Raw genomic sequence first — 57671 nt, 5'->3', positions numbered from 1 at the left:
TCTGCCCGGCTTCGCCGTCCCCGGCACCATGCCGCGCCCCGGCTACGACCCGTCGCGTACGGCGCTGCGTGAGCGCTACGCGCTCAAGGCGGCCGAGCTGCAGGCCGCTCATCACCAGGTGTCGGCGGCGACGGTGGAGCGCAAGCGGCTGGCCTGGCTGGCCGAGGGGGTGTGGGGGCTGGTCGACAAACGACGGCTGCGCAGACCCAGCAGCCATGGCCGTGTCGATGAGCGGGTCGTGCGGCTGCTGCGTCAGGTCCACGGCCGGTTGAAGAACAAGTCCTCCGGGACCAGGTCCCGGCTGTTCGAGCTGCTCAGGAGAGTCTGCGTGAAGAAGTTCAAGAAAAAGGAGGCCGGGCGGCTGCTGCCGTCACGGGCGACGTTCTACCGGCTGCTGGAACGCCTCGGCATCGAGTGCGGCACCGGCAAGGACACCACGCGGTGCCGCGGGGACGACAGCAACCGTCCCGAGCCGCCGTTCACGCCCGCCCTGGCGACCGCACCGGGTGAGCAGGTGCAGATCGACACCACCCAGCTCGACGTGCTGGCCATCGACGAGACCGGCAAGGTCGTCTCCGTCGAGCTGACCGCGGCCATCGATGTGGCCACCCGGTCGATCCTGGCCGCGGTCATCCGCCCGAAGTCCAGCGGCACCAAGACGGGCCCCAACAGCCGCCGCCACGGCGGCCGGGCCACCAAGGCCGTTGACGCGCTGCTGCTGCTGGCGGAGATGTGCACGCCGCAGCCGATGCGGCCGGGCTGGTCTAAGCGGGCGGGTGCCAAGGGCTCGGGGCTGCCGTATGCGCAGCTGGTCCAGGCCGACGAGCGGATGCAGGACGCGGCCGCCCGGCCGGTGATCGTGCCGGACATGATCGTCATGGACAACGGAAAGGCGTTCGCCGGGCGGGCCTTCATGGACGCGTGCGCCTACCTCGGCATCTCGGTGCGCCCGGCCTGCTACCACTCCCCCACCCACAAGGCGATCATCGAGCGGACCTTCGGGGCGGTGAAAAGCCTCTTCAGCCAGTTCCTCACCGGCTACACCGGCCGGGACTTCACCCACCGCGGCAAGAAGGCCGCATCCGAACGGCTGTGGCGCCTGGACCAGCTCAACGACCTGCTGCAGGAATGGATCGCCACGGGCTGGCAGCAGCGCCCGCACGAGGAACTGCGCAACCCGTTCCTGCCGTCGATGCCGCCGCGTACCCCCAACCAGATGTTCGCCGCGTACGTGGCCAGCAGCGGCTATGCGCCGGTGCGGCTGAGCGCCGAGGACCGGCTGCGCATGCTGCCCACCGCGTGGGTGCAGGTCACTGAGAAGGGGATCCGGCTGCGCAACCGTACCTATGACAGCCGGGCACTGAACGGCTATCGGGGTGCCGCGTCCGGCTGGCCGGGCAAGGGACAGCGCTGGCCGGTGCGCTACCACCCGCATCAGCCCGAGAAGGTGTGGCTGCAGGACCACCGCACCGGCACCTGGGCGGAGGCCGACTTCGTCTACCAGCGGCTGATCGGCGACGCGTGGAGCGAGCATGTCTGGGACCAGGCCACCGCCGTCCACCTCGAAGAGGGCGGCAGCACCAAGAACGAACTGGCCATCGCCCGCGTCGTGCGCTCGCTGCTGGAACGCGCGGGCCGCGGCCCCGCCCGCACCACCGGGCCCCGGCCAGCGCCCCTGGAGCGCGGACCGCAGGTGGGCCCCGCGCCTCTGGAGAATCCCTACGCGGGCATCCCCGCCCCCGTCTTCGGCAGCATCCCGGCCCTGCCCGCCATGGACATCGATCCGCGGCACCTGTGCCTGCCGCCCGACGCCCACGGCCCGGCTGGCCAGGGCGGCGGACCGTACGGCAAGACCACGTAGCCCGCTTCCCCTTTCCCGCCGGGCGGGCAGAGCCCGCCCGGCGGCTCCTGAGACCAGAGAAGGTGCCGAGGTGACCGTGTCTCCCCCCAGTGCCGGTGATGGCGACCGGCCTCCCAGGCCCACCGTCCGTCCCGGCTGGCAGGCCTACGTCAACCGTGTCATCGTCCCGCCCGACCTGGCGGGCTGCCCGCCCGCCGGTACGCCCGTCGGCCCGGGTGACGGGCGGCTGCGCTACCACGCCACGATGCGGACCGTGCAGACTCCCGCCCTGAAGAAGGCGATTGTCCTCGCCAGGCGGCTGTGGCTGGCCAGCAGTCCCCGCAGCGAAGGCCCCCTGCACCTGGCCATCGACGGCCCCGGCGAGACTGGCATGACGACCGTGCTGCGGCAGATCGGCCGCGCCTTCGAGGGCATCGTCGGCGACCAGCTGCCCGCCGACCGCACCCGGATCCCGGTCATCCACATCAACGTGCCGCTGTCCCCCACCAGCAAGCTGGACTGGTCCATCCCCTTCGCCGACTTCGTCGGCCACCAGCACACCAAGGATCCCGAAAGCGGCCAGCGCAGCACCGACATGACCGGCCCCGTCTGCCACGTCATGAAGACCCGCGGCACCCGTCTGGTCCTCGTCGACGGCATCGACCGGCTGGAGAACTCCGAACTGAAGACGGCCTTCGACTACTTCGGCTACCTCGCCAGCGAGTTCAGCATCTCCTTCGTCTACTGCGGTCCCGGCGCCCGCGACATCGTCAACGCCGCCCGCCGCGGCAAACGGGCCGAGGCACCTGCAGGCGGCGCAGGCGGAATCCCTGCCCTCGCGGTCAACCCCATCCCCTACAGCCCCGACACCTACGACATCTGGCACGAGGTCATCAAGTTCTTCGACCAGGACCTGCGCCTGCACGGGCACAGCCCCGGCGACCTACTCAAACTCGCCGCGCATCTGCACGAACGCACCGGCGGCTACATGAAGCCGCTGTCCTACCTGATCTGCCAGGCAGCCCAGGAAGCCATCGAGACCGGCACCGAAGCCATCACCAAGGAACTCCTCGACAACCAGCTGGTGGGACGCTTCGATGACGATCCGATTCTGCAGATCTGACACGCATCTCCTCAGATCATCCGCTCGTTGCACTCCATGTCACCGACGAGCCGCTGCCAGCAGCGAACAGGCGCCGACAGGCGCCTGCTGCAAGGTGCCCTCTTCGCCGACGGCGGTCCTGCCGCCCCATCCTTGAAAGAGCTTCCTCCCCGTGGCCAAACGCAAAGCCAATGCTGCCCATCCCCGCCTGGTACCCGCCATCGCGGTGGCGAACGTAACCGAGATCGGAACCTCACCCGGCGTCCTCGTTATCAGGACCGGTCCCTTCACGAAATCTCCCAAGATCCTCACCGTGCCCGGCGAGATGGCCGATTCGTTCGTGTCGAAATTGCAGGAGGCTGCCCGCGCGGCGGAAGAGGAATACTGGGATCTTCTGCCCGCCTTCCGTGCCGGGGCCGCCAGTGACGACACCACCGAACTGACGAGAGCCAAGGAGAAGTGGCTTCTTTCCCAGCCATGGCAGCAGAAACTGCAGCAGGTGCTGGGCAACAGGCACAATCGCCTGTTCTTCATGGACTACGCGGGACACGTCGGGATCGTCGCGGCTACGCCCTACGCAGCCGCTCCTCATCTGCTGATCTTCGATCCATTGCAACTTCACCGGCTGGCTCCTGCGTTCCAGCTCGCCGCCGTCCAGGTAAGGCGCAACCTGCCGACTACCATGACCGTTCCGGCCGGGCGGCTTGCAGCTGCACAACGCGAGTGGTCTTCGGTTCCCTGGCCGCGCACCCCGGTCACCCCGCCCACCCCGCAGCAGGCGGACAGGGTCATCGCCGGACTGCGCACCGACTTCCTGCGCCGGGCCCCACTCCTCAAGGAGCACTGAGCACTCCGGGCCAGTCACCGGCTATCTGCTCACGGACCGCAGTACCGCACAGGCAATTGGCGTAGACACCCATCGGCACGGATCCGTAGAGAGGGCTGCGGCCCGGTAGGTCCTAGTCCGGACGGCGCCGCGTCCCGCTTGTGTTTCCCGGAGTAGTACGGGGAGTCCGCAGCGATCTCCCCCAGCCTTCGGCCGGGAGGTGCCCCCAGTCGATCGGCAGCAGAGTGCCGTCCCGGATCACGAACGCCTTCTCGCGTATCGTCCGCATCGCCTCGGCGAGTGAAGGCGCGAGGGCGGCCAGGGCCTCGACAGCTTCGCGTATATAGCGGCAGACCGTGGCGATCCCGATGTCGAATCCGGCAGCGAGCTGGGCGTAGGTATCACCGCACCGCAGGTGCGCGAGGGCGAGCAGAGCCTGGCGGCCGACGGCCAGACGTCGCCACCGTGTACCGATCTTCGCCCGCCGCGCGGCCAGTTGACCGGTAAGGAACCGCAGGGTTCGGCTGGACAGATCGATCGAGGATGAGTAGACAAGCATGCGAAGCTCCTGGCAGGCACGGGTGATCTTGGTCGAGAACCCGTCTACCAGGAGCTTTGTCGTTGCGCAGGGCGTCCAACTTGCGGTCAGCATCGGGATGCTGGAAATCGCTCACTGTTCAGTCACGGCGGTGAGCTCGGCGATGAATCCCGTTCGTGACCTCGACGCGGTCGCTCCCGGAGCCGATGTTCAGCACATCGACCGGTTGCCTATGGATGAGTACTCATGCAAGAGTAGTCGCATGTCATCGATCAGGTTGTTCATCCTCGACACGTTCGCGAGGAACGGCGAGATGCACGGGCACAGGGTGCGCCTCCAGGCCGAGCGGGAACATCTGCACCTGTGGACGGACGTGTCCGTGGGCAGCCTGTACCAGGCGATCAAGCGCCTGCTGGCTGAGGGCTTGCTCGAAGAGCTCAGGACCGAGAAGGAGGGCAATCTGCCCGAGCGTCAGGTGTACGGCATCACCGGTGAAGGGCGGCTGCGTCTCAAGGAACTCCAGTCCGAGAGTCTGCGCCACATCTGGATGAAGCCGGACCCGTTCGACCTGGCCCTCACCCGCCTGGACCCGGAGAAGCTGGACGAGCTCCACCCGGTGATCGCATCCCGGCTGGATGAACTCGCCTCCATGCTCTCGGACACCGAGACGCTGAACGCCAACGCCATCGACGGCGGCTACCTGACGGTGAGCGAGGCACTAGCGGTCAGTCACAGTGCGCACAGGCTGCGCGCCGAGATCGCCTGGCTCCAGGAGGTCCTGGACGCGGTGCCCGAGATTGTCACCGATGAACGGACCCGTCAGCCCGACACCCTCTGAATCACCGGATTCCGCCTCCCTTGAATCCACCCGCGTCGCAGTCGGCGCGGTATCGCCCGGTAAGGATCACGCCCCATGTCCGAACTCATCGAACCCTTCACCCTGTCCGTACCGGAGGAACAGCTGACCGACCTGCGTGAGCGGCTCTCCCGCACCCGGTGGCCCGATCCAGAGACCGTTCCGGACACCAGCCAGGGACCCCAGCTGGCGAAGCTCCGCGCGCTGCACGACTACTGGCTCAACACCTACGACTGGCGGCGGTGCGAGAAGACCCTCAACTGCTTCGGCCAGTCACGCACCATCATCGATGATCTGGGCATTCACTTCCTCCATGTGCGCTCGCCTGAGCCGGACGCCCTCCCGCTGGTCATGACCCACGGATGGCCCAGCTCCGTCCTCGATTTCCACAAGGTCATCGGCCCACTGACCGATCCCGTGGCCCACGGCGGTGACCCGCGGGACGCCTTCCATCTCGTGGTGCCGTCGCTGCCGGGATTCGGGTTCTCCGACCGGCCTACGGAACCCGGCTGGGGATTCCCCCGGGTCGCCGATGCCTGGATCACGCTGATGGACCGGCTCGGCTACCGGCGATGGGGCGCCCAGGGCGGCGACCTCGGATGCGCGGTCACCGACGAGATCGGCCGCAAGGCCCCCGACGGATGCGTCGGGCTGCACCTCAACTTCGCCATGTTCCCGCCAACGCCCGACGAGATCCGGGACGCCACCGAGCATGAGCAGGCAATGCTCGACAGCGCCGCCTACTTCTGGGAGAACCTCTCGGGCTACGCCAAGGAGCAGGCAACCCGCCCTCAGACCATTGGCTACTCCCTCGCGGAGTCCCCCATCGGCCTGGCTGCCTGGATCTACGCGATGTTCCAGGACACCTGCGGCACGCCGGGGGACGCGGAAGCATCTTTCACCCTGGACGAGCTGCTCGACGACATCATGCTCTATTGGCTTCCCAACACCGGGACGTCCTCTGCGCGGACCTACTGGGAAATGGCACGGTCGGCACGGCCCTCCGCGCCCAACGCCGCCGCACCGATCACACTGCCTACCGGATTCAGCATGTTCCCGCAGGAGCACGTCCGGAAGTCCCAGCGCTGGGTGGAACGCCGCTACAGCAACGTCGTCCACTTCAACGAGCTTGAGGTGGGCGGGCACTTCGCGGCCCTGGAACAACCGGCACTCTTCGTTGACGAAGTCCGGACCACCTTCCGTTCCTTGCGCTGAGCGCACCGCCGGCATCGGCACCTCCTACCGACAGCTTCCCCCCAGGAAGGGCGATACCTCATGACACCCCTGCCCGGCGAACTCCTCAAACTGCTGAACCGGCCCAGCCCCTGCTTCATCGCCACCACCATGCCGGATGGCTCGCCCCAGCTCACCCAGACCTGGGTCGACACCGATGGTGAACACATCCTCATCAACACCGTCGAGGGCTACCGCAAAACCAAAAACGTTCAACGCGACCCCCGTGTGGCCGTCAGCATCGCCGACCCGGATGACACCTCCCGCTACTTCTCCGTACGGGGACGCGTCACCAGCACCACGACCGACGGCGCCGCCGAGAGCATCGAACAACTCGCCCAGAAGTACACAGGCCACCCCTACGCCTCGTACGGCGGCCCGGGCCAGACCCGGCTCCTGCTGACCATCACCGTCGACTCCGTCATCCATTCCCCCATGCACTAAAGACCAAAGGGACCGTCATGACCAGCTTCCCCCACAGCGCCGGCACCGCCCGCCCCTATGTCTGGGCGCCGGACCAGTCCCCGGCCTACTGGAACGTCGGCACGTACTGGAGAGTGCTCGCCGACGGCAGCCAGACCGACGGCCGGTCCTGCACGTTCGAGGAACTGTGTCCCCAAGGACTCGTCGCCCCACCGCACGTCCACGACAAGGAGGAAGAGGCGTTCTTCATCCTCGAAGGTGATTTCGTGTTCACCATCGGAGACGAGGAGATCCCGGCCGGACCCGGCAGCTACATCTACCTGCCGCCCAAGGTCCGCCACGGCTTCCGCGTCGAATCCGAAGTCGGCCGTGTCTACAACATGCTCACCCCGGCCGGATTCGAGCAGAACATCATCACCAACGGCCAGCCCGCCCCCCAGGTCTCGATGCCCCACCGGGAACGAGCGCCGTACCGCTATGGAGGCAATTGCGTACCTCCAGGCCCCCAGCCCCCTGGGACGACCCTGCCCGGGCGCCTGACTCGTCCATTTAGGGGTGCTTTCAGAAAGCCGGGTTCTTGCGGGCGAGGGTCATGCAGTGGGCGAGCTGGAGGAAGGCGTCGTGCATGTCGTCTCGGGTTTCCCAGCGGGTCCGTAGGCGGCGGGGTCCGTGGAGCCAGGCGATAGCGGACTCGGCGACCCGCCGGACGCGGCCCAGGCCCGAACCGTGCGGCTCACCGCGCCTGGCGATCTTCGGCGTGATGCCGCGCTCACGCAGACGGCGACGGTAGCTGTCGTGGTCGTAGCCGCGGTCGGCGTATAACGTGCGGGGCTTGCGCCGGGGCCGGCCCCGCTTGCCCCTCACTGGCCCAAGGCTGTCGACCAGGGGCAGGAGCTGGGTGACGTCGTTGCGATGACCGCCGGTCAGCGACACCCGCAGCGGGATGCCGTGCGCCTCGGTCAGCACGTGGTGCTTCGAGCCCGGCCGTGCACGGTCAACCGGACTCGGGCCGACTTTTGGGCTGCTTCGCCCCCGCTTGGCCTGCACATGCGAGGCATCGACGGTGACACGGTCGAAGTCCAGGCGGTCCGCCGCCCGAAGCCGGTCCAGCAGCACCCGCTGAAGTTCCTCCCACACCCCCGCCTCCTGCCACTCGGCCAGCCGCCGCCAACAGGTAGGACCGGAACCGAACCCCAACTCCTGCGGCAGGTACTCCCACTGGATACCGGTGTAGAGAACGAACAGCACACCCTGCAGCGTCTTGCGGTCATCGATCCGCTTGCGCCCCGGATGCCGGAACCGCCGCTCATGCTTCGGCAACAGCGGCTCGATCACCGCCCACAACTCGTCACTGACCTCCCACGGCTTCCGCCGCGCCATGGTCGCACCCCACAAAACACGGAATCACATGCACCTCCACCGTGCCACAAGAGGATCATTCTGCAAGGACCCCTTAGAGCGCCGGCCTAGGCCCGGGACGTGTGGTTTACGGTGCAGGACGACGAGTCGGTGTTGATGTACCCGCCGAGCGCTGTCGCCCCCACTCACGGTACGCACGCGGACATGCCATGCCTTCGCCGGCCACGGAACGCTCAGCCCGGTAAGCGACTGTGGCGATCTGAGCGAACGACCGGACCAGCGGATTCGGGTCACCCTCATTCCACGCCGCTACCACACGGCTCGGCGCAATGTCGATCAGCGGCACCACAGCCAGCTCCCTGGGCAGGTCGTGCCCGAACGGGGCAATGCCGACTGTTCCGTTCCAGAGCGCGGCCTGCAGGCACTCCTGGACAGCGCGTACCACCGGACCCTCGCGCGGCTCCCCGCCGTTCCAGTACGAATGCCAGATCGGATCCGTGCCGTCCGGGAACTGGAACCAGCCCCTGTCTGCCAGGTCGGCCACCTTCAGGCGGTCGCGGCGGGCCAGTGGATCATCGTCGCGCAGCATCGCGCCGACTGGGTCGACGCGCAGCTCGTGCACTGTCGGACCTGTCTCGTCGAACGGCCCACGGGTCAGAGCGACGTCGACCAGTCCGGCGCGCAGTCCGCAGGTCGGATCGGCCAGGTCGGTCTCGCGGATGCGAACCTCTACATCTGTCCGGATCACCGACATGGTGAAGGCCGTCCTCGTCCTTCACCACGCGTCAACCTGAGGTTGGAAAACGCTCAAGGACGGCGTCCGCGACGCCGAAACACTGCTGCAGGTCCTCACCGAGCACTACACGGTCACCTGCGGCAATGGCCCGGCGACACCGTCCGACCTGGCCCCGCTGGATCCTGATCGGTGCGGCTGCGTACGGATCACCCCCAAACCAGGGGCGACGCATGCGTCGCCCCTGCAGTCACCCTGACAGACAGCAGTCACGACGGGGTGTCTTGGTGGTTGGGGCAGGATGCGCGCGCATCCTGCCCCAACCACCAAGGCCCACGCACCAGCAAGACCGCCAGCGTGGAGAATTCCCCTGTTCAGAAAGGGGGTTCGGCGTGGACGCCGCGCTCCGGCTCCGCGAACCGGGCCACCTGGTCGTGTTGCAGAGCCAGTTGACGCCGATGCCCGTCGTTGCGCGAGCCCACGCAGTTGCGGATAGCCAGGCCGCCGTCGAGCAGATGGAATCCCGCCGCCCGCACCAGGCGGCCCTGGGGTGAGTCCTCATCATCGATGTCCGCAGCGGCCAGACGGCAGCCCGCACCAAGGAAGTCCAGGGCCTCTACGGCCAGGAAGGCGCCGAGGCCGAATCCCTTCCAAGCCTGGTCCAGTTGGACATCGAGGAGGACCAGCAGGTCGCCGTGGGCTTCCAGGCCGAGTTGATGGATCTTGTTGTCCGGGTCCTGCCAGGCATCGAAGACGGTCGATGCCAGGCGGCCGAAGCTGTACTGCTCGCCGCGCACGCTACCCAATGTGTATTCCTCTTGCCCCCAGCTCAGCCGCGCCAGTGCCAGCCGGCCGATGTGGCCCAGAGGAGGCTCAGGGTCGGAATCCGATGGCCGGTGGTTCACGCTCACGCTCCACCACTGGACGGTGTCCTGGCTGCAGGGCGCCAAGCGTTCCGGCTTATAGGAGAACTCCAGCCTCAAATCCCGTGGGGAGCCGGGCAGTTGCAGTGGGTCGAGAGGGCCGATCTGCCGGGGAACGCCCCGCTGCTCACTGATCGGCACGGTGTTCTGCCGGGGGATCACGGAGTGCAGGAGACGTTCCTGGTCTTCGTTGATCGCCGGCTCGCGCTCTTCATAGTCCCAGTCATCGGTTTGGTCGGCGTCGGCGAGGTGGAGTCGCTCAGCGAAGTACTGGGCGTGCTCGGCGGCGGGCAGACCCACCGCGACCGCGACCTCCATGAGCTCCCTCATGAGGTCGTGTTGGACGTGGATCATCCAGTCCCGCTCTTGGCGGTAACGCTCGGCGAACAGACTGGTCTGCTCGCGGACGGTCTCGCTACCACCCTCCGTCGTGTGCGCCTCGCACAGCGTCCGGTAGCAGGCGGGCTTCTCGGGACACCAGGGCTGGTCGCAGAGCCGGTGTGCGCCTGCCCAGAATTTCGGCAGGAGCTGGAAGCGCCGCCTGCCGTCGCTGATCACGACGCCGTCCAAGCTGGCGGCCTCGACCGCAAGGTTGCGCCGCTCAAGCTGCACATAAGGGGCTACCACCAGGTTAGCGAAGGCCAGGACGCCGGTGCGGGCGACCGAGGTTCCCAGGATGACGGAGTGATAGGCCACAGAATCGCAGCATCGGTGAGCCGGGGTACGAGAGCATTCCTCGACGAGATCCCAGACGGAGAAGTGGGTGGAGGTACTGGGCGGTGCCGGGAGCGGGCAGAGTTCTGCAGCGCTGTTCACGGTAGGCGTTCCTTACTCGGGAGCGGGAGGGTTCAGACGTGCTGCATGGACGGGCAGGCGCAGTGCGAGCACCGCTCGCCGTCCGCGACTTTTCCGGGATGGCACGACCAGTCATGTCCGCACACAGCAACCCGCCCGCGGGCAGCGGAAAAGAAGCACACGTTGCAGCGCGCTCTCCGGCTGAGGGCCGGCCAGCGGGGCAAGCAGCCGTTCAGGGAAGTGTTCAAGCAGATCCCGCGGCAGGGCGGAGCAGCCCTGGTTGAGAACAATGTCCGGTCAGCTCGTGCTCGAGCCAGGCCTGGGCCGGGTCGGGTGTCTCAGCGATCAGCCAGCTGCGGAATCCCGCCGGGTCGTCGTCGAGCAGCATGGTGTCCTGCTGTGATTTGTCCAGGACGGCTGCCCGGCGGGCCGCGAGTTCGGCACCAATCGCCTGTGGCCCTGCGGGCATGCAGCAGGACTTGAGGCTCAGTACACATCATCAGCACATCGGGCAGGCCACCGCCGCCAGCACCTTCCTCCGGGCTGGTGTGCCAGGTACACGGTGTGCCGAGCTGACTGATGTACCAGTCGCGGAACGCCAAGAGATTGGCGGTGTCGCGCGACCATCCCCAGTCGACGACGCAGCCGCAGGTCTGCTTCAGCGGGGTCCAGCTGATCGCCGTCGGTACCGGCACGGCCGCGTTGAGGTGCTGCCGTTGGCGCCAGAGGCGCGCCTTGTTCTTCCGGTTCTTCGTCCGCCCCATGACAGGCCCCTTGCTGCCCGGGAGATCGCCGACCCGTACGGCCGACGGGCATCTCTCCACGTGCTGTCAACGACGGAGCGTGATGAAGAGCAGTGGATGTGCCCATATCATCGCTGCTTCGTGTGATTGTCGAGCATTCGGGCGCCACAGGGACAGCGTTCCGTTACCCGTTGCCCAGACCGTAGTCAGGTCTCAGTATTCCGGGCATTTCTGCCCGGAAGGTCCGCCTCGTCACCAGAGCGTGAGGGCTTCGGTTTGAGTACGGTCTCTAGTTTCTGTCTGCCGCTGCTGCGGCAGGGTTGCGCCACCTGCCCGCCCCGCCTCCGTCATACGACGGGGGCAGGTGGCGCGGGTCTTACGGTCGGCTCCGCGAGGCTTCGACACCCGCTTGGGGGTGCCCCGGTCTCCGGCCACTGCGGTACCGGTCGAGCATGCCGCCGCGAGAGCGGCGAGGTTGAGCGCGGCGTTGTCGTCCCGGTCGATGACCAGGCCGCAGGCGTCGCATGCGTAGGTCCGGATGTGCAGCGGCAGCTTGGCTTTCACCGCGCCGCACCCGGAACAGGTCTTGGAGGAGGGGTACCAACGGTCGGCGACTACGAGGCGGGTGGCGTGGCGCTGGCGGGTCTTGTAGTCGAGCTGGCGGCGGATCTCCCCGAATCCGGCGTCGGTAATCCGGCGGGCCAGCCGCCGGTTGCGGAGCATCCCGGCGGCGTTGAGGTCCTCGACCACGACGGTGCCGTACTCGGCGGCAACGCTCGTGGTGAGTTGTGCAGGGCGTCTTCGCGGAGGTTCGCCACCCGGTGGTGCACGCGGTTGCGTGCAGCGTTGGCTTTCTCCCGCTGCTTCGACGGCTTGCGTCCGGTGCGCCGGTCCGGGCCCTGACGGCGGGACACGGTCCGGGAGGCGCGGCGCAACTGCTTGCGCGCGGCGTCGTAGTGCCCGGGATTCGCGACGGTTCGGATCTCGCCCGTGCTGTCGGCCGTCACCGCGAGGGTCTTCACGCCGAGGTCGATACCGACCGCTGTGTCCGGGCGCGCCACGCGTTCGAGGTCGCGCTTGACCTCCGCTTGGAAGGAGACGAACCAGCGTCCCCGCTCGTGGCGGACGGTCGCGGACAGGATGCGGGCCGTCCCGTCCTTGACGCGGGCCAGGAGTTTGACGGTGGGCTCGTGGGTGCGGATCGTGCCTAGTCGGGGCAGCGTTACGTGCCGGCCGCCGGACTCGACACGGATCGTGCCGGTGGTGAACCGGCAGGCAAGGCGCGTCTTGCGCTTCGACTTGAACCGGGGCGCACCTACCCGCTTGCCCTTGCGCTGCCCGCGCTTGGACTTGCTGTAGTTGTCGAACGCGGCAGCGGCGTTGGCCAGCCCGGTGGAGTACGCCTCCTTGGAGTTCTCCTCCCACCAGGCGGCGAACCTCGCATCGGTGTGCTTGGCGGCGTTGAACGCCTTCCGCAGCGACGGCAGCGACCACGGCCGCCACTCGGTCAGCTCCGCCTCGAAAACGCCGTACGTCTCCTCGGCCTTGCGCTGCCACCACGACGCCTCGACCCAGCCGACAGCCCAGTTGTAGGCGGCACGCGCGGCACCGCAGTGCGAACGCAGCGCGCTCTCCTGGGCGGCGTTCGGGTCCAGGGCGAACCGGAACGCCTGCACCACGAACCCGGGCTGAGGCTGGAACTTCTTCACTGGTCCTCGCCGGTCGCCACGGCCACCGCGCGGGCGACGCGGTTCTTCGCCGCCCGCCGCCCGTACAGGCGCGCGCACATCGACGTGAGCACCTCGGTGATGTCCCGCACCAGGTCGTCAGCCGTCTCGGTCGGCTCGAGAACGACCAGGCGCCGCCCGGACGCCGACAGCACGGCTTCGAGGTGCTCGACACCGCACCGGGCCAGCCGGTCACGGTGCTCGACCACGATCACCGCCGCCTGCGGGTCGGACAGCACCCGGTGCAGCTTGCGGCGCCGGCCGTTCAACCCGGAGCCGACCTCGGCGACGACCTCGGCGACAGCCAGGCCCAGCCCGTTCGCACCGGACACGACCCGGGCGGCCTGCCGCTCAAGGTCGGCCTTCTGGTCAGGGGACGACACGCGGCAGTACGCCACCACCCGCCCGGACGGCTGGACGGCGACCTGGTCGACCAGCCACGTCCCGGACGGCGCCTGGCGGACCGGGACGGGCATCTTCCCGTCCTTCACCCACCGCCAGGCGGTCTGGTAACTCACCCCCTGCTCACGGGCCCACTCCGCAAGCTTCACGAGACCAAAGTACGCAAGACACACGACCAGAGATGACTATGAATGACTAGAAAATCTGCAGCAGCTCTCACCCATCCTGTTCGGGCATCGCAGCGGCGGGCAGCAATGGAACGTCTGCCTGGCGATGACTGCGCGTCAACCTCTGCATGCGCCTGGTCTTGCCAACCGGCACGTACCGTGCGATCGACATAGTTCGTTACCGTGTACGGGTCATCCTGCTGCCCACCCGCCGCAACACTGCTAGAAGAGATTGCCAATCCGCTTGAGATGCGATAAGCGCACCATCGCCGCGAGCCGCGAGCCGCGAGCCGCGAGCCGCGAGCCGCGAGCCGCGAGCCGCGAGCCGCGAGCCGCGAGCCGCGAGCCGCGAGCCGCGAGCCGCGAGCCGCGAGCCGCGAGCCGCGAGCCGCGAGCCGCGAGCCGCTGACCGGCGCAGGAGGCTGTGTTGTTATTAGGGATGGCTGCCGTGTTCGGTAGTCAGCCTCTCCGTGTGCCGGTAGGGCGCGATGCCCATCGGTGGAGCACCTTCCACGGCGAGCGAACCCTGGTCGTCGCCGCCCGTACGGTCACCTCGACCGTGCGCGTTCTCGAATCGCTGCCGGCTCTTCTGCGTGGCGACGGTCGTGTGAGGGTCGTCTTCGCCTACGACCCGACGTCCGCCTTCAACGCCGGTGTCGTCGACCTTCTCAACGGTGCCGGGTGTCGGGTCATGCCCTGGGAGCAGTTGGGGCACATCACCCCTGACCTCATCCTCTCCGCCAGCGAGAACATCGAGGTGCCGGAGGGCGACTGCCCGGTTCTGGTGCTGCCGCACGGGGTGGGTTTCCAGAAGTTCGTGCCGGATTCACGGAGTTCGGGCGACAGGGTCTCCGGGGTCGTACCGGACTCCCTGCTGGAGACGGGACGGGTGTGGCTGGCGGTCTCGCACCCGGCGCAGGAGGAACAGCTGCTCGCCACGCACCCGAAGGCCGCCGGGCGCACCCTGCTGGTCGGTGATCCCTGCTTCGACGAGCTTGTCGGCAGTCGGCCGCGCAGGAAGGCATACCGGGAGGCGCTGGGGGTCGCGGAGCATCAGCGTCTGGTCATGGTGAGTTCCACCTGGGGGCCCACCTCGCTCCTGGGCAGTCTTTCGGACCTTCTTCCGCGTCTGCTCGCGCAGCTTCCCTGCGACGAGTACCGGGTCGGTGCGGTCATCCACCCCAATGTGTGGTCGGCTCACGGGGCGTGGCAGATCCATACTCTGCTGGCCGCTTCCCTGGAGGCGGGGCTGTTGCTGATGCCGGCGGTCCATGCCTGGCGGCCCGCGCTCGTCGCGGCGGACGTGCTTGTCGGTGACCACGGCTCGGTGACGCTGTACGGTGCGTCCGCCGGTATACCGCTGCTGCTTGCTTCGTTCGGCGGCGACGCGGTGCCTGGGACGGCCGTCCACAGGATGGCTGCTGCCGCGCCCCTGCTCGATCCGCGCGCGGGCCTGCTCCAGCAGGTGGAGGATGTCGTACGCGGGCACACACTCCAGCGGTACGCCGCAGTCGCGGAGCATGCCTTCGCTGAACCGGGACATGCCCTCGCCCGGCTTCGCACCGCCCTCTACGGTCTGCTGAAGCTCCCGGAGCCGTCCTCCGCACCGCCGTCTGCCCTGGTGTTGCCGGTTCCGGATCCGCCTGCCTCGTCGGTCACCTCGTGGCAGGTGACGACCAGCGTCACCGAGGACGGCGGCGACCTGACGGTGGCCGTGTGCCGCTTTCCGGCGGCCGTCTCCGCGTACGGCGAGGCGCGCGCGGACGCGCCCGCGTCCTTTGCCTATCTGGCGTGTGCGGACGACGAGCGCGACCGCCGACTGGCCGAGAGCGCCTCGGTACTCGTCCAACGCCACTGTGCGTCCACGGTGGTCGGGGCACTGCGATGGATCCAGGACACACTCGCGCAGTTGCCTGGAAGCCTCCTGGCGGCTTCGGCCGTGCGCGGCAGCGGCTGCCTGGTCGGGCTCCGAGACGGCCGGGTCGTCGAGGCGACGGCTACGGGCCCGGCAATGGACCCGGGCCTGTCCGCCGCGGTCGTCTACGCCTGTCTGCGCGCGGGACATCCCCTCAACGACACCCGGGTGCTCCTGCGGATCGGTGGCAGGCGGGACGAGGATGTGGTCCTGCGTCTTCGTCCCGCCCCGCCGGTCAGGTAGCGGCCCGGGAGCCGGTGCCCGGCCGAGGCAGCAGTCGTCAGCGCTCAAGGTCCTCCAGCCGCCGCCGCAGACTCTCCGCCAAGCGGCTGCCGGCCGCGTCATGGATCTCAACGGCCCGGCTCAGGCAGGTGCGTACCAGGTCCTCGCGGTCTCCTGTCCGCTGCGCGATGTCGGCGAGTTGCACCAGGGCCTGTGCCTCGTAGTGGGTCGCCTGCTGCTCCCGCAGAGCCCGGGCCGCGCCGCGCAGTGTGCGGATCGCTTCCTCGGGGTCGTCGAGGTGGTCGTGTACGACTCCGATGGCGGCGGTCACCCGGGCCGCCATCCGCAGATCAGGCTCCTCACCGTCCGCCAGGCCGCGCTGCGCCCGGCGCAGCGTGATCATGGCTTCCGTGTGTTCGCCTTGGGCGTCCTGGGCACACCCGAGGAAGTAGGCGGCGATGGCCGCTCCGCGGGATTCCCCGGCGCGCGTGTTGAGTTCAAGGGAGTGCTGGTACGCCTCGGCGGCGCGGGATGGATCGAAGCGGTCCCGGTACCGTCCGAGGAATTCCTGTACGGAGGCACGCAGGACGAGGTGGCCCGATGCCTCGGCGCGGGCGACGGCCGTCTCGAGTTCCGCTCGTGCCCGGTCGTTCTCGCCGAGGTCCAGCAAGGGGCGTGAGAGCAGGCTGCGCAGCCGTGCTTCGGCCGCCATGGCCTGCGCGATCTCGCCCACCGTGTTTGCCGACGCCGCTGCTGCGGCAGCCGCCTCGGCGCCCAGTTCCAGCGATTCCTTCCAGGCCGCGAGGTAGCGGCGGTACAGGAACAGGGCCGTGAACGCCTCGGCCAGTTGCCAGACCAGGGTGTGCAGCCCGTGCCGGGCGGCCGTGCGCAGTACCGCCAGGATGGCGGGGCGTTCGGTGTCCAGCCATTCCAGTGGAGGCGGGCCGCTGTCGGCCGCGAAGGGGGTGGGGGTATCTCGCAGCAGGGCGGACAGCTGGGCGATCCGCAGCCGGTCCCTGCGCAGGGCCCGGTCGGCGAGCGCGGCGAGGACGAGGTAGTGCGTGCCTACCCGCTCGACGAGCGCCGCCTGCTCGGTCTGCGGTTCTTCCTCCGTCGCGCGCTCCCGGGCGTGCAGGCGCACCAGATCGTGCATGCGGTACCTGCCATCGCCCATGGTCTCCACGAGGCTCGCTTTGGCCAGGGCGCCCAGCAGGCGTTTGGTGCTGGGCGTGTCGATGTCTGCGGCGACTGCGGCCACCCCGGCGTCGAACGTGCCGACCGGCAGCCATCCGAGGAGGCGGTAGAGCCGGGCGGTGGGGGGCGGCAGCAGTCGGTAGGAGGGACCCAGAACAGCGGACACCGAGTACTCCTCTCCTTGCAGTGCCATCCCGGCCAGCCTGCCGGCCTCGTCGTCGAGTTCCCCAGCCAGTGCCGTCATGCTCAGAGCGTCATCGGTGACCAGACGCGCCGCCACGATCTGCAGGGCCACCGGCAGGCCGCTGCACAGCTCCACCAGGCGTTGCGCCGCCTCCTGTTCGGCCTCGACCGCCTCCTGCCCGCACCGGTCCTTCAGCAACGCCAGCCCGCCGTGGGCGTCCAGTGGCTTGAGGGAGATCAACCGGGCTCCGTCCAGGGACAGTTCGCCGAGCCTGGCCTGACTGGTGACCAGTACCGCGCTGCCCGGGCCCTTGGGGATCAGCGCACGCACCTGGGCGGGCTGGCTCACGTCGTCAAGGACGAGCAGGATACGCAGGCCGGCCGAGCGCGACCGGAACAGGTTGGTGCGCTCCGCGAGCGAACTCGGAATGCCGTCATCGCTTCCCACCAGCGACCTCAGGCACATCGCCAGGGCTTCGGAGACGTCCGCACCGGCGGCCGCCGGTGCGGACTGATCGCGCAGGGCCGCGAAATCCACGTACAGCTGCCCGTCCGGGAAGCGCCCTCGCGCCCTGTCCGCCCACTGCCAGGCCGTGGTTGTCTTGCCGACCCCAGGAAGTCCGTCCAGCACCCCCACATCGACGGATCTGGCACCGCCCGCTCTCGCACCGAGCACGCCGTCCAGAGCAGCAAGTTCGACCGTCCGGTTACTGAACGGAATGGTCACGGGCGGTACTTGATCCGGCCTGGACGTCAGGCCGGCCGCAGACGACGGCGGCGACTGGACGTGGAAGGTGATGCCACCGTGAATGTGCGACCCCTGGAAGGCGGGGCCGTAGTTCACCCCTCCGGCGACCAGGCTGACGAAGGTGCGCGACGCGTCCGGCGCCAGCTCGGACAACAGCCGTCCCAGTTCCTCCGCGGCGCCGGGATCCTCCCGGAATATTGTTTCCAGCCGCTGCCGCCACCGGGCATGGACCTCTGCCAGGGCACCTTCGTCACCTGCCGCCCGGGCACTGTCCAACTCATCGCTGGCCGCCTGGAGCTCTTCCTCGAAGGCCTCGCCCGCGGTCCGTCGTCCGAAGAACCGGGCCAGGCCGCTCTTCGCCCGCTCCCACGACTCCGAAACCATCAGGCCGACCAGCGTCGTCGCCCCGGACGCCGCAAGCGCCGCCAACTCGGCTTCCACACAGCCCCCTTCACATATCGCGTGCCCCTCAGGGCATCGGACACCAACCGTAGAGAGATCTTGGAATCTTGGACAGTCCGGCTCGCGGCGCGCCTCGTACCCGTTTCCCGCCCGGACGCGTGCCCTCACACGTTTGCTCGACCTCGTTTCCTGCTGCTTGCGCTCGCCGCCGACGCTCACGAGTGGCGCACCGTCGCAGGTCGAGGGTGCGGGTCGGCGCCGAGGGCCGTGCGGGCGGTGCGTGGCGGCACGGCCGGCAACGGGGGGCAGGCTCTGCCCCGGACGCGGCGCAGGCTCGCCCGGACGATGCGGGGGCCACAGCATCCCGAGGCCGGCGGGTGGTCAGGGCTCTATGAAGGTCAAGGACTGGGCGTCCAGGTCGAGTCGGAGATGGCCGCCGCCGTGTTTGCGTAGCTGCCGCCAGGCGGTGTACCCGGTCATGATGGCTTTCTCCCAGTCAGCGGCGCGCAGCACGCTCACTTCAAGGTGGGCGGTCATGTGGTCGACGGTGATGAGCAGTTCGTGGTCGACGTGGCGGAGGTCCTCGAAGTAGTGGTGGCGGCTGGCGTAGGCGAATATGAGCGCGCTGATGCCTTCCTCGATGGCGATGGCGCGGCCGCCGTCTTCGGCTTCGTCGATGCCGGGGCGGCTGCGGCGTTTGCAGCCGAGGAGGAAACGGCTGACGGGTGACCAGCCCAGGACGGCGGCGTGGGCAAGGTGGAAGGCGTCGTGGAAGCGGTAGTCGTCCTCGATGTGGCTGGCGCTGGTCAGGGGGTCCCCGGCCGGGCTGCCGTCCTCGCGGGTGAGGACGATGACGGTGCGGCCGTCGGGCTGGAGGGTGGGGGTGAAGGTGACGGTGGTACGGCGGGGCAGTTGTTCATGGGGCGGGTAGTCGGCGTCGAAGCGGGGGCGCTGGTCGTCGGGGGTGGCACGCCAGCGGTCCTTGGTCTTCTCCAGGCTGGCGGCGGCGATGTCCTCCAGGTCCAGGCCGAGCAAGTGTGCGAGGGCGGCGGTGTACCACAGGACGTCACCGAGTTCCTCGCGTAGCTGCTGTTTGGAGGGGCCTGCGTCGGCGCCGTCGCGCAGGCGCTTCTTGTAGGCGCTGGCCACGGATCCGGTCTCGCCGACGAGGCCGAGCAGCGGCATGAGGACCGGGTCGGTCCCGTCGGAGGCGGGCTGGAGGGTCTTGAGGGCTGCTTGCTGATAGCGGGCGAGGTGCACGCATACTCCCATGAAGGATCTTCCAACAAGGCTGTCGGATATTCCGACATCGCTCTACAGTAGGTCACGCCGGGCCGCCTGTCCGGGAGTTGAGTGAAAGGAGCGACAGCAGAGCATGCCGTTACAGAGCGTCCAGGAGATCGTGGACATCGTGATCGAGTTTCTGGCCGAGTACCAGGACAGACCTCTCGAGGAGGTGTACGAGGAACTGGCCGCCCGCGGACAGGACTTACCGGTCGACTCGGTGCTGGTCATGGAGATACTGGCGCGCGTCGAGGAACACTTCGGCATTTCCGTCCCCGCCGACGCCGAGGCCGGGCGCTCTCTGCGTTCGGTGTGGGCGTTCGCTGAGACTGTGTACGACACCATGCAGGCGAAGGAGCACCAACGATGAACGGCAACACACCATCCCACACGGAGGATGCCGACCAGCGGGCCCGGCTGGGCCAGCGGCTGAAGGCCACCCGTGAGTACCTGGGGCTGTCGCAGCAGCAGGTCGCCGAGCGGACCGGCATCGTGCGCTCGGCGGTCAGCGACATCGAGCGCGGAGTGCGCAGGGTGGAGGTGATGGAGCTGCAGAAGCTTGCCCGTCTCTACCGGCTTCCGGCCTCGTACTTCCTGGATGAGGAGGAGTCTGCCGATGCCGGTGAGCACGCGCTGGCCGGACTTCCGCGCACCGCACGGCCGTTGAACGAGGGTGACCGGATCGAGGTGGCGAAGTTCATCGAGTACCTGCAGTCCCGCCGGCAGGCCGAGGAGGAAGGGCCAGGCGTCCCGCAGAGAGCCGGGGAGGGCGGTGCGTGAGCTGGAACAGCGCCCACGGCGTCGCGATGATCGCGGCCGCGCAGGCCCACAAGGAGCTGGGCCCTCCTGCCGACGGGTACGTCGACGTCTTCGGCGCGCTGCGTCAGGCAGGCGTGGAGGTGGTCGGACGGAGGCTGGGCGCACTGCTGGGCCTGTATGTGGACCGCTTTGCCGGGGGGCCGGCGTGCCTGGTGAACACAGGGCTCGAAGAGGTGAGCATGCGGCACACCGCCGCTCACGAACTGGGCCATCACCGCCTGGGTCACGGCACCAGCATCGATCACGAGGAGCAGTCCTCGGGGCGGTGGGGCGAGGGGTGGCCCCAGCACGAGCGGGAGGCCGAGGCCTTTGCCTCCTGGTTTCTGATGCCCCTGTCGGCCGCCCGCGCCGCGCTGTCGCGGTGCGGCCTGAGACGCCCCGGGTCGCCTCTGGACGCCTACCGGATGGCCCGCTGGCTGGGCACGCCGTACGCCACGACGGTGCGCCACCTTGTACGGCTGAAGTTGATCGACCGGTCCACCGAGGCAATGTGGCTCAAACACTCCCCGGCCTCCCTGAAGGCGGACCTGACCGGCGGGCTGCCGCTCGGGACGCAGGCCCACGCCCACGTACTGCTGCCCGCCGCACACGGCGCCACCCTGCGGGTCACTGCCGGTGACTGCGTGCTGCTGGGCATCCCCGCAGCCTTCTACGACAACCTGCCGGCCGGCCTGAGCCGCACCCCGCCCGGCAGCGGCAGCCAGATGTCCTTCCTGGAACTGCCGGACGCTGCGGAAGGGCCCCGCGCCGTGTGGGTGAACGAGGACCTCGAGGGCGACACCACCATGACCGCCACGATCACGGCCCCGGACGCGCCGCTGTTCCGGGTGACGCTGCAGCGCACACCCAGCCGTGACGGCTCCGACGCCTTCTGGCACTGAACGCCCCATCCGCCCACGGCACCCCGCCGACCTGCCGAACCAGGAGCGAGCCGATGCACACGTTCACCGTCGACGCCCCGGACATCTCACGCGCCTGGGTGGAAGCCTGCACCCGCCTGTCCGAGATCCCTGGCAAGAAGGCCTTCCACACCGTGGTCCGCATCACCCGCCCCCTGCAGGAGGACACCCACCTGCGCACCGAACTCGACCGGGTGCGCGCCGCACGCACCAAGCAGCCGCTCTACCCCATCGACACCGTCGTCAACACGCTCTTCCCCGCGCAGCTCGCCGCCACCTGCACCACCCACGACCAACTCGCCGCCCGCTACCGCGCCCTCTACCCCCGGCTGCAAGAGGTCCGGCGCAACGCCCACGGCACCTACTTCGGCCGGCTCGTCGCCTACCCCGGCACCCCAGGAAAACCGGAACCGGTCGACCAGCTCGCCCGCGTCATCCAGCGCCTGGACAAGCTGCGCACCTCAGCGAAATGGAACGCGGTCTACGAAGCCGGAACCGCCCATGTCGAGGCCGACGACACCGCCTGGGAGGACGTACCGGCGCAGCCCACCGACGGGACCGAGGCCGTGGTCAGGGCCGCGGCACTGGACACGCAGCCGCTGGACTTCCCCTGCCTGAGCCACTGCTCGTTCCAGCTCGACAGTGCGAACAACACCGTGCATCTGGCCGCCTACTACCGCAGCCACTACATGTTCGACCGCGCCTACGGCAACTACCTCGCCCTGGGCCGTCTGTGCGCCTGGGTCGCCCGGCACGCCGGACTCACCCCCGGCACGGTGACCGTCATGGCCGGCTGCGCCCGCCTGGACTGCACCAAATCCGAACTCGGCACCCTCCAGGACGCCCTGACCACCCCGCTGTTCGGCCTCGGCAGCTGAACACACCGCCCGGGACGACAGGCCGGCCACCGGTGCGGCGGCGGCACATCTCAGCCGTTCAGGCCCCACTTGGGCGGGAACCACGCCCGCAGCGGCGCACCGTCGAGGCGGTAGGCCTGCTTGATGCGGCTGCGGCCGCTGATGCCGGCGATGTCCGGGTGGGCGACGCGCGCATACTTGTCGACCTCACAGAACAGGTTCTGGCAGTCGATCAGCTGCAGGGGCCTCCCCTTCAGTCCGGCGAAGGTCAGACCCAGGCGGGCGAAGTGCTCGCCCTGGGAGACTGCCATGTAACGGATGACCTCGGCTTCGATGCCGTCGGCCGCCGGACCGAAACACTTGCGGATGCCGTCCCGGGCGCCCGGCCCGGGCACTACGAAGTCCATCTCCGAAAACGGCAGCTGCGGAGCGTAGTTGAGGTCGATGGCGAACTGGTACGCCAGGAACGGACCGAGCGCGGGATAGCCGAGCAGTACCTCGTAGACCTCACGCATCGTCGCAGCGTCCAGAACACGTTCCGGGGCGCCGGACGTCATCATCATCTCCAGCAACCGCAGATGATTGCGGTGCTTGCGCTCCTCCCCCAGCTGCGGCGGCGGCACGATATAGGCAGCCGAGTACAGGCGCTCTTCCCGCGCGAAGGCCTCTGACAGGACGCGGTCGTAGGCCCGGAAGTCGTAGCCTTCCCAACGCACCTCCCCCAGCTCCCGGTTGAGCAGCCGCCAGGTCGACTCCTTGTTGAAGATCTTGAACAGCAGGGTGCGGAAGAACACCTCCTCCCACTGCTGCGGGCCGCAGTAGATCACGTCCGAGACCACAGCCTGACTGACCCGGTCGGCAGCCCGGTAGCAGTTGGTGAACCGGTGCCTGGACAGGATCGGGTCCTCGCTCCACGGCTGGGGCCGCCCCGCCAGGCGCGCCTCGTACACGGCCTGCCTGGCCGACGCGAACCGCCAGTAGGTGTCGAACACCGGCGTCGGCCGCAGCTCCCGGCCCGCCACCCGCACCCTTCCCAGCGCGGCCCCCAGGCCCGCGGACGTCTGACGGTCTTGCAGCAGCGTTACCATGCACGCAATATATATTCGTTATTGGTCTGCTGTCACCGAGGGGGAGCCATGGAGTTGCTGCATCTGCAGCAACAGCGCCGCACGACCTCAGTGCAGTGGCCGGAGGACGTCGACCGTCGGCTGAACGTCCTGGTCCGAGCCGCCACAGCCGCCGGTGAACGCACCTCACGCGCCGAGCTGTTGGCAGCGCTGGTGGCCAGCGTCGATACACAGCCGGAACAGTTGGCCCTGCTGCTGCACCGCTACCGTCTGATGGCACAGGACGCCCTCGCCGGCGATGAGAACCGCGACGACCTTCCGCAGGTGCGCAGTCCCGGCCCGCGGCGGGCCGCCTCCACACAGGAACGAATGCCCTCCTCGGAGGTCACGGGGCAGCATCCACGATCGTGACCAGTGACCGTAGCTCCCACAAACAACAGCCGACGGGCAGAGGCTGCGCACCCCTCTCCCGTACGCCGACGGTCTGGGCGACTTCGTGATCACAACGACAGGAAGCGCAGCCGTGCGTCGCGTACGCGGGCAGGTGCGTGCAGGCCGCAGTGAGGTGCGGTCCAATCTCCGTACGGGTGCCCGCCGAGGGCGGCCGAGTCGATCCCCGGGCGTCGAGGAGCGCGTCCAGCCAGACCGTCAAGGTGACCGCCAGACCCGCCGGGGCGCCGGTCAGATGCCCTCCAGGGAACAGCGCATGATCCCGGGGATGCGGATACGGAGGGGTCCTGCTGACTCAGTGTTGCGCTCGGGTGCTCCACCGTGGTGCTCGGTGTGTGCTTCGGCTTCTTCCCCTCCGAAGCTGGAGCGGTTAAAGCCGTCTCCGTTCGCCAGTCTGCCATCCTTCATTGCGAGCGTTCCCGCAACTGTGAAGCGGCGTTCTGGCCGCGCAGTCGTCACCAACTCTCCATGGCTATCTCTCCACAAGACTCTTTGGCCACGTCATGCGCCTCTATCTTGGGGCAGCCTCAGGGGCGTCGGCGGATTCTTCCATCCACCGGCGCAGCTGGGGCAGTAGGACATCGAGGTCGACGGGCTTGGCCACGCAACTGGAGGCGCCTGCCTCGACAGCCAGCTCCTGACTGCCGAGTGCACCGTCCGGCGCCAGTGCGATGATGGGAATCCCACTGCACTTGGGCGCCCGGCGAATCTTCGCGATTGCGGTGGGGCCGTCCGCCTCCGGCAGCGTGATGTCGATCACGAGCACCTTGATGTCATCGTGCTGCTCCAGAGCGTTGATGGCCTCGTCACTGCTCTCGGCGTAATGCACGTCCAGACCGTGCCGTTCCAAGATGTTGGTGAGCTCGAAGATGCCGCGTACGTCGTCATCGACGATCAATACTTTCTCACCGTCAAAGCGGATGCCTCGTGCTGATTCCCCCAATGCCTGGCGCGGGCCCGAGCGCGCAGACGGCGCCTGGGCGTCAGGCAGGGCGTCCTCCTGCTGAGGCAAGCCCGCTCCGTGACGGCGTCTGAAGAGCGCAGCGAGTTCGTTCTGTGCCATTGCCACTCTCTCGTCGTCCTGCGATGGCTCGCTCGGATGCAGGGGCAAGTACAGCGTGAACGTCGAGCCGTGCCCTGGTTCACTCCGCACATGGATCTCGCCGCCGAGCAGCCGCGCGATTTCTCGCGAAATGCTGAGTCCGAGGCCCGTACCGCCGTACTTGCGGCTGGTGATCCTTTCCACTTGCCGGAACGCCTCGAAGATGACCTCCATCTCACTGGCCGCGATACCGATCCCGGTGTCGGTCACGGCGAATGCGATGAGATCAGCATCTGGGCCCGACAGCGACCCGGCCTCAAGGAGCTGCAGCCGGATGGCGGACGGCATCTCCATGCCGGCCGGGTGAATGGCCAGCTCGACTTCTCCGGAATCGGTGAACTTGATCGCGTTGGACAACAGGTTGCGCAGCACTTGCAGCAGTCGCTGTTCGTCGGTGAGTAGCGTGGGAGGCAGATCTGGGGACACCCGTACGGAGAAGTTGAGGCCCTTTTCCGCTACCAGTGGACTGAAGACGGCCCTCAAATAGTCGGCGAGCTGTACGAGCGTGGCAGGGGTGGCGGAGACGTCCATCTTGCCCGCCTCAACCGTCGACAGGTCGAGGATGTCATTGATCAGCTGGAGCAGGTCGGAGCCGGCGCCGTGGATGGTCTCGGCGAACTCGACCTGCCTCTGCGAGAGGTTCTTTTCATCGTTGTCGGCAAGCAGCTTGGCCAGGATCAGCAGCGAGTTGAGCGGTGTGCGCAGCTCGTGCGACATGTTCGCCAGGAACTCGGTCTTGTAGCGCATGGAGACTGCGAGTTGCTCGGCGCGCTCCTCCAGGACCTGCCGGGCGTCCTCGATCTCGGCGTTCTTGTCTTCGATGTCGCGGTTTCGCTGGGCCAACAGCGAGGCCCTCTGCTCCAGTTGAGCATTGGATGCCTGAAGGGTGCTCTGCCGTTCCTCCAACTCCACGGTCTGATGCCGCAATTGTGCTGCTATCTGCTGAGATTGGCTTAACAGCTGCTGAGTTTGCTGTTGTTCGAGGATTGCTTCGCTGCTGAGCTGGATGAGATTGGCAACTTTTTGAGGGATGTCGGTTCGGCGTTCCCCCAGCCAGCGCTGCGCCTCCGCCACTCGGGTGGCGGAGAGCAGGTCTTCGTCTCGGGCTCGTTCTTCCATGACGGTCAGCCACTGCTGGAAATCGGCGTCCTCTTCGACCCAGGCGGAGAGTCTGTCCCATTCCCGGATCAGGGCCTCGTGTGCGATCTCGGCCGTCTGGGGTCCGTCTGATCCCAGGATGACCAGGCGGCGGTCCGGTTCGGCGAGCAGCTGGGCGATGTACCAGTCACTGCCGAGATGGGCACGGTCGGCGGTGACGCGGACGGCGCTGGCTGCCCCGCCGCGGGCACGGATCATGGAAAGCAGTGCGCGGCGGATGCGTTGCTCATCCAGGCGGAGTTGGTCGTGTAGCCAGTAGTAGGCCTTCTCCGCATGCTGGTTCAGAGCTCCAGCGACGCCTCCCAGGCCGTAATAACTGTCAAAACTGATCTGGCGTTCACGCTGCAGGGGCCACAGTTCGGTCAGGGTGAATTCCAGGAGCGGCAGACTGCCTGCCGCTCTGCTGGCCTCACCCGCGATCTGCTCCGCCAGTCCCGGGCTGAAGGCCACGCCAGCTAGCTGTGCGGGTTCCACGATCACCCGTGTCAGTGCTGCCTCGTCCAGCGGGGATACGTTCAACTGCCGGTCCTGTAGACGGGAACCGATATCGGGTAGTTCCAGCAAGTCGGGAAGAAAGTCGGCGCGCAGTGTGCAGACCAGCCGTACGTTTGCGTCTTGCACCAGGTCTGAGGGCGGCAGCAGATGCTGCAGGAACTCCAGTGCCTTCTCCGTGTCCGGGCTCCCGCTGAGCACCTCCTCGAACTGATCGCCAATGAGGGCCAGCCGTCTGCCGGTCAGCAGCGCAACCCGCGAAGCTACGGGCCAAAATCCGTCCTCGCGCAGCGCCTGCGCTCGATGGTCCAGCTGTTCAAGGGAGTGGCTTGCTCCGGGACGCTCAAGATCAAGCAGGGCCCGAGCGACTGACTCATAGGGGGCTACACCCGGACGGAAGGAAGCCACGGTCCATCCGTCGGCGGCGAGGGCAGGCTGCAGACCAGCCGCAACAAGCGACGACTTGCCGACTCCGGAAGGGCCGGTGACGACAACGAGCGGCTGCGCCCTCACCATCTCCCGGAGCCGTTTGACCTCGCGCTCGCGCCCCACGAACACGCCCGCTTGCGCATCTGCGGCCGTGAACGCCTGCAGCCCTCGGTACGGACAGGGAGGAAGTACCAGCCGGCCCAGGACTTCGGGCCATACGGCCGCTACTTCCGACAGGGGCACCGCATACGCATCTTGCGCCGCGCCTCCTTTGCTGGCGATTGCGAGCATCCCCACCGCCGCATCGCCCCAGCGATCCGTTGCCACAACCGGCGCGCCGCTGTAACCGGGCTGAGCTCGCAAGGCTGCCTCGGCGCGGGCATCGAGCTGGATCAAACCACCACCGACTGCTCCCCGTATGGAGCAACTGGTCCAAGCTCCCTTGTCCTTACGGTCGGGGGCACTTGGATAGCCGAACACCGCCACCTGCGCATCAGGGGTCAGGCCGATACGCGCATCGACCAACCGCGCCGGCCCGGCTCCAACGGGCAGCGTGTCTGCACCTACAACGACCAGGCCGGCCACGTCACGTCCAGCGCCGCCCGGTCCCGCGGGCGGATCCCACGCCGCCACCCGACAGACACGCAGCGGTGCGCCGTCGACGTCGCCGAGCAATACGAACTCCACCTGAATGCGTGCGTCGTCTTGGGGAAGCTCACGGTGGTGCTTGTCGCGCCCGAGCGCCGCATTGACGACATGTGCACAGGTGACGATGTGCCGGTCTCCGACCACGAAGCCAAGGCCGATAGGAACGCCCGAGGCCGCTGACCGGATCTTTACGATGAACCCTTCCCGCCGAGCGTGCATGCGGATCAGGCACGCTTCCAGACCACCCGGACGGCGAAATTCACCTCTGCCGTCCCCTTGGCGATGATCACGCCGCTCTCGCCACCAATCTTCAGCCCGAACTGGATCTCCATCTCATCCGGCTTGAGTTCTCGGACCGTTTCGGAGACCTGCGACAGAGCTGGCCTCACACGGTCCAGGGCTTCACGGAGAGAGGTTTCGGCTCGGGCTACGACGCCATCGCCCGCCGCAAGTTCCAGGTCCGAGCCCGCCAAGGCGCTGTCGACCTCGAAGACGGCAGTGCCTTCGCCATTACCGTCCACCGTCATCATGACGAGCTCCGCCACAGTCCCCCCTTGCGCCTGGCAAGCCCCCAGCCATGGGGCCAGCAACAATGCCCCTCATCCTGTGCCATCTAGTACCGGCATTTCAGGTAAATCCAGGAGAGATCCCGAAGGTATCGAGCCAGTGAGGTCTTTCAGCGCTGCCGCTCGAGGGTGAGGACGGCTGCTGCGATTGACGTCATTCGATTCGGGCTGCACCGCGCTCTGCAGAAGATCCGGGGGGCTTCAGGCGAGCGACTCCGCCTGCGACCGGTGCCCGCGCTCTCGACAGCGCCCGGTCGACGCTCTGTTGGGGGAGCGTCAGTTCGCAGCCCGTGCGCTGGTCGCGGCGGTGACCGCCGGGTGTTTTCGTGCTCCGGCTCGCTCCGACCTGTCCGGGGCCGAACGGCGGTCCGGACGCAAGGAGCAGCATGATGCGCCGCCCCCACTAGCGGTCGAGTTCCTCCGTCGTCTCCGCGGTTCGGATGTGAGGGCCGAGCGGTGGCCGGGCTGGTTCCGCCCATCCAAGCGTGGGCGGCGGGACCAGCCCGGTGGCGAATCGCCGCAACCGGCTGGCTGTCAGCTCTTGAGGAACTCCAGCAGGTCGACGTTGAGCTGGTCCTTGTGGGTGTCGGTGATGCCGTGGGGGGCGCCGGGATAGACCTTGAGCTGGGCGCCAGGGATCAGGGCAGCGGAGGCCTTGCCGCCGACCTCGAAGGGGACTACCTGGTCGTCGTCGCCGTGGATCACCAGGGTGGGCACGTCGAACGTGGCCAGGTCGGAGCGGAAGTCAGTGGCCGAGAATGCGGCGATGCTCTCGTAAGCGTTGCGGTGTCCGGCCTGCATGCCCTGGCGCCAGAAGGCGTCCTGCATGCCCTGGGAGGCTTCCTGCCCGTCGCGGTTGTTGCCGAAGAAGGGTCCTGCGGCCAGGTCCTTGTAGAGCTGGGACCGGTCGGCCAGCGAACCGGCGCGCAGGCCGTCGAAGACCTCGACGTCTACTCCGCCCGGGTTGTCGGGCGTCTTGAGCATGAACGGCGGCACCGAGGAGACCAGCACTGCCTTGGCGACCTTCGCCGTGCCGTGTCGGCCGATGTAGCGGGCCACCTCGCCGCCGCCGGTGGAGAAGCCGACCAGGCTGACGCCGTTCAGGTCCAGGGCGTCGATCAGTGCCGCCAGGTCGTCGGCGTACGTGTCCATCTCGTTGCCGCCCCAGGTCTGGGTGGAGCGGCCGTGTCCCCTGCGGTCGTGGGCGATGACGCGGAATCCGCTCTCGGCCAGGAAGAGCATCTGTGCCTCCCACGAGTCGGAGTTCAGCGGCCATCCGTGGCTCAGGACGACCGGCCGGCCCGTGCCCCAGTCCTTGTAGTAGATCTGAGTGCCGTCAACGCTGGTGATGTAAGGCATTCCGGTTCTCCTGGTGTTCAGAGTTGCTCTGATGGCTGCCAGCGCGTCACATCCGGTTCGACAGAAGATGAACGTGGGAACCGGGCGATCGCACGGTCCTTGCTGGCACTGGCCACTCTTCCAGCAAGGGAACCCTCGGTGCATCCATCGGCAGACGAGTTCTGACGGGTGATCTTCCTACTTCTGTAGAGTGCCAAGATGGTGGCAGACGAGGACGTTCAAGGGATGGTGGACCGGCTGGCGCGTCGGCTGCGCCGTTCCGTCGCGGTCAACGATCCAGCCGTACGGCTGCTGTACTACAGCGCCCACTTCGGCGACGAGGACGCGGTCCGGGTGACCGCCGTACTACGACGGCAGGCCGACAGCAGGGCGGTCGGCTACATGCTCGCCAGCGGCACCGCCACCTGGACCACAGCCGGCGTAGTGCCCGCCAACCCGGAACTGGGCATGCGCGCCAGATACTGCCAACCGGTGTGCTGGCGCGGCGAGCCGGTGGGGCTGCTCGTCGTCATCGACGCCGACGGCTCACTGAACGCCGGTGAAAAGGCTGAGATCAAGGAAGTCGCCGACACCGTCGCGGTCCTCCTGGTGGCCCGGCGCGACCGGCAGACCACTGATCCCGCTGTCCAGGAACTCACCGTTCTGGACCTGATCAGCTCCGACCCCGTGGCACGACGCCGGGCGACCGCCGAGCTCAGCGCCGGGGACCGCGCCCAACGCTTCACCTACGTCACCGCCATCGAACTCACCTGCACCAAGGCCACCGACAACGCCGGCGCCAAGCACGTCGAAGTCGCCCTGCGCAACGCCGTCGCCACCGAACCCCGGCTGCGCCGTGCCGCCGTCCTCAGCGCCGTCTGCGGCGACATGGGACTCCTGCTCCTCGGTTCCCAGAGCATCCCGGACATTCCCACCCTCAAGGACCACGCAGCGTCGATGCTCCAACGCAGCGCCGACCTGGCAGCAGGACGTTTCAGCTGTGTCGCCGGCATCGGCTCCACCGTGCCGGGACTGATCCATGCAGCCGATAGCGCCGCCCAGGCCCGGCTGGCCTGCCGAGCCCAAGCCGTCGCGCCCGGCCCGGTTGCTGCCTGGAGCGACCTAGGCGCGCTCGGCCCGCTTCTCATGATTCCCGCCGATCAACTCGTGCCCGCCCTCCTGCCCCAGGAGCTGCAACTGCTGCGTGCCGCCGACCCGGACGGGACTCTCCTACAGACCGTCACTTCCTACCTCGCGCATGCGGGTTCGGGTCCTGCCGCAGCCGATGACCTGCACATCCACCGGACAACGCTCTACTACCGACTGAGTAAGATCATCGAGTTGACCGGTCTCGACCTGAGCGACGGTTCTACCCGCCTGGCACTGCACCTCGGGATCACGATGATGACGCTCATGGACGAACCGCACCGCCAAAAGGAACTCATTCGCGTCCGCAGCACGAAAGGACATGTAGATGGACACTGACACGGCAACCGTCAGCACACGGGACGGATGCACACTGACCTACCGGGACACCGGCGGCGAAGGCATACCTTTAGTGCTGCTGCACGGATGGTCGCAGTCCCAGGCCATGTACGACCGGTTGCTGCCGCTGCTGCCCGTCCACCAGCGCGTCATCACCTACGACATGCGCAACCACGGCACTTCCGGCCGCACCGACAACGGCGCCCGCGTTGCTACGCTCGCCGCTGACCTCCACCAGCTCCTGGCCCACCTCGACGTCGACCGGGCCCATCTCCTGGGTCACTCCATGGGCGCGTCCGTGCTCTGGTCCTATTTCGAGCTCTTCGGCAGCGAGCAGATCCGCTCCCTGGTGATCGTCGACCAGCCCACCGCCTGCACCATCCTGCCGTGGCTGGAAGCCTCCGAGGCGGCACGGTTCGGCGCCATCCTCGACTACAACGGCGCCGCCGCCTTCGCCCGGGCGATGCTGTCGCAGGACTCCGAGGCAACTCGGCTGGACTTCCTGACCTCCATGCTTACCAAGGACATCCCCCCGCAGGACTTGGACTGGCTCTACCAAGAGAACCTCCTCCTCCCCATGCCCTGGGGAGCACGCCTGCTCCTGGACCACATCATGCAAGACTGGCGTGACGTACTTCCCCGGATCGCCGTGCCGACCCTGGTCATCGGCGGGGAGGCCAGCCACGTCGCGCCCGCCTCGCAGGCCTGGACCGCCGCGCACATCCCGAACGCCGAACTGCGCGTCCTGACCCGGGGCGAGGGCGGCGCCCACTTCGCCTTCTTCGAGTCCCCCCAGGACTTCGCCAACGTCCTCGAAGACTTCCTCAAGCGCCTCTGAACCGATACATCGGCGGGTACACCTCAGCACTCACGCCGTGTGGTACGAAGTGGATGGCCGAGGCTGGCGTCTGCATCTGCATTCATGGGTGGGTGCGGGGAGCCGGGGACGCTTCGCCGCCCGAACCCGCCCGGCGGTGCACGATGACCGTCTCCTACAGCAGCCTCCTCGAATCCGCTCACCGTGGCGGCCGTGACCAGGCCTAGACGCGCCGCATCCAGCGGTACCGGCTACCGGAACTGGTCGAGCTGTCGTGGCATCCATCACCAGCGGGATGTGGCACAGGTACTACAGCCCGACCGTCAAACCCGCCGCATCCCGGTGAGCCCCAGAGCCACTCCGCCCGTGGCGCACGCTCACCAAGGGCTCAACGGGTTCAACGGGTTCAACGCCACGGTCTCCTCTTCCCGCCCCTCCCATCGGGCCAGGAGACAGGTCTTCCTCTACGTGCTGACGCAGGGAGCAGACAGCGGCGGCCCCCGCAGCAGGACATCGGCACACCGCGCTGAGCGTCTGCCTGACCGCTTCCCGCCAGCCGTTTCGGGGCGAGCGGCCGGGGCTGCTGTCCAGCCCCGCACTCCTCAAGGACACTGCCGTTTCGTCTGCCGCCGTCCCTCTGCGGTCATGCCGAAGCTGGTCCTCAAGGAGCGGCCGTTCGCGGGCTGTCGGCCGTGACGCCGAGGTAGTGAACGTACTGCTCCTCGGTCAGGCGCTGTCCCGACCAGCCGATGCAGAACGAGCACATGGGGCCGTTCCATTGCCAGAAGTCTTCCAGAGTCAGCAACTGCGCGAGGGAGATCCGCTCCAGGCGCGGGCTCAGCGACCGTGCGTGCTGGCAGGCGTCACCGACCCCGTGGGAGCGGCCGGTGTGCTTGCCGTGCAGGTTCGATCCGTAGACCCACACCGTCGCCAACGGCCCGAGCAGGCTGGGGTCCTCGCGGAAAGGGCCGACACCGAAGGACTCTGCCGAGAAGGCGACCGCGTCGGCAAAGGCCTTCTGCAGTCCGTGGTGGACGTCGGGGATCTGTGCGCCCAGCTCACGCAGATCTGTCTGGCTGGTCACGTTGGCCGCGAGAGCGAGCGCTGTTGCCTTGTCACGGCTGTCCCACCCGGCCCGTGCACAGCGGCCCCGCAGGTACGGCAGCGTGTCATCGGCCCGCAGGCTCCCGATGGTCTCCAACCATCCCTCCGTGGAGCCCCGTTGCTGCTCCGTCGCGGGCGCTTTCCGCGGTGGAGCAGCCTCCGGCTGCGAAACGGCCGAGGGTGAGGCGGCTGCCGGACGGTAGGCCTGCGAGAGCTGATGCAGTTCCTGCCGCCGCTGGGCCAGCCGGTCTGCGGGTTCCCGCAAAGCAGTGTCCAGCAGGTGCACCCCACGCTGGAAGGGTGTGAACCCAATACTCTCCCACAGGGCACCGATCTTGCGGCGGGCTTGTTGCCGGTAGGACTCGGACACGTCCTCCCGGTCGCCGGGCCACTCGGCCATGTTGGGTTCGGCGGCCACCGCGCAGCAGCCGCCGGACAGACGGCGGATCGCCTCGGCCGCGAAGACGGGTCCGAGCCCGAAACCGCGCCATGGCTTGTCCAGGAAGACCCGGTCGAGGATCAGCAGGTCGCCGACCGGGCATTCGATGGCCTCATCGAAGGCGTCCGTGTACTGCCCCGTCCGGGGATCGAGAACAGTGGAGGCAATGGACTCCAGATCAGCCGATTCTGCGTCGGCGGCGACCCACCGGTTGTCCCCGGTGTAGTCACGCAGCCGGCACAGGCTCAAATAACCGATCTGCGTGCCCCCCTCGCATGCCGCGCTGCACCCCTGGGGGCACTCCTGGCCCTCCTCGTGCAAGGCACGTACCGAGACGTGCCACCACTCCAGGGTGTCCTCAAGGTCATAGAGCTCGGCGGACTGGTCATGGGTGTAGACCAGGCGCAACCGGGCCGGGTCAGCAGGCAGTTCGCTCGCCGGACGGCGGGATGCAGTCATATCTGAGGACAGTAGCGTCAAGGTCTGACACAGCGCAGAGAGTGCCCCCAGGATGACAGACACGTCCCCGGCCAAGCCCAGGCCTGTCCATTCTGACGGGCGGGGCGAAGGCGCCTTGTGCGCGCTGTTGCACCCACGGTGCGCAGATCATGCTTTCGTGTGACGTTTCCCCGAGCACCGTGCATGATGATGTCCTGTTCGTGGGGGCGCCCGATCGAGGATCGGGCCGGTTGCAGGGGGTTGGATTTGAGGCATGCACCGCAGGGCACGGTCGCTTTGCCCCGCAGGATGGCGCATCTGGCGGTCGACCGCCGCGGCTACCCGGTGATCGCGACGGTGGAACGCAGCCCCGAGGAAGTGAACTTCGGTTCCATCAACGAGCGGCGGAAGCTGGCACTGGCCGCGTTCGACTGGTGTGCCGTGTGCGGTCTGCCCTTCGCCGACGAGCTGCGCTGGCAGACGGTGTTCCAGGAAGGGCCGTTGCCGAACGGCGTCATCAGCGGGGAGGCTCCGGTCCACGAAGTGTGCGCGCTGTACGCGGCGCAGGTGTGCCCGTACCTGTTCTCCCCCAACTCGCGCCTGGGGGACGAGGCCCGCAAGGGAACGGTGCGATACCCCGTGGTGCGGTTCGTGGGCTTCGAATCCACCAGCGCGGTGACCGCCCACGAGTCAGGACTGCAGCCCGGCACCTACACGCTGCACTTCGAACACTGCAGCCAGGCGGACGAGTTCTCCTACCGCACGCCTGACGAGATCCGGGAACGATACGCCGACGTCCTGGCGCGCGAGAAGGACCTGCCCGTCAGCGACGCGGAAGGCGTTCTCGTCCGGCTCTTCAACCGGCTTGATGACGAAGACGAGGGGGACGTGGTCACCGGCGCGGCGCTGGCCGCGGGCGCCGCCTTCGCCAAGGACATCTTCAAGGTGCAGGGCCTCGGTGCTTTTGAGGGCAAGCAATACCCGGCAGTCGCCGGGCTGCTGCTGAAGGGCACCGAACAAGAGATCCGTGAGTTCTCCGCGGGCTCGCGGGACGAGGCGTACAGCGTCATCGGCCCCTGGGTGCTCGAGCGCGCCGGCAGCTTTCCCGTGCCTCTGCAGCGCTGGCGCACCCGCGGAGAGAGCATGGTCCGCCGTCCTACGCCGCGCCCGCCGGAGGGGCCCGGCCGCAACGTCGCCAAGAACGCGTCCTGCCCCTGTGGTTCCGGCCGCAAGGCGCGCCGCTGCCATCCCTCCGGAATCCCCGCCAACTGACAGCCCCGGGCAGAGCGGGGTCGCGTGATTCACGCCGCGCGGCCTTCGCCCTCGCTGTGCCCGCAACACCGTGCTCTGCCCGGCCACGCGACGATGGCACAGCGCCCTTGCCGAGTGGCGAACCGACCACGCGAGAAAATGGTGACCAAAGGCACCTGAGTGCGCGCACTCTGGCGATCCACGGCGCTCGGTGCCGGACCGGTCCGCCCGTCTTCGCGCGACAGCCGTCCCCGTTCCGGCGCTGTGCCTGGCTGCGGGTTACGGCTGCGGGTGCTCCTTGATCCACTGCGGGGCTACCTCGCTGATCAGCGCTGCCAGCGGGCTGTGCGGCCGTGTGTACACGTACTGGCGGGCCGCCTTGATCTGGAGAACATTCATCCGGTCCACCAGGGCTGCGGGGATGCGGCCGTACGCATCGGTGGCGGCCAGGGCAATCATGTGCCGGGGGCCGATGGGGAGCACCGCGCTGTGGGCATCTCCCAGCGCCATGCTGTAGCGAAGCTGATTGCCCTCGTAGCGCACGGTCAGCGCCGGATTGTCCCCGATCAGGAACTCGCTCTCCTGCGCCTCGAGGATCTCCAGGCCCATCCGTGCAACGAACTGCCGAGTCTTGGCGAAGGAATCCTCGATCCGCACACGCAGCAGCGCCCCGTTCCGGTACGCCCCGACGGTAAGGCCGAGCACTTCGTCGGCCCGCAGCTGCAGCCCCTGAGGGCCCGCGGTGTGCAGTCCCGTGCGCTCCACAGAGGCCCTCTCCAGCAGCGGCCGGCCTTCCGTCAGCAGCCAACTGAGCTGTTCCTGGTAGGTCTCGGCGAAGACACGGTGGAACACTTCACGGTAGTGCTGGGAGCGCACATAGTGCAGTGCGATCAGGTCCTGCAGCACCCTGCGCGGGTGCGGGTCCTCCAGTGCCTCGCCTCGTTTGGCTGCCGTGAAGACGTCCGGGAGGTCCTGTTCGACCTCACCCCACAGTGCTTCCAGCGAAGCCGAGGCGTAGGACACGAAGTTCTCAATGCGGCCCACGCCGCGGGGTGTCCGGGTCTTCAGTCGGCGCTCGGGGTGGTTCAGGTCGTACGGCTGAACGTGCCAGCCGCAGCCCCGGTTGGCGGGAGCAGCGAATTCGCGCAGCAGCGCCCGCGAGACGGTGTGCTGCTTGACTACTTGGTCATCGGCCTGCGCCGCCAACTCGGCGATCTTCTCCAGATCACCGCGTCCGGGGGCAGTGTTCCTGACGTTCACGCAGTCCATGCTCCCCGTCAAGCCACCGTGATGCACAGGCTTTTCGGGGACCCCGACACCGCCGTGCAACAGGGGAAGTCGGTCTGGTCTTACCGCTGCGCCGGGCTCTTGCCCCCTCCTGTAATCGAGTTCGGCGCGGATACGCCGCAGTCTGTCCGGTGCATGAGCCCAAGAGGCGGTGGTGGCAAGCCGGGAGCAGGGGGATTGTTGCGCTTGTCTGTGCGGTCGCGTCCCTGCGCCCAGGCCGGGTGGCAATGCAATGGGCGGAACAGGCTTCGTGGCGCTCTGCCCCGCCCATCGATTGCGCCATGGTCTTCTGCCGGCTGCAGCCTCCCCCAACGGAACAGGGGATTGCTTCCTCAAGGAGGGTGGGCTTCGGGGGCGGAGGCCTGCCGAGGCTGGGATACCGGGGGCAGTGGAAATCGCGCACTGAAGCCGTCAGCGACTCGTCAAGGTCAAGCTGCTGCTTTGGGCTAGAAGATGACCAGCTTCTGCGGGGATGCGTCCGGTGTTTCCTGGACAGCGATGGAACCGCCCTGCTGGAGCACCTGCTCGATGTAGGCGTACACGGTCAAAGCTCGATTGATGCTGTCGGTCTTGCTGTCTCCGGTAAGCCCCACCGTGGTCTCAAGCGCCCTGGAGGCCCTGGCCGTCAGGTTGACGGTGACCCGCTCCAGAGGGCTGGCCCCTCGTCCCGAAGTAGCTGGACGCCCTCCGCCAATCGTGGTGCCAGCAGTTCTGGACATGGTCGCTTCCTTCCCTCAGTACTTCTTCCCCAGGATCCGCATCACCATGCCACTCTGATGCAGACTTTGTACATACAGAGTGTGCTTTTCAGGCGGCTAAGTCAAGCCGGATGCCTCTCTTTTTGAAGTATGCAGCCGAGAGTAGCTGCAGTCGGCCACCACAGCAAGCGCCACACAGTGATCACCACAAGTGATCATTGCAAGCGATCACCACAAGGGTCCGGAAGAGTGCAGCCCCAGGGAGGATTGAGCGGCTCTCGCGACCGCCTCTCAGTACACCCACCGATCCGGCAAGCATGTCAGGTTCATGGCATAAAGCCCCTTTCAGCATGATTGCACGAGCACATATGGGAACCTTTCGACTGACTAACAATCACTTTCGGTACATCACTCACGCTGATATCGCGCGCACGACTGATAGCATCGCGTTGGGATATCGGATCGCCTCCGCGCACGCGGGGCGGTGGAAATCAACCGAAAGGGCCGCCGATGGCACGCCGCAAGCACACTGACCTCTCGAACGAGGAGCCCGGCCTGCGCGCCGAGCCGATCCTGGACATGGAGAAGATGGACCTCACGGTGAGCCGGAAGGGCCTTCGGCTCCTGACGGCGATGCACCGCGACTCGCACCTCGGCGCCGGAGCGGTTTCGCTGCTCGTCCTGACGGCGATGCTGGTATGCGCTGCCGGCATAGGTGCCCTGGCCTTCTGGGTGGGGCTGGGCCCGACGGGCTGCATGATCTCCGCCGGGGTGGCCGCGGGTGTGGCCTTCGTCGTGATCGTCTTCCTCTTCGCGGTCAAGGAGACCGGCCACCGGGCGAACGCCGATAACGCTCCGGCGACGAGGCCTCCGGTGAATCGGCCGGGGAAGAAGCCCAAGCGCCCGAAGAAGGGCAAGGGCCGCCGGTAGCCGTACCCGGAAAGGCCGGAGGGGCGGGGACAGCATTCGCTGTCCCCGCCCCTCCGGCCTTTCCGGGTACGGGGGTTCTTCGTTTGGATCACGCCCTGCCGCGGACCGGGTACGTGGCACCGGCGGGGGTTCCTACGGACCGAGCCGGGGGGTGCCGGGCTGGCCGTCTGGAGTGGCCGCCATGAGCGACCGTCCCGGACCTCAGACCGTGTCGCCGGTGCTGCTCGGCGCAGATGGAGCCGACGGCGACTGGCTGCCCGTCACCGCCGGAGAGTCGAGAGCTGCCGTCTTTTGCACTATGGACGTCGCCCGGTACGTCAAGTGCGTACGCGGCCAGCCTGAAGGCCGAGCGCGACCGGGTCGCGTGGCTGGGCGACCAGGGCATAGCGGGACCCCGGGTCCTCGACTGGCACTCCGGTGACGCGGGTGCCTGCCTGGTGGCCAGTGCCGTCTCCGGCGTACCCGCTGACCAGGTGTCCGCCGCGGACCTGCGAGTCTTCTGGGAACGCATCGCGGACGCGGGCCGCCGGCTGCACGACGTACCCGTGTGGCAGTGCCCGTTCCGCCGAGACTGGACGCGATGGTCGCCGTGGCGCGCGACGTCGTGACCCGCGAGGCGGTGACCCCGGAGGTCCTTCCCCCCTTGAGCAGCAGCACACGCGACCTGCGGAGCTGCTGGCCCGCCTCGCCCCGCAGGTCGCGCGGCGAGGGGACCAGGAGACCGCCGACACCGTCGTCTGCCGCGGGTGCCTTTGCCTGCCCAACATCGTCCTCGACCCGCAGACCTTGAAGGTGTCGGGGTTCATCGACCTGGGCCACCTCGGGCTGGCCGACCGCTACACCGACCTGGCCGCTGCTGCTCGCCAACGCGCGGGAGACATGGACGAACGAGGAGCGGGCGCGGGCCGCGGACGGGGCGTTCGCCGAGATGTACGGCATCGCCCTCGACACGACCGCCTGCGCTTCTACCTCCATCTCGACCCACTCGCCTGTGGCTAGTCGGTTCCGTTGGATTACCGGGCGGGCCGGGGAAGGTTCCGCGATGTGTAGTCCGACCCGCCCGGCGCATGGCGAAGGCGCCCCGGCGCCGGCCCCCGTCCGACACCAAGCGGTCCTGTCTGCTCGGGGCCCCACGCCCGGGCGGGGCGGGCGCGGGCTCGTCGCCCTCCGGTGGTTTCGCCATGCGACCGCTCCCCGGTCTGCGCACGTATCGAAAGGCGGCCCGCCACGTGCCCTCAGTCCGGGCTCCGTTCGAGCCGCCGGGCCTTCCCCCTCGGCTGCTTCCAGCATCAGGGCGCCGTCAGCACCCCGAGGCGCCGCATTGTTCAGATCGGCCAGGGCGCGCCGGGCGCCGAAGCCGTTCGGCTCGGACGTGAGAGGGGCACCCTCTGCATGAACCGTGTGTGCGCCAACAGGAAGCGCTTGCCCCACACTCCAGCATCAGTCCGGTTCACGACCGCGGTCAGCGCCTACATATTCGCGTCGGCAAAGAGAGCACGATGAGGTGGCCTGGATACTGGCGGCATGTGACCTTGTCCCGGTTCCGGAGGGCGGGGCCCAGAGCGACTCTCGGCACGGTTGGCGCGGTTGTCTGCGGTCTCCGGGCTCCAGTGGCCCAGCGCATGTCTTCCGGCTCCCAGAAGCGCTCAAATGATGTGGCCCACAGTCGAATCGTCTGCCTGCAATGCTGGAGAACAAAGCGCTCGCCCGGGTGCGCAGGAAGGCCGAGGAGCCCCGGCTACGTGGCGACCTTTCACGGCGGGCTTCCGACTCTTGGTAAGCGCCGCTGACCGAGGATCGTGCACGTCGTTCCAGGCCGGATCCGCCTGACCGGTCTCGTGATCCTCTCCTACAGGCGGGGGAATACCGCTTCGAGGAGCGGCGCCCATGCCCCTGCACTCCGACTGCACGTGCCGGCACCGGCCTTCGTCGCTCATCAGCAGTCCGGACGCGCCAGTCATTGCCGCTGGTCTCAGGACACGAGTCCGCCGCCCGTCCGCTTCGACGTCCTCGAGAAGGACGACGGTTCTCTTCGTCACAGGGTTCGCAGCAGCCCGCCCCCGGGGTGAAAGCAGGACGGGCGCCGGTACTGCGGTCGCCACATCTGGGAAGCGCAGAAGGAGGGGCGCCGGGTACGGTTCGGCAGCCGTACCCGGTGGTGTCGTCAGGCAAGCCAGTCCAGAGGAATGAGGGCGTTGCGGTTGCCTTCGCTGTCGGGGCGCCAGTTGCCGATCACAGCGTCCTGGAACCAGCCCTCTGTCAGGTTCGCGTGGTCGCAGACGATGATCTGCAAGCCTCCGTTGTTGAGCTGTACCACGTCGTTGAGGAGCTTGAAGTAGGCGGTGACAGTGGTCCAGTCGGCGTCCTGGACGGTTGAGGCGTCGCGTGGCCTTTCGGGAAAGAACGCCTGGGTGGGCTGGTCAAGCATGAGGAAGCCGGGGACCGGCCGGTTGTTGCGTCGCAAGTAGGTGTGGAGGGCGAGATGGGCAACGAGGTGGTAGCCAATGTGGTTCTTGGCGCTGCCGATCCGTGTCAGCGGAAGGCGCCCGGCAGGCCGCCTCAGGACAACGTTGAGCAGTTTGAGGCTGATCCCTACTTCGGTGGCGTCGGCTGCTCCCCCGAGGTTGAGCCGCTTCGCCCATGCGGTCATGCCGACGGCGATGTCGGCGAGCCGGCGTTCGGTCTCGGCGGTGACGTCGTCCTCGTCGACGAGCTGTTCCAGCGTGGCGACGTGCTCCTGGGCCAGTGCAAGGTCGTCGCGCAGCCGGGTGAGGTCGCTGTCGGTTCCGGTCCGGGTGAGTGCTTCGGCGATCCTGCCCTGGATGTGCGCAACGCGCAGGTGCTGCTCCTGCAGGTTGCGCAGGTGTTCGTCGTGCTCCAGTAGTTCTCTGAGCTGAGCGCCGTTCAGCCTGAGGCGTTCGGTGACGCGGTCGCGGTCGTCTCGCAGAGCGCGTCGGTGTTCTTCGCGGACGGGCTGAAGTGTCTGTGCCTGGGCGAGTTCCTGCGCGAGATGGTCGGTCAGCTCGGAGATGTCCTGCGCCGAAGGGTCTGGCTGTTCCAGGGTCTGCGTGCACATGGGGCATACGTTGGTGTCGTGCTGACGCTCGGGGCCGAGGAGGTCGAGTGTCTTGAGGCGGTCGAGCTGGAGGTGGAGTTCGCCCGTGAAGGCACGGCCCTGCTGTTGCCAGCGGCCGACTGCGGCCAGGGCGTCGTCGTATTCCTGCAGTTGTTCGCGCAGGGCACGGCGTTCGTCGTTGAGTCCCTGGCGCCGCCCGCGCAGCTCCAGCGGTGTTGCGGTCTCGGGTACGGCAGCCAGTGCCTGGTGAAGGAGGTCGAGGACCTGGGCGGTGTCGGGGGCCGCGGGTGCGTCGGCGAGGAGTCCCTCGCTCTCCGCCAGGCGGACGAGGGCGATGCCGTTGGCGTCCATGGCCTGCTGGTGGCGCAGGACGTCGTCGAGTTTGCGTTGGGCCGCGCGTTGCGCCCGCTGGGCTTCGCCAAGGCGGTGGCGGCGCAAGGCCTGTTCGGGGCCTGCGGCGCCGAGGAAGTACGGCAGGGTGTCCTTGAGCGTCTGGGCCATGCCGGACTCGGTCTGGCGGTGGAACAGTGCTGTCTGGTCGGCGATCTCGTTCTGGTTCTGGAAACAGAGCAGGGCCGCTTGAGCGATGGAGACGTCGAAGGGCCTGCGTCCTGCGCCGGTGGGGGGCTGGAAGTGGAAGTCCTCGATGCCGAGGCGGGCGCTGAGTTCGCTACGCAGGGCCGCGACGTTGGAGTTGTGGACGAGTTCGTGGGCCTGGGGAATGTCCAGGCTGGTGTCGCCGGTGCGGGTGAAGGCGTGCAGGGTGGAGGCACCCGTCGGCCGGGGCCGGGCCAAAACCATGCGAGCGCCTTCGGCGAAGGCGATCAGGAGGGCGTACCAGCCGACGGTCTGGTCGATCACGTCGTCAGGCAGGTTGGGAGCCCGGCGTCCGAGGCAGTAGTCGACGATGCTGAGGACCTCGGACTTACCGGTCTCCGACTCGCCGGTGAGGATGTTGAGCGCCCCGGGGCGGAACCGCAGGACCCTGGGGGTTTTCCTGCCGTCTCGGTGGTAGAGGGCCAGGGCGAGCAGTTGCATGGCGGTTCTGGGACTCCTTGTACGGGGACGGGTCAGGGTCGGATACCGAGGACGGTGAACGCCCGGGGCGGGTCGGTCACTGCGAGCCAGCGGCCGATGAGTGCCGCTGCCCGGACGCAGTCGGCGACTTCTTCACCGGGTGCGGCGGAGGCCGGCTTGGGAGTCCGGGGGCAGATCAGCCCGGAGGAGGTGACGTCTATGGCGTGGTGGCGCATGGCTGTGCGCAGGCTGGCGCGCGTGTAATCGGTCAGGACGGCGGCGCGTTCTGCGAAGGCAGCGCGTAGGCGCGGGTGGTCGTGCGCCCAGGCCGTCAGTGTGACGGTGGACTTGGCGGGCAGGGAGCCGCGGGTGTCTGTGGGCAGCACGAAGGGCAGGATCAGGAAGGCGCTGGGCCAGGGCAGCGGCCTTTCCGCCTTCTTCACGGCGGCGTTGATGCCGCTGGCGAGGAGGTAGGCGCCGAAGGCCGGGTTGAACAGCGCCTGCGCCTCGGGCACATTGCGGTGGAGGTCCGTCGTCACTGTTCCTGCGTTTCATTGCGGCGCTTGCACAGTTGGCCGTAGTCGGGGTGCCAGCCCACGGCCCGGTCCGCGTCCGCGGTGTCGGCCTGGTCGGACAGGCCGTGGATGCTTCCCTTGCCGATCCACGGAGCGGTGACGCTGCCCGGGTTGAGCGGCGTGTCCGCGACTCTGTCCATGGTGTCGTCCAGGATTTCCTGGCCGGTGCACTGGCGGTCTGCCTCACTCATGTCGTCGCGGATGCGGCGGGTGCGGCGGCGAAAGGCGGTCTCCCACTCGTAGTGGAGTTCGCCTTCGTACTCCTCGAGTCTTTCCGGGGTGACCTTGAAGGTCCGCAGCCATTCGGAGCGCTGTGCTCGTGCGTAGTGGTAGTCACGCAGATGCATGGCAACTTCGTCGTCGGGCAGCCCGATCCAGCGCATCTGGGTCACGACCAGACGGTCCGCATAGCCGGAGATCTCGGCCTGGGTGAGGTCGTTCAGTTTCTGCGTGATCGGGAGGCTCTTGCCGGCATACCGGCCGATGATCTCGTCCCGACGGCACATGAGCTGCTCGGCCTTGACGGAGGGGAGCATGCGGTCTCGGTTCTTGCGCTCCAGTAGCCGGACAGCCATTCCGTACCACCACCCTTTGATCTCGTCGAGGGCGGCCTGAGCGTGGCCGCTTGGCGTGATCCCCAGTTCTTTGGCCAGACTAGAGTCGAGGTCTGACATCACGGGGGCGCCGTCGTTGACGGTGATGGCACTGACGAGCTGATGGCGCTGGGCGGGGGTCAGCCCCATGAACAGGGCGCGGTCCTTTGCGGTGCCGTCGGGCCCGTCCTCGTCCTTGGCGACCTCCTCCATCCGTGCCAGCGCTTTGCTCGCATCTCTGCCGGCTCCGGGGCGCAGTTGGTGCAGGAACGTGTTCTCGATGGCGATCTGGGTCGAGACCAGGCGCAGGAGAGGCATCGACGTTTCTGAGCGGTCGGAGAGGGCCTTCAGAGCGTCGATCCATGAGGCGACGGAGCGCCAGAAGTCCTTTCCGGTCTCGCTCAGCGGGCCGGCTGCTTCACGGTGTTTGGACTGCAGGAGCTCCCGCGGTGTGTTGTCCTGCGGGTCCAGGAACTCGATGTCGTCGAGGAGCTCCATACGGACTTCCACGGTGGCGTCCTGCCAGCTGTGCCGGGCCAGCTCCAAAAGGGCCAGTTCGCACTGGTAGAGGTACCCAGTCATCTGCCCTGCCGCCGAATGCGACCCTGCTTGCGCCACGTTCCCCACTACTGATCGAGCCTGCCTGAGCAGCGCAAGTCCTACCACCGTGCCCGGTCAACCGGCTGGCGGAGAACACGACTTCGGGAAGTTGACCTACCTCGCGAGATCGAGCTCGCCACTCCCCCTGCGGGACAAAATAGCACCCACCGCGCATGCCTCTGCAATCTTCCGTAGATCCACGCGCAGTCATCCCCGGGCAGGCCCTTTGTCCGGCCCTCCACTCCTCTCTGCAACCGCATCGTCCAGTGGGCCGCCCGCCATCCCGGCCAGAGCCCTGCCTGATCGGCAGCATCGAGGATGCTGTACCGCATCCGTGTAGGCGCGCTCCAGTTGAGCCCCACATCAACACCGTCATCGCCCAGCCCGGCCTGTCTGCATCCGTATGCGGCAGCGAGCAGCGGCATCTCCTCGCAGACACGCACATATACCAGGGCCCTGACCAAGGGAGTCTTCACCGTGTACTGCAGCCCGTAGCGACAGCCGAGGCCCGTTTCGGGCCGGGGCAAAGGCAGCGAAGGAGACGCGTCGCCCATGCTCTATGCGGGCCACGGCAGCGGCAGCACGCGGCAGCGCTCTCCTGACGCAGTCTCAGTGTCAGTGGCCCCTGACAGACTTCAGTGGTCCTCAGCTGTACACGTCAACGACAGGGCTTTTTTCGTGGGTCAGACCTTCACCGTGCATCTGAAAATTGCGGACTGCCCAATCCGAGGCGTCTCGCTGAATTGGAGGTTGTTCCAAGGAAGTGAAGTACGCCGGGAGGCGCCCAGTTATGGCACAGATATTGAGATCCCTGCTGTCATCGAGATCTTGGATCTGATCGAATCTGGTGCTGCCACTGCCCAGGAGGCTCGTGCCGTTCTCAACACAGTAGCGACGAAGATCATCGAGGAGAAGGCGCGCGAGTACGAGGATCTGGAGGACCGCATGAAGAGCGTGGAGGCTGTGATGAGCGTGCGTCGTCGCATTCCCAAGCAACCTGCACTTGATAGCCGTTGGGTGTACGTCGTGTCGTCGGAGGACAACCCGAAGGCCGTGAAGATCGGCGTGGCCACGGAGATCGAGGGCCGGATGAAGTCGCTGCAGGCGGGATCCGCATCTCCCCTTGTCCTGCGTTGGAGTGCCCGTGGGGGATTTCTTCTGGAACGCCACCTGCATGACAGGTTCGACCAGAGGCGGATCAATGGTGAGTGGTTTGACTTTCGCCGTGTCGCGGACCCCGTAGAGGTGATTGTCGAAGCGGCGGATGAATTCCTGCGACAGTTCGGCGAGTTCAACCCTGACCACGAATAGTGCACTGGCAGTTGCAGCGCTGTGACCTGGTCGCCCACGAGTCGCTGTTCCTCATGGTGACGCGTCGGTCCGGGCCTGGCAAGCCAGGGCTTCGGCGTAGTCGCCGGGTATCCGGTTCATGACGGTCCGCCAAGGAGAGCGGAACAGGCACGGCTTCCAAGATCATGGAGTTCTCGACGCCCCGTGACCTGCCTGGAAGACCGTGCCTGCCGAAGCATCATCGCTGATCCCGCCTGCCCTTGACCAACTCCGCGAGCATCCAGAGGCCGAGCCGGAAGAAGTGCCCGGACTACTGGGCCGCCTCGCCCAGGTGCCCGATCCGCGTGATCCCCGTGGAGTGCGCCACGCTCTGGTGGGCGTCCTTGCCCTGGCCGCGTGCGCGGTGCTGGCGGGGGCAACGTCGCTGCTGGCGGTCGGCGAATGGATCACCGACGCTCCACCCCACGTACTGGAACACGTCGGCGTGCGACTCGACCCTCTGTTCCCCAAACGGTCCTTGCCTGCGGAAACGACGGTCCGACGACTGCTGGCCCGGATCGACGGCGACGCACTGGACCTCGCAGTCGGCCGCTGGCTCGCCGACCGCCAAAACCGAACCCAGGGCCGGCTGCGCGGCCTGGCGGTCGACGGCAAGAGCCTTCGCGGAGCGGCCAAAGCGAAGGGCCGCAAGATCCACCTGCTCGCAGCCCTGGAGCACACCACCGGCCTGGTCCTGGCCCAGCTGGACGTCGGCGAGAAGACGAACGAGATCACCTGCTTCAAGCCGCTGCTGGAGACCATGGCCGACCTGGCCGGGGTGGTCGTCACCAGCGACGCCATGCACGCCCAACGCGAGCATGCCGACTAGCTTCTCGGCCGTGAAGCCCACTACATCGTGATCGTCAAGCGCAACCAGAAGAAGCTCCGCAAGCAGCTCAGATCCCTTCCGTGGGCAGAGATCCCGCTGCAGGGCCGCGTGCGGGGCATCGGCCACGGACGCTCGGAGATCCGACGGACCAAGGTGGTCACGGTCAACAGCCTGCTCTTCCCCGGAGCCCGGCAGGCCGTGCAGATCAAGCGCCGTCGCACCGACCGCAAGACCGGCAGGACCACCATCAAGACCGTTTACGCCGTCACCAGCCTCACCGCCGAGCAAGCCAACCCCGCCCAGCTGGCGACCCTGATCCGTGATCACTGGCAGATCGAGGCCCTGCACCACGTCAGAGACACCACGTTCGCCGAAGACGCCTCACAGCTGCGAACCGGCAACGCGCCCCGGGCGATGGCCACTTGGCGCAACCTCGCCATCGGCGCCCTGCGGCTCGCCGGCGCGACCAACATCGCCGCAGCTCTGCGACACAACGCCCGCAACCCGGACCGCCCGCTCGCCCTGCTCGGCCTCAAGTGATCACGAAACGGACGCCCGCCGACTACGCCGAAGCCCTGCATAACAACCAGCTGGCGGAGGCGGCCATGTTAAAGATCTGGGCCGGGGTCGACGTTGGCAAGGAGCACTCACAGCGTATCCATGTCGAGCCGGCGCCGCGTGCCTGAAGAAATGGCCAGCTTTCGCCCGCCACCTTGGCCATCGCAAACACATGAGTGACATCGTCCAAGTGATCGCAGGACTCCACTCACACGGGCAAACCACCACTCTCTCCCACGGCCCTTGAGCGTGAACACCATCGCACCGCAACTTTCGGCATGCCACGGCGAATCACACTGTGCGGGGCACTACAGAGGGGAATTAGCTATTCCACCCATAAGCTGGGCATTCTTCCCGATTTGATCATTGGCGAGATTTCGTCGAGGCTTAATATATGCCTAGCATTTGGTTGTGAGTTCGATTAAGTTCTTGGGCGACCTTCATTTCGTGCAACGAACGGGTGGGAATGAGCATCTCCATAGGAAAGCGTGCCGCAAAGCTGCTGACGACTGCCGGCGTCACCATCGGCCTAGTCCTGACCGTGGGCGCAGGAACTGCCGCTGCTGGTCCGTCGAACGTCGATTTCTCTGTCAGTGCACAGCAGAGTGACGGGTCGCGCTCAGCGGTTATCTACCACAATGGCAGAGCGGTCGGATCGGCGTACTGGAGGGCGACCGGGGACGAGCTCGAGGCAGTCGATGTTTACGGCGACGGCTACGGCATCAGTGCCTACTTGAGCACGAGTCCCGTTCGCGTAGCGGACACACTGGGGCACAGCGCTCCGTACACGAAGACCGTGGGCGGAAACCTGACTGAGAACAGGCCCTATACGTTCTGGGTCTGCATCGGCAACAACAGTTCCGGGCTGACTTGCTCTAACACGTATAGCGTCACGTCGTAGCCATGAATCCTGCACATTCGCGCTGATGTAAAATCCGCCTTTCATCGTGGTGAGCGCCCCGATTGCATCGGGGCGCTCACCACGAAAAGTTGCTGCATCCTTCCATCAGGAATTCCCGTTGAAACAGCGCAGAGACGCTGGCGGAGAAAACTGTCTCCTTGATGTCGCCTCTCGACAGCCGTGAGAGCGGCAGGCAGCGTGAGTTCGTGGCGTCGTCCGTTTACGCCGTAGGCCAGAGAACGTTGACGCGACGGCAGGCCGGAGCAAGCACGGCCTGGGTGTGGCGCCTGGTCTCGGCGTTTTTGTCGTTGTAGAGCCGGCGCGATTCTCCTCGCAGTGCCGGATCCTGAAGCAGTGCAGAGCTGCAGGGAGCTCTCCACGGGCGACGGTTGTACTGCTGAGGACGCCGAGGGTTGCCGCTGATCGTCCCGGAGTCACGAGGCACTGGTGCGAAACCGGCGACGGTGGCGCCGGAGATCGCCATGCCGCCGCCGACGGCGGCCACAGACTCCGTGCCGAGGATGATCTCCAGGCCCGGCATGCTGGTAATCACTTCAACGGCCGGTGGTCGCGAACCCGGACGCCGATGGCTTTATCAAGCTCGGCAGCCTCCTGTTTGAGGGCCAGCAGCTCCTACGCCAGGGTGTGCACCAGCCGGGCGGCCCGTTGCTCCTCCGACAGGCCGGTGTGTTGATGTTCGACGGCATGGACAATCATCTCGGCCAACCGGTCGGCGCGGACGACGTAGCGGTGCGCAACCAGGTCACCAGCCGGCCGCTGTCGATCTGGCGCAGCGCGACGGGGGCTGACAGACGATCAGCAAAGCGAGCGGGCCTGTACTGGTCAGATCCAACGCCCGCTCCGGACCGGGGATGACATCGGTGAGCTGCGTGTTTTGAGGCGATTGACCATACCGGTGCGGTCGGCGACCAAGTCCATACGTCGACCTGCGAGGATCTTGAGGTCAGTGATGTTCGCAGCCTTTGAGATGTCGTCGTGATCAGTGACGCGGAGGCGACTGGGTCCGCCTGGTCATGGATCTACCCGGTCGCGCGCGATCGCCACCGAGCAGTGGATGCCGAAGGCCAACTGCGCATGCGGGCACGTCAGCCCGCGCTGTGCACGGCCGACCTGCACGGAACCATGCAAACACGCTGCTCTGGCCCGGGCGCCGCCTTGCTGGAGTCTTTCGGCCGCCAGGGGATCGGCCCGCTGTCTATGCCCCGCGCCCACAGGGAAAGCGCTGTCGCTCAGATCCCCACGGTGAAGCCATTTGACCAGCCCTGCATCGACTGGATCATGCTGTCCCAGATTCCCGTCAGCAGCAGCAGGCCGGTCGCGATCATCATGATCCCTCCGATCCGCATAACCCACACGTACCGCTTCTTGATCCAGGCGAAGGCGCCGAGCGACTTACGGAAGGCAACGGCCGCCAGGACGAACGGCAGCCCGAGCCCGATGCAGTATGCGACGGTCAGAAGCGCCCCGCGACCGGCGCTTCCCTGGCTGGCCGCGAGAATCGTCACCGAGGAGAGCGTGGGGCCAAGACACGGTGTCCAGCCGACACCGAACAGAGCTCCCAGCAGTGGGGCGCCCATGAGCCCAGACACCGGCCGCTTGTGAAAGCGGAATTCACGCTGTGTCAGCCATGGCATCAATCCCATGAAGAACACACCCATAAAAATCATCAATACACCGAGGATCTTCGACAGAAGGCCCCGGTACTCCTGGAGTGTGGAGCCGAAGAAGCCGAAGAGCGCACCTCCTGACACGAATACGACGGTGAACCCAAGGACAAAGAGGGAAGCACCGGCCACCATTCGACCGCGGCGGGCTGCTGCCAAATCAGTTCCGGAGATTCCAGTGACATACGAGAGATAGCCCGGCACGAGCGGAAGAACGCATGGCGAGAAGAAAGACACAAGGCCGGCAAGCACGCAGATGGGTAGGGCGACGAGAATAGCGCCATCAAGAACAGTTGTGTTCAGGGCAGGGGCTTCGGCAAGGAATTCCACCGGATCACTTCTCCGCGAGCAGTGGGCTGATCATCTTCCGTAGGTTTTCCTCGGAAAGCGGACGCAGCGAACGGGCTGCGATTTTCCCGTCACGGTCGAGAACGATCGTGGAAGGGACGGTCTGCGGATTCAGGGTTCCCTTGGGGAATCCATGCAAGACCACCTTCCCCGTTGGATCGTACAAGCTCGGGTATCGCACACTGTAGTCAGTTTCGAAGGCGATGGCTTGCCGCCGGTTGGCGTCACGAGTATTGATACCCAAAAATTCCACTCCTTTCGCCTTGGTCTCCTTGGCAACCTTCACGAAATTTGGGGTCTCGGCACGGCAGGGCGGACACCATGAACCCCACACGTTAATCACGATAATCTTGCCTTTGAAATCGGCGACATCCAGCTGCTTCCCCTCGAGGGTTTCGCCTTTGACATCGTTCGTCGGCTGCCGCTCGGCCTTGGCGACGGTGGAGATGCCGTCAGAACTGGCTGCATAGTCCGGTTGGTCACCGCTCCCGGTCTCACCATTGCCGCAGGCGCCTAGGGTTAACGCCCCCGCGGCAACCAACAAGGCGGCAGGAGAGACGCGACTAAGATTCATGTGAAAAGTTTCGCATGGCCCGCACGAGAGCCGTTCGCCGCCCCCTGATGCAGGGCGGCTTCGGCGTCGGGCTGCTCTCGGCTGGTCCGCTTGGTACTCCGGCCGGACTCCGGGTGACCGCGAAACCTGCGTACGCCTCCGCTGGTTCTGCTGGTTCTGCCTCCCGTGGTCAGCGGGCGTCGCACGCAGGAAGCAGGTGACGCTCCCTGGGATTGGCTCTGTCCGCAGTTTGATGAATCCCCAGGTCCGGGGCCAGAACGGGGGACGTTTCGGCAGCGTGTTCCTGCCGTGACGAGCAAGACGGTTGAGGATGTGCTGTTTCCCGGAATCGCCGTGCAAGTGGAGCGGGTCAGCGACTCCTCCGGCGTCCTGGTGGTGGAGGCAGTGTCCACCGGCCGGGTCGCTCGCAAGCAGGCGAGACGGGCGCACAGCTCGTATCAACGCAGCTTGGGTGAGCCGCCGTTGGGCTCGCGGCGGGTCGCGGTCTCTCTCCGGGTTCGCCGCTACTTCTGCGACCGGAAGTGCTCGACGGCATCACCGAGGAGACCTTACGAGAGGTCACCCGCCGCACACCCGGCTTCCACGTCTGGCGGGATCCGCGCTGGCTCGTCCACTGCCAGAACGCGACCGTCTTCATCGGCGAAGTCGGACACACCGAGTTGGCGGCGCACCCCGAAGCTCTCGTCCAGCTCCGGCTCGACGTGCGCATGGGCGGCGGGCACGAGGCAACCCAGCTGGAGCACTTCGTGACCCACCTCGGCGACGGGGCAAGCGCCATACTCTTCCGCTGCACCATCTGCGCTGTCGCCGAGGACTCCCATCGCGGTCTCCTATTCCCAGCCCGCAGCAACGTCGGTGCCGTTGATGCAAGGGCGCAACCTCGGCAGTGCATCGCACCGGCCCCGAGGGAGTCCGTGGCGTGCAGCACAACGTCACTGTCGGGGAACCCGTCCCGTCTGCCGGCCTCGCACCGCGGGTTGTCGATGACCCACAGCGCACCATGCCGCTTGCGGAGTGCAAGGCACACACCGCCAATGACGCCAGCATGTGGATCGCCTCGCGCTTCGCGATGTGCGAGTCCCGCTGGTTCGCTGCCGAATGGATCGTCAACGGCAAGGTCGTCGGATTCACGCAGATGACCGTGTCGGCCATCGCGACGGTGCCGGCGGCTGACTCGCGCGAGATCTATTTCGACTACTACTTCTCCGACTTCTACGCGGCTGGCACGAACGCCATCGACGCGACGCTGGTCGGCACAGACCCAAACTATGTGACCGTTCCGGACAATATCGCCTTGACTCAGGGCGGGTTGGACCCAGGCCCCCGTAGTGTCGCCCAGATCAAGGCCGACCCTCACTTCATGGTGTCCAGGAGGGCAGAACCGGGGCAGGGGGCCATCTGGAACATGAAGTTCGAACCGCAGTGGCCAGCGCCCTGGGTCGAAACGAACCCGCTGGCGGAGTGGAAGTTTTCCTCCTTCGGCCTGCGCTGGGACAACTCCTCCTACCTGCCGAACTACAAGCCAGCCGATGTCCTGCACACCGGTGGTGCGTCGCTGAGTTACAACGTGTCTCCGCTGCGATACAGCACTGCTGCCACCGCCGAGGAACAGGCGGTAGCCCGGCGCGCCTCCTCCTGCCCACGGTGCCGTCCTGCAGCCAGGGGTACCGTCACGTTAGGCAGTGGGGCGGCAGCAGCGCTTGGCCTGCCGGCCGGGCCCGCCAGCAGCCTGCCGCACGGGCCGGTTTCCCTCCTGCTGGCCAGCCGTGGACCTCGGGTCGGTGCTGCAGGGATCGGATCAGCGAACGCGTCCGGACCGTACGGATGCCTCTGCTGTGCAACCCACCCGGGTGGGTTGCACAGCAGAGGCATCCGTCATCCACCAGGCCTTGAGCCGGGTCCTACAGAGCCGTGCTGAGACGTTCGATCAAAACCCGTGCCGTCTCCTCGCCACCCGTGACAGCCCCAGCCGTGACCGCTCCCGTGGCGATCGGCGCAAGGTAGCCCTTCAGGGCGGCCACAGCACGCCGGATCACGCCGCGGTCAGGCTCGGGCTGAACGACCTGGTTGAGGATCTCCTCCCCCACCGCCGAGGCGTCTTCAAGCTCCTCGTCAGACACACCGAGCGTGGGCAGTTGCCGGAGTGTGTCCACCACGGCCTCGGTGACGGCCTCGAAGCCCGGGGCGATGGGCTTGCTCTGGTCCTGGCTCTGGCTCACGGAGCTGTTGCCCCACGCCAGTTGAGAGCCGCGGACGTCGCCGTGGATGACCGGCCCGTTGAAGACGTTCGTGTCACCGAAGGACACCTCGGGATCGGCCTGCACCCGGGCGGTGACCGGGTGCTTGTCCACCTCCCGTTGGATCTCTCCCATCATCTCCCGGATGCCTTTCTTGTTGATCTTGAATCCGCTGTTGCGAGCCATGAGGTATCTCCCTTGCTGAACGTGCTCCGCCCTTTGAGTGTCCCAGCAGGCACCGACAACAAGTCCCCTCGCCGACCGCACCGCCCGTCTCACGCAGCCGGCTGGACGACCGCAGCCTGCCGCCCAGCGGATGCCGTCTCAGACATCGGACGTGGGCACGGCGCAGGTCCGTACCGGGCACAGCTCAGTTTCCGTTTCACGGACAGGGCGATCATCGCAGTGGCGGCAGAAGCGGAGCCACAGCCCTGCTCACCGAGCGGGCATACGCCGATGACGACGACGCATCCGGCGCCCGTGATCCGCACGAGTGACGGGATGGGCACCATCTGGCCGCAGGGTCGGATGCCAAAGACAGTGCGCCACTTGAGCGGCACCAGGCACCCACGAGAGGGGGCCACTGCCGCCGCGCCCGGCTCCGGCACGGCGGGAGAAGGCCACCTTCCGACGCCGGGATTCTGCCGCGGATCGCCCTGCCTGGATCCCCTGCTGCCGGTGTCGGCAGCAGCGCCGGGCCGAGCCGCCCCCAGAGAGACAGATGCGCACACCAGAGGGAACCGGACGGTGTGCATACCGCGGAGCCGACGCCGTGTGCACCGCGGGGTCAGAGGAACCCTTTTGAGGGATTTTCAGGCCGTCCGGCCACCCCTACCTTTGCATGACATACCCGCCGTGCAATTGCATATGAGAAATCGCGGCGGATCTCATCACTCACGAGGAGACCGGCATGCAGTACGACAACGGCGTGGCCGCCGACCAGATCCAGGACGTCACCTGGGTGAAGAGCACAGCCAGTCAGGGGGCCGGCAACTGCGTAGAAGTCGCCTGCCTTCCCGACGGGCGCGTCGCTCTGCGCAATTCCCGCCATCCCGGCGGCCCCGCGCTGGTGTACACGCGCGAGGAACTCGCGGCCTTCGTAGCCGGCGCCCGCAACGGCGAGTTCGACGGAATGACTGCGTAACTCGGCGTAAGCCAGCGCTTGTCCGGACCCGCATGCCGCTCAACTCTGGAAGACTCGGACAAGCGTTGGTCTCGCGAAGGAGTGTATGTGCGCGACAGATCAGATGGGCCCCAGGCCCGCGCGGTACCGGTGACGGCGCTGCCGCGGCAACCGCCGGAGACCGCGGCCCGTCTGCTGGGAGAGCGTCTTCGTCGGCTGCGTCTCGATCGCCGGTTGACTCTCGGCGAGGCAGCCGAGGTGATCCGGGGGTCGGCTGCGAAGGTCAGCCGCCTGGAGCGAGCGGTCAGTCCGGCCAAAGTGCGTGATGTGCGGGATCTGGCGGTCTTCTACGGGGCGAGCCGCGAAGAAACGGCAGAGATCGAATACCTTCTGTCTCTGTCCCAGAATGGCGCCTGGTACACCCAGTACAGCGATGTGACCCCGGGCTTCCTGCGTCGGCTGATCAGTCTTGAGCAAGGCGCCGAACGCATCATCATGTACGAGGCGCTCGTCGTCCCTGGCCTGCTGCAGACACGCGAGTACGCACACGCTGTGGTGTCGGCTGCGCTCCCTCTGGACGCCGCCAACGACCGGCGTGTCACTCTGCGGATGGAACGCCAGCGCATTCTGCACCAGGAGGACCGGCCCCACGTCACCGCTCTGCTGGACGAAGGCGTGCTCCGACGGCCCCGCGGCGGAGCAGAGGTAATGCGCCGCCAGCTGGAGCAGCTGCTGGAGATAGGCAAAATCCCAGGTATCAACATCCGCATCGTCGAGTTCGTCAACAGCGGTGATGTGTCTCCGCCCTACCCGATCACGCATCTGCGGCTGCGGGATGGCGGGCCGCCGGAGGTCGTCTACGTGGAGAGCATCGACAGCGCCATCTACCTCACGCGCCCCGCCGAAACCGAGACGTACCGGCTGGTGTTGAACCGGCTGATGGAGCAGGCGGCGCCCCGGGGCCGCACAGAAGAACTGCTGCGTGAGGCGATCGCCAGCTACCGGCAGAGGTGACTGGCTGATGTATTGACCTGCAGCGTTACGTGCTGAAGCCGCATTGCACAGCTTCAGCACGTACGGGGCCGGCCTCCCCTGCCGCATGCCTTCCTACGGCGGCCAGCGATGAGGGCTCTTCGCAGATGAGCGTGCAGTGCCTGTCGCGCGGTGTCCACGCACTTGAAAGTGCCTTTTGTAAGCTCTCCCTTACTCACTCATGATGGTGTTACGCACTAGCAGTGAGGTGAGGAAGGAAGATGGTTGAGCAGGTAACGCACCCCGAGGGGGCGCAGGTCGTCATCGAGATGTGGTCCGACCTGGGTTGCCCGTGGTGCTACGTCGCCAAGCACCGGCTCCGGACCGCGATCGAGCAGCGCCCGGACGCGGATCGGTTCAAGGTCGTAATGCGGTCCTTCGAGCTGAACCCTGCCGCGCCAAAGCAGCCGGAGATGGTCGAGGAAGCCTTCATTCGTACCCACGGCGGAACCGCCGCCCACTTCATGGCGGCAGAGCGCCGGATCCAGGCGATCGCCCGCAAGGAGGGCCTCGAGTTCACGCTGGATCGTCTCAGTGCCAACACCTTCGACCTGCACCGCGTGGTGCAGTACGCCAACGACGAGGGGCTGGGGTTCGAGTTGTTCTCGGCTGTCCAGGACGGCTTCTTCGTCGGCGCCCTCAACCCTTACGCCCCTGACTCCCTGGCCGGGGTCGCCGAGTCGGTCGGGCTGGACAGCCGGCGAGTGCACGCGATCCTCGCAAGCGGTGAGTTCGCCGACCGCGTACGTGCCGACCGGGCCGAAGGTGTGGAGCTGGGCGCGACCGGCGTGCCGTTCGTCGTCCTCGATCGGCGGGTCGCTGCCCCGGGGGCCCAGAAGGTTCCGGTCTACGGCCAGCTGCTGGAGCAGGTGGCCGGGCCCGTGTCGAGCAAGCGTGTGTCATGAGCGGGCCGAAGGGTGGCCTCCAGATCGTCGCGGCCCCTGCCGGCGGGTGGTGCGAGCCCGACACCGGGGTCTGCCACATCGACCCCACCGACGAGACGAGCGGCGGTGAGGCTCTCAACGAGACAGCCGCGCACGACACGCCCGGCGCTGCGGAGCGGTGAGGCACCACCACGGCGGTTCGTCTACGCGCTGACCGCGGCCTTGCCTCGGCCGACTCCGGTCAGCTCGCTGACCGCCCGGTTGGCGGCGATCTCACGGTGGTGGGCAGCGGCCCAGCCCGCCATCGCCATGACCGCTCCCATCAGCGACCGGCCCAGCTTGGTGAGCTCGTACTCCACCCTGGGAGGGACCTCGGGGTACGCAGTCCGGGTGATCAGCCCATCACGCTCGAGGTGCTTGAGCGTCTGGGTCAGCATCCGCTGGGAGATCCCCGGGATGCTCGCCTGCAAGTCGGAGTAGCGCAACGGACCGGCGTTCAGGGTGCTGATGATCAGCACGGTCCACTTGTCGCCGATGCGGTCGAGCACCTCGCGGATGAACGCGCTGTCCTCCGGCCATGTCTGGCACGGACCTGCGATCTGTCGCGCTGACGCCATCTCAACAACCTCTCATCCGGTGTGCAACCGCACTACCAGTATGTAACGCCCTCGGGGCGATCACACACCAATCCACGACAACAGCCCCTCGTGCGGGCCCGCTCTCGGATCACTGGAGCGCGCTCACACCCACTCCCAAAGGACCCAACCCATGTCGTACCTGCTTCACATCGACTCCTCCTCGCTCGGCAGGGCCTCGGTCTCGCGCCAGGTCGCGCAGTCCCTCCTCGACGGCTGGAGCGGCGACGTCGTTCACCGCGACCTGGCTGCTTCGCCCGTGCCTCATCTATCCGCGGCCGGCATCAACGCCCGCGCCACCGCCCCCGCTCAGTACACGCCCGAGGAAGCCGAGGCGGCCGCGATACAGGACGCGTTGATCGAAGAGTTCCTCGGCGCAAGCGCCTATCTCTTCACGGTCCCGATGTACAACCTGACGATGCCGTCGGTGTTCAAGGCGTGGCTGGACCAGATCATGGTCTTCGGCCGCACCATGGACTTCGAGGCTCCCTCGCCGGCCGCCGGTCGTCCAGCCGTGGTGATTTCGGCGCGCGGCGGCGGCTACGGTCCCGGCGCACCCAAGCACGGCCTGGACTACGTCGTGCCCACCCTCGAGGCCATGCTCGGCCGCGAGGACATGCTCGGCCTCGACATCACCACTGTCATTCCCGAACTGACGATGGTGCCCCACGCCCCGGCCCTGGCCGCCCTGCTGCCGAAGCACGAGGCGTCCATGGCCAGCGCCCACCACCGTGCCCGCGAGCTCGCCGCCGCGATCGCCAACGGCACGACCGCCGCCTGAACCCCGAACCGACCGCGGGGTAACCCCCGTGACTGATCTGCTCATCCTTGTCGGCAGCGGCCGCACCGGTGTACACGTCCTCGAACAGGCCGCTCAGCGTGGCCACCGCGTCCGACCACTCGTGCGCGATCCAGACTCGGTTCAGCTGGCGGCGGGTGACTCGAAGGTCGCAGCCAACCAAGCGCATCCGACTTGTCTGACTCCTCTCGCCGATCCCGACCTGACCACGTTCACCCGGCTCGACGAACTCGGCCTCGAAGCCACCGGTCAACGGCTCGAAGCCGACCGACCGTTCCGTACTCGCGCGCCGAGTCGTCGAGCCAGACCGGCGGTGCCGTCGTTGCGGCTGCGAGGGCGCCCCACGAGACGCCGTGACACGCAAGTTAGCCCACGAGCCAATGGTCACGATGTGCCGCTGCCGCTGCACCGGATGCGGCCACGTGTGGCGTCAAGACACCACCCTCGCCGCCGAGCCCAGGGCGAAGCTGTCTCGGCGCGGGCTGAGGTGGGCCCTGGAAGCGATCGTCGTCCAGTGGCTGACCATCGCTCGCGTTGCCGAACCCCTCGGCGTCGCCTGCTCGTTGCATTCGCATCCCACTGTCAACAACGCTCGTGGGCAATACAGCTAGAGGGCCACCACGCCGCCCCATTCCTCCCATTCGTTGCCGGAGTTCCATACCGTCAAATCGGAGTCGGGCCGCCAGGTGCTGACTTCGACCAGTCCTGGGTCGAGCAGCTCCCAACCCTTGACGAACGCCGTCACCTCTTCCTTGGAGCGGACCCTCCCCCAGTGGCCTCCGGTGGCGGCCGCCATCATCTCCGTGACGCCCCGGCGGACGCCTTCGTCGTCGCTGACAATTTGGCAGACCACCAGGTAACTTCCGGGGGCGAGCTGCTTCGCCACCCGGCGCAGGAGCGCGCCCGGGTCGTCGTGGTCCGGCAGACAGTGCAGGACAGAGACGAACAGGGCAGCGGTGGGCTCGTTCTTTCTGATCAGCCGCCCGG

General features: G+C 67.2%; 47 protein-coding genes and 10 pseudogenes (2 of these 57 cut by a window edge). 30 read left to right on the top strand and 27 right to left on the bottom strand.

Features of this window, described 5'->3' with window-relative positions; genetic code table 11:
• The 3 genes from OG718_RS52985 to OG718_RS52975 all read left to right on the top strand — a co-directional run.
• Positions 1–1861, top strand: the 3' portion of a protein-coding gene (locus OG718_RS52985; RefSeq protein WP_328842839.1) for a Mu transposase C-terminal domain-containing protein. Its footprint begins 347 nt before the window's first position; 1861 of the gene's 2208 nt are visible here — the last part of the coding sequence; the start codon falls outside the window, past its left edge; the stop codon is at positions 1859–1861.
• 70 nt (positions 1862–1931) lie between these two features.
• Positions 1932–2963, top strand: a complete 1032-nt coding sequence (locus OG718_RS52980) for a TniB family NTP-binding protein (RefSeq protein ID WP_328842840.1) — start codon at positions 1932–1934, stop codon at positions 2961–2963.
• 151 nt (positions 2964–3114) lie between these two features.
• Positions 3115–3789 carry a hypothetical protein gene (locus OG718_RS52975; RefSeq protein WP_328842841.1) on the top strand — a complete coding sequence of 225 codons (675 nt, stop codon included), beginning with the start codon at positions 3115–3117 and terminating at the stop codon, positions 3787–3789.
• Positions 3790–3923: 134 nt separating this feature from the next.
• Here the strand turns inward: OG718_RS52975 and OG718_RS52970 are convergent.
• A pseudogene (locus OG718_RS52970) lies at positions 3924–4327 on the bottom strand (helix-turn-helix domain-containing protein); the annotation flags it as partial.
• Between the two features lie 241 nt (positions 4328–4568).
• Here OG718_RS52970 and OG718_RS52965 point away from each other — a divergent pair.
• The 4 genes and pseudogenes from OG718_RS52965 to OG718_RS54580 form a co-directional block, all read left to right on the top strand.
• A complete protein-coding gene (locus OG718_RS52965) occupies positions 4569–5144 on the top strand; it encodes a helix-turn-helix transcriptional regulator (protein ID WP_328842842.1) in 576 nt (191 codons plus the stop codon).
• Between the two features lie 75 nt (positions 5145–5219).
• Positions 5220–6377, top strand: a complete 1158-nt coding sequence (locus OG718_RS52960) for an epoxide hydrolase family protein (protein ID WP_328842843.1) — start codon at positions 5220–5222, stop codon at positions 6375–6377.
• A gap of 60 nt (positions 6378–6437) precedes the next feature.
• Positions 6438–6839: a PPOX class F420-dependent oxidoreductase gene (locus OG718_RS52955; protein WP_328842844.1), complete on the top strand. Its 402-nt coding sequence runs from the start codon at positions 6438–6440 to the stop codon at positions 6837–6839.
• Positions 6840–6856: 17 nt separating this feature from the next.
• Positions 6857–7210: pseudogene (locus tag OG718_RS54580) on the top strand (cupin domain-containing protein); the annotation flags it as partial.
• A gap of 169 nt (positions 7211–7379) precedes the next feature.
• Here OG718_RS54580 and OG718_RS52950 read toward each other — a convergent pair.
• From OG718_RS52950 to OG718_RS52920, 7 genes and pseudogenes are all read right to left on the bottom strand, one after another.
• Positions 7380–8198 (bottom strand): IS5 family transposase, encoded by an 819-nt coding sequence (locus tag OG718_RS52950; RefSeq protein ID WP_328842845.1) that lies wholly within the window; start codon positions 8196–8198, stop codon positions 7380–7382.
• Between the two features lie 217 nt (positions 8199–8415).
• Positions 8416–8910 (bottom strand): annotated as a pseudogene (locus OG718_RS52945) (LysR substrate-binding domain-containing protein); the annotation flags it as partial.
• A 374-nt stretch (positions 8911–9284) separates the two neighbouring features.
• On the bottom strand, positions 9285–10529 hold the full coding sequence (locus tag OG718_RS52940) for a hypothetical protein (RefSeq protein WP_328842846.1): 1245 nt from the start codon (positions 10527–10529) through the stop codon (positions 9285–9287).
• 437 nt (positions 10530–10966) lie between these two features.
• Positions 10967–11392 (bottom strand): hypothetical protein, encoded by a 426-nt coding sequence (locus OG718_RS52935; protein ID WP_328842847.1) that lies wholly within the window; start codon positions 11390–11392, stop codon positions 10967–10969.
• 231 nt (positions 11393–11623) lie between these two features.
• Positions 11624–12094, bottom strand: coding sequence for a zinc ribbon domain-containing protein (locus OG718_RS52930; RefSeq protein WP_328842848.1), 471 nt, complete (start codon positions 12092–12094; stop codon positions 11624–11626).
• Complete coding sequence (locus OG718_RS52925) at positions 11986–13080, bottom strand: RNA-guided endonuclease TnpB family protein (RefSeq protein ID WP_328842849.1); 1095 nt, start codon at positions 13078–13080, stop codon at positions 11986–11988. Before OG718_RS52925 ends, OG718_RS52930 begins: the two co-directional genes overlap by 109 nt.
• On the bottom strand, positions 13077–13649 hold the full coding sequence (locus OG718_RS52920; RefSeq protein ID WP_328842850.1) for an IS607 family transposase: 573 nt from the start codon (positions 13647–13649) through the stop codon (positions 13077–13079). Before OG718_RS52920 ends, OG718_RS52925 begins: the two co-directional genes overlap by 4 nt.
• A gap of 457 nt (positions 13650–14106) precedes the next feature.
• Here OG718_RS52920 and OG718_RS52915 point away from each other — a divergent pair, with 457 nt between their 5' ends.
• A complete protein-coding gene (locus OG718_RS52915; protein ID WP_328842851.1) occupies positions 14107–15825 on the top strand; it encodes a hypothetical protein in 1719 nt (572 codons plus the stop codon).
• A 37-nt stretch (positions 15826–15862) separates the two neighbouring features.
• Here OG718_RS52915 and OG718_RS52910 read toward each other — a convergent pair whose 3' ends face one another.
• Both OG718_RS52910 and OG718_RS52905 read right to left on the bottom strand, forming a co-directional pair.
• A complete protein-coding gene (locus tag OG718_RS52910) occupies positions 15863–18370 on the bottom strand; it encodes an NB-ARC domain-containing protein (RefSeq protein ID WP_328842852.1) in 2508 nt (835 codons plus the stop codon).
• A 342-nt stretch (positions 18371–18712) separates the two neighbouring features.
• Positions 18713–19603 (bottom strand): nucleoside triphosphate pyrophosphohydrolase family protein, encoded by an 891-nt coding sequence (locus OG718_RS52905; protein ID WP_328842853.1) that lies wholly within the window; start codon positions 19601–19603, stop codon positions 18713–18715.
• Positions 19604–19706: 103 nt separating this feature from the next.
• On the opposite strand from OG718_RS52905, the gene OG718_RS52900 reads away from it, so the two are divergent.
• From OG718_RS52900 to OG718_RS52885, 4 genes are read left to right on the top strand one after another with little or no spacing between them, the layout of a single operon-like run.
• Positions 19707–19985 (top strand): acyl carrier protein, encoded by a 279-nt coding sequence (locus OG718_RS52900; protein WP_328842854.1) that lies wholly within the window; start codon positions 19707–19709, stop codon positions 19983–19985.
• Positions 19982–20395 carry a helix-turn-helix domain-containing protein gene (locus tag OG718_RS52895; protein ID WP_328842855.1) on the top strand — a complete coding sequence of 138 codons (414 nt, stop codon included), beginning with the start codon at positions 19982–19984 and terminating at the stop codon, positions 20393–20395. Before OG718_RS52900 ends, OG718_RS52895 begins: the two co-directional genes overlap by 4 nt.
• Positions 20392–21315, top strand: a complete 924-nt coding sequence (locus OG718_RS52890; protein WP_328842856.1) for an ImmA/IrrE family metallo-endopeptidase — start codon at positions 20392–20394, stop codon at positions 21313–21315. The genes OG718_RS52895 and OG718_RS52890 overlap by 4 nt, the downstream gene beginning before the upstream one ends.
• Before the next feature lie 53 nt (positions 21316–21368).
• Complete coding sequence (locus OG718_RS52885) at positions 21369–22211, top strand: hypothetical protein (protein ID WP_328842857.1); 843 nt, start codon at positions 21369–21371, stop codon at positions 22209–22211.
• A 50-nt stretch (positions 22212–22261) separates the two neighbouring features.
• Here the strand turns inward: OG718_RS52885 and OG718_RS52880 are convergent, their stop codons facing one another.
• Positions 22262–23278, bottom strand: a complete 1017-nt coding sequence (locus OG718_RS52880) for a nucleotide kinase domain-containing protein (RefSeq protein WP_328842858.1) — start codon at positions 23276–23278, stop codon at positions 22262–22264.
• Between the two features lie 48 nt (positions 23279–23326).
• Between OG718_RS52880 and OG718_RS52875 the strand changes: the two genes are divergently transcribed.
• Positions 23327–23668: a hypothetical protein gene (locus OG718_RS52875; protein ID WP_328842859.1), complete on the top strand. Its 342-nt coding sequence runs from the start codon at positions 23327–23329 to the stop codon at positions 23666–23668.
• Positions 23669–24218: 550 nt separating this feature from the next.
• Here OG718_RS52875 and OG718_RS52870 read toward each other — a convergent pair.
• The 5 genes and pseudogenes from OG718_RS52870 to OG718_RS52850 form a co-directional block, all read right to left on the bottom strand.
• Positions 24219–25844 (bottom strand): annotated as a pseudogene (locus OG718_RS52870) (ATP-binding response regulator); the annotation flags it as partial.
• Between the two features lie 126 nt (positions 25845–25970).
• Positions 25971–27755: pseudogene (locus tag OG718_RS52865) on the bottom strand (serine protease); the annotation flags it as partial.
• Between the two features lie 5 nt (positions 27756–27760).
• Positions 27761–28081: a CU044_2847 family protein gene (locus OG718_RS52860; protein WP_328842860.1), complete on the bottom strand. Its 321-nt coding sequence runs from the start codon at positions 28079–28081 to the stop codon at positions 27761–27763.
• 131 nt (positions 28082–28212) lie between these two features.
• Positions 28213–28352, bottom strand: a pseudogene (locus OG718_RS52855) (IS5/IS1182 family transposase); the annotation flags it as partial.
• 284 nt (positions 28353–28636) lie between these two features.
• A complete protein-coding gene (locus OG718_RS52850) occupies positions 28637–29461 on the bottom strand; it encodes an alpha/beta fold hydrolase (protein ID WP_328842861.1) in 825 nt (274 codons plus the stop codon).
• 198 nt (positions 29462–29659) lie between these two features.
• Between OG718_RS52850 and OG718_RS52845 the strand changes: the two genes are divergently transcribed.
• Positions 29660–30925, top strand: coding sequence for a PucR family transcriptional regulator (locus OG718_RS52845; RefSeq protein ID WP_328842862.1), 1266 nt, complete (start codon positions 29660–29662; stop codon positions 30923–30925).
• Positions 30915–31763: an alpha/beta fold hydrolase gene (locus tag OG718_RS52840; RefSeq protein WP_328842863.1), complete on the top strand. Its 849-nt coding sequence runs from the start codon at positions 30915–30917 to the stop codon at positions 31761–31763. Before OG718_RS52845 ends, OG718_RS52840 begins: the two co-directional genes overlap by 11 nt.
• Before the next feature lie 640 nt (positions 31764–32403).
• Here the strand turns inward: OG718_RS52840 and OG718_RS52835 are convergent.
• Positions 32404–33744: a hypothetical protein gene (locus tag OG718_RS52835; RefSeq protein WP_328842864.1), complete on the bottom strand. Its 1341-nt coding sequence runs from the start codon at positions 33742–33744 to the stop codon at positions 32404–32406.
• 288 nt (positions 33745–34032) lie between these two features.
• Here OG718_RS52835 and OG718_RS52830 point away from each other — a divergent pair, with 288 nt between their 5' ends.
• Positions 34033–34995 (top strand): SEC-C metal-binding domain-containing protein, encoded by a 963-nt coding sequence (locus tag OG718_RS52830; protein WP_328842865.1) that lies wholly within the window; start codon positions 34033–34035, stop codon positions 34993–34995.
• 258 nt (positions 34996–35253) lie between these two features.
• On the opposite strand, the gene OG718_RS52825 is transcribed toward OG718_RS52830, so the two are convergent.
• Positions 35254–36234, bottom strand: a complete 981-nt coding sequence (locus OG718_RS52825; protein ID WP_328842866.1) for a DUF4238 domain-containing protein — start codon at positions 36232–36234, stop codon at positions 35254–35256.
• Between the two features lie 473 nt (positions 36235–36707).
• A complete protein-coding gene (locus tag OG718_RS52820; protein ID WP_328842867.1) occupies positions 36708–36980 on the bottom strand; it encodes a hypothetical protein in 273 nt (90 codons plus the stop codon).
• Positions 36981–37469: 489 nt separating this feature from the next.
• Between OG718_RS52820 and OG718_RS52815 the strand changes: the two genes are divergently transcribed.
• Positions 37470–37889 (top strand): hypothetical protein, encoded by a 420-nt coding sequence (locus OG718_RS52815; RefSeq protein WP_328842868.1) that lies wholly within the window; start codon positions 37470–37472, stop codon positions 37887–37889.
• A 181-nt stretch (positions 37890–38070) separates the two neighbouring features.
• A pseudogene (locus tag OG718_RS52810) lies at positions 38071–38888 on the top strand (APH(3'') family aminoglycoside O-phosphotransferase).
• A gap of 1165 nt (positions 38889–40053) precedes the next feature.
• On the opposite strand, the gene OG718_RS52805 reads toward OG718_RS52810, so the two are convergent.
• From OG718_RS52805 to OG718_RS52795, 3 genes are read right to left on the bottom strand one after another with little or no spacing between them, the layout of a single operon-like run.
• Positions 40054–42003, bottom strand: coding sequence for a DUF3732 domain-containing protein (locus OG718_RS52805; RefSeq protein ID WP_328842869.1), 1950 nt, complete (start codon positions 42001–42003; stop codon positions 40054–40056).
• Positions 42004–42035: 32 nt separating this feature from the next.
• Complete coding sequence (locus OG718_RS52800) at positions 42036–42521, bottom strand: three component ABC system middle component (RefSeq protein ID WP_328842870.1); 486 nt, start codon at positions 42519–42521, stop codon at positions 42036–42038.
• Positions 42518–43732: an ABC-three component system protein gene (locus OG718_RS52795; RefSeq protein ID WP_328842871.1), complete on the bottom strand. Its 1215-nt coding sequence runs from the start codon at positions 43730–43732 to the stop codon at positions 42518–42520. The genes OG718_RS52800 and OG718_RS52795 overlap by 4 nt, the downstream gene beginning before the upstream one ends.
• Before the next feature lie 696 nt (positions 43733–44428).
• Here OG718_RS52795 and OG718_RS52790 point away from each other — a divergent pair.
• From OG718_RS52790 to OG718_RS52775, 4 genes and pseudogenes are all read left to right on the top strand, one after another.
• The gene (locus OG718_RS52790; protein WP_328842872.1) at positions 44429–45061 is read left to right on the top strand and encodes a GIY-YIG nuclease family protein; all 633 of its coding nucleotides are present in this window, start codon (positions 44429–44431) and stop codon (positions 45059–45061) included.
• A gap of 202 nt (positions 45062–45263) precedes the next feature.
• A pseudogene (locus OG718_RS52785) lies at positions 45264–46448 on the top strand (ISAs1 family transposase).
• A 484-nt stretch (positions 46449–46932) separates the two neighbouring features.
• Positions 46933–47367, top strand: a complete 435-nt coding sequence (locus tag OG718_RS52780; RefSeq protein ID WP_328842873.1) for a hypothetical protein — start codon at positions 46933–46935, stop codon at positions 47365–47367.
• Positions 47368–47931: 564 nt separating this feature from the next.
• On the top strand, positions 47932–48243 hold the full coding sequence (locus OG718_RS52775; protein ID WP_328842874.1) for a hypothetical protein: 312 nt from the start codon (positions 47932–47934) through the stop codon (positions 48241–48243).
• A 374-nt stretch (positions 48244–48617) separates the two neighbouring features.
• On the opposite strand, the gene OG718_RS52770 is transcribed toward OG718_RS52775, so the two are convergent.
• Entirely contained in the window at positions 48618–49382 is a 765-nt protein-coding gene (locus OG718_RS52770) for a cytochrome c biogenesis CcdA family protein (RefSeq protein ID WP_328842875.1), read from the bottom strand.
• A gap of 4 nt (positions 49383–49386) precedes the next feature.
• Positions 49387–49974 (bottom strand): TlpA family protein disulfide reductase, encoded by a 588-nt coding sequence (locus tag OG718_RS52765; RefSeq protein WP_328842876.1) that lies wholly within the window; start codon positions 49972–49974, stop codon positions 49387–49389.
• Between the two features lie 521 nt (positions 49975–50495).
• On the opposite strand from OG718_RS52765, the pseudogene OG718_RS52760 reads away from it, so the two are divergent.
• Both OG718_RS52760 and OG718_RS52755 read left to right on the top strand, forming a co-directional pair.
• Positions 50496–50720: pseudogene (locus OG718_RS52760) on the top strand (CbrC family protein); the annotation flags it as partial.
• A gap of 173 nt (positions 50721–50893) precedes the next feature.
• Entirely contained in the window at positions 50894–51892 is a 999-nt protein-coding gene (locus OG718_RS52755) for a hypothetical protein (RefSeq protein ID WP_328848001.1), read from the top strand.
• On the opposite strand, the gene OG718_RS52750 is transcribed toward OG718_RS52755, so the two are convergent.
• Complete coding sequence (locus OG718_RS52750; RefSeq protein WP_328842877.1) at positions 51876–52397, bottom strand: hypothetical protein; 522 nt, start codon at positions 52395–52397, stop codon at positions 51876–51878. The two genes, OG718_RS52755 and OG718_RS52750, sit on opposite strands and share 17 nt — an antisense overlap.
• A 724-nt stretch (positions 52398–53121) precedes the next feature.
• Between OG718_RS52750 and OG718_RS52745 the strand changes: the two genes are divergently transcribed.
• From OG718_RS52745 to OG718_RS52730, 4 genes are all read left to right on the top strand, one after another.
• On the top strand, positions 53122–53355 hold the full coding sequence (locus OG718_RS52745; protein WP_328842878.1) for a DUF397 domain-containing protein: 234 nt from the start codon (positions 53122–53124) through the stop codon (positions 53353–53355).
• A gap of 129 nt (positions 53356–53484) precedes the next feature.
• Positions 53485–54348, top strand: coding sequence for a DUF5753 domain-containing protein (locus OG718_RS52740; protein ID WP_328842879.1), 864 nt, complete (start codon positions 53485–53487; stop codon positions 54346–54348).
• Between the two features lie 239 nt (positions 54349–54587).
• Positions 54588–55271: a DsbA family oxidoreductase gene (locus OG718_RS52735; RefSeq protein WP_328842880.1), complete on the top strand. Its 684-nt coding sequence runs from the start codon at positions 54588–54590 to the stop codon at positions 55269–55271.
• The gene (locus OG718_RS52730) at positions 55268–55432 is read left to right on the top strand and encodes a hypothetical protein (protein WP_328842881.1); all 165 of its coding nucleotides are present in this window, start codon (positions 55268–55270) and stop codon (positions 55430–55432) included. The genes OG718_RS52735 and OG718_RS52730 overlap by 4 nt, the downstream gene beginning before the upstream one ends.
• A 21-nt stretch (positions 55433–55453) precedes the next feature.
• Here the strand turns inward: OG718_RS52730 and OG718_RS52725 are convergent, their stop codons facing one another.
• Positions 55454–55867, bottom strand: coding sequence for a winged helix-turn-helix transcriptional regulator (locus OG718_RS52725; RefSeq protein ID WP_328842882.1), 414 nt, complete (start codon positions 55865–55867; stop codon positions 55454–55456).
• A gap of 151 nt (positions 55868–56018) precedes the next feature.
• On the opposite strand from OG718_RS52725, the gene OG718_RS52720 reads away from it, so the two are divergent.
• Positions 56019–56666, top strand: coding sequence for an FMN-dependent NADH-azoreductase (locus OG718_RS52720; protein ID WP_328842883.1), 648 nt, complete (start codon positions 56019–56021; stop codon positions 56664–56666).
• A gap of 196 nt (positions 56667–56862) precedes the next feature.
• Positions 56863–57241 (top strand): annotated as a pseudogene (locus OG718_RS52715) (ISL3 family transposase); the annotation flags it as partial.
• A gap of 50 nt (positions 57242–57291) precedes the next feature.
• Here the strand turns inward: OG718_RS52715 and OG718_RS52710 are convergent.
• A protein-coding gene (locus OG718_RS52710) for an SAM-dependent methyltransferase (protein WP_328842884.1) crosses the window boundary here: on the bottom strand, positions 57292–57671 show its end. It continues 430 nt past the right edge of the window; 380 of the gene's 810 nt are visible here — the last part of the coding sequence; its start codon lies beyond the right edge, outside the window — the gene reads right to left on this strand; its stop codon occupies positions 57292–57294.

Source organism: Streptomyces sp. NBC_00258, assembly GCF_036182465.1.
Lineage (GTDB): Bacteria > Actinomycetota > Actinomycetes > Streptomycetales > Streptomycetaceae > Streptomyces.
The sequence above is the reverse complement of the archived record's forward strand: the minus strand, read 5'-3'. Positions and strand labels throughout refer to the sequence as shown.

What these genes read in the sequence shown, in the direction of transcription:
- OG718_RS52780 (WP_328842873.1), top strand. Translation starts at nt 46,933, where the DNA reads ATGAGCATCTCCATAGGAAAGCGTGCCGCAAAGCTGCTGACGACTGCC.
- OG718_RS52880 (WP_328842858.1), bottom strand. Translation starts at nt 23,278, where the DNA reads ATGGTAACGCTGCTGCAAGACCGTCAGACGTCCGCGGGCCTGGGGGCC.
- OG718_RS52745 (WP_328842878.1), top strand. Translation starts at nt 53,122, where the DNA reads ATGCAGTACGACAACGGCGTGGCCGCCGACCAGATCCAGGACGTCACC.
- OG718_RS52960 (WP_328842843.1), top strand. Translation starts at nt 5,220, where the DNA reads ATGTCCGAACTCATCGAACCCTTCACCCTGTCCGTACCGGAGGAACAG.
- OG718_RS52950 (WP_328842845.1), bottom strand. Translation starts at nt 8,198, where the DNA reads ATGGCGCGGCGGAAGCCGTGGGAGGTCAGTGACGAGTTGTGGGCGGTG.
- OG718_RS52795 (WP_328842871.1), bottom strand. Translation starts at nt 43,732, where the DNA reads ATGACTGGGTACCTCTACCAGTGCGAACTGGCCCTTTTGGAGCTGGCC.
- OG718_RS52845 (WP_328842862.1), top strand. Translation starts at nt 29,660, where the DNA reads ATGGTGGCAGACGAGGACGTTCAAGGGATGGTGGACCGGCTGGCGCGT.
- OG718_RS52735 (WP_328842880.1), top strand. Translation starts at nt 54,588, where the DNA reads ATGGTTGAGCAGGTAACGCACCCCGAGGGGGCGCAGGTCGTCATCGAG.
- OG718_RS52895 (WP_328842855.1), top strand. Translation starts at nt 19,982, where the DNA reads ATGAACGGCAACACACCATCCCACACGGAGGATGCCGACCAGCGGGCC.
- OG718_RS52930 (WP_328842848.1), bottom strand. Translation starts at nt 12,094, where the DNA reads ATGCTCCGCAACCGGCGGCTGGCCCGCCGGATTACCGACGCCGGATTC.
- OG718_RS52820 (WP_328842867.1), bottom strand. Translation starts at nt 36,980, where the DNA reads ATGTCCAGAACTGCTGGCACCACGATTGGCGGAGGGCGTCCAGCTACT.
- OG718_RS52720 (WP_328842883.1), top strand. Translation starts at nt 56,019, where the DNA reads ATGTCGTACCTGCTTCACATCGACTCCTCCTCGCTCGGCAGGGCCTCG.
- OG718_RS52905 (WP_328842853.1), bottom strand. Translation starts at nt 19,603, where the DNA reads ATGGGAGTATGCGTGCACCTCGCCCGCTATCAGCAAGCAGCCCTCAAG.
- OG718_RS52750 (WP_328842877.1), bottom strand. Translation starts at nt 52,397, where the DNA reads ATGGCTCGCAACAGCGGATTCAAGATCAACAAGAAAGGCATCCGGGAG.
- OG718_RS52835 (WP_328842864.1), bottom strand. Translation starts at nt 33,744, where the DNA reads ATGACTGCATCCCGCCGTCCGGCGAGCGAACTGCCTGCTGACCCGGCC.
- OG718_RS52815 (WP_328842868.1), top strand. Translation starts at nt 37,470, where the DNA reads ATGGCACGCCGCAAGCACACTGACCTCTCGAACGAGGAGCCCGGCCTG.
- OG718_RS52915 (WP_328842851.1), top strand. Translation starts at nt 14,107, where the DNA reads ATGGCTGCCGTGTTCGGTAGTCAGCCTCTCCGTGTGCCGGTAGGGCGC.
- OG718_RS52730 (WP_328842881.1), top strand. Translation starts at nt 55,268, where the DNA reads ATGAGCGGGCCGAAGGGTGGCCTCCAGATCGTCGCGGCCCCTGCCGGC.
- OG718_RS52955 (WP_328842844.1), top strand. Translation starts at nt 6,438, where the DNA reads ATGACACCCCTGCCCGGCGAACTCCTCAAACTGCTGAACCGGCCCAGC.
- OG718_RS52850 (WP_328842861.1), bottom strand. Translation starts at nt 29,461, where the DNA reads ATGCCTTACATCACCAGCGTTGACGGCACTCAGATCTACTACAAGGAC.
- OG718_RS52875 (WP_328842859.1), top strand. Translation starts at nt 23,327, where the DNA reads ATGGAGTTGCTGCATCTGCAGCAACAGCGCCGCACGACCTCAGTGCAG.
- OG718_RS52830 (WP_328842865.1), top strand. Translation starts at nt 34,033, where the DNA reads ATGGCGCATCTGGCGGTCGACCGCCGCGGCTACCCGGTGATCGCGACG.
- OG718_RS52725 (WP_328842882.1), bottom strand. Translation starts at nt 55,867, where the DNA reads ATGGCGTCAGCGCGACAGATCGCAGGTCCGTGCCAGACATGGCCGGAG.
- OG718_RS52935 (WP_328842847.1), bottom strand. Translation starts at nt 11,392, where the DNA reads ATGGGGCGGACGAAGAACCGGAAGAACAAGGCGCGCCTCTGGCGCCAA.
- OG718_RS52805 (WP_328842869.1), bottom strand. Translation starts at nt 42,003, where the DNA reads ATGCAACTGCTCGCCCTGGCCCTCTACCACCGAGACGGCAGGAAAACC.
- OG718_RS52765 (WP_328842876.1), bottom strand. Translation starts at nt 49,974, where the DNA reads ATGAATCTTAGTCGCGTCTCTCCTGCCGCCTTGTTGGTTGCCGCGGGG.
- OG718_RS52840 (WP_328842863.1), top strand. Translation starts at nt 30,915, where the DNA reads ATGGACACTGACACGGCAACCGTCAGCACACGGGACGGATGCACACTG.
- OG718_RS52900 (WP_328842854.1), top strand. Translation starts at nt 19,707, where the DNA reads ATGCCGTTACAGAGCGTCCAGGAGATCGTGGACATCGTGATCGAGTTT.
- OG718_RS52965 (WP_328842842.1), top strand. Translation starts at nt 4,569, where the DNA reads ATGTCATCGATCAGGTTGTTCATCCTCGACACGTTCGCGAGGAACGGC.
- OG718_RS52885 (WP_328842857.1), top strand. Translation starts at nt 21,369, where the DNA reads ATGCACACGTTCACCGTCGACGCCCCGGACATCTCACGCGCCTGGGTG.